At 71.9% G+C, this 57671-nt stretch carries 47 protein-coding genes and 2 pseudogenes (2 of these 49 only partly in view); 24 read left to right on the top strand and 25 right to left on the bottom strand.

What is annotated here, in order from left to right; translation table 11 throughout:
* The 7 genes from gyrA to dnaA form a co-directional block, all read right to left on the bottom strand.
* A protein-coding gene (gene gyrA / locus ACFV4P_RS19625) for a DNA gyrase subunit A (protein ID WP_380472722.1) crosses the window boundary here: on the bottom strand, positions 1 to 1088 show its start. 1513 nt of this gene lie to the left of the window's left edge; 1088 of the gene's 2601 nt are visible here — the first part of the coding sequence; it begins with the start codon at positions 1086 to 1088; its stop codon lies off the left edge, out of view.
* 37 nt (positions 1089 to 1125) lie between these two features.
* A complete protein-coding gene (gene gyrB, locus ACFV4P_RS19630) occupies positions 1126 to 3117 on the bottom strand; it encodes a DNA topoisomerase (ATP-hydrolyzing) subunit B (protein ID WP_380472724.1) in 1992 nt (663 codons plus the stop codon).
* Positions 3118 to 3388: 271 nt separating this feature from the next.
* The gene (locus ACFV4P_RS19635) at positions 3389 to 3901 is read right to left on the bottom strand and encodes a DUF721 domain-containing protein (RefSeq protein ID WP_043915363.1); all 513 of its coding nucleotides are present in this window, start codon (positions 3899 to 3901) and stop codon (positions 3389 to 3391) included.
* 67 nt (positions 3902 to 3968) lie between these two features.
* On the bottom strand, positions 3969 to 5105 hold the full coding sequence (recF, locus tag ACFV4P_RS19640) for a DNA replication/repair protein RecF (RefSeq protein ID WP_380472727.1): 1137 nt from the start codon (positions 5103 to 5105) through the stop codon (positions 3969 to 3971).
* A gap of 36 nt (positions 5106 to 5141) precedes the next feature.
* Complete coding sequence (gnd, locus tag ACFV4P_RS19645) at positions 5142 to 6017, bottom strand: phosphogluconate dehydrogenase (NAD(+)-dependent, decarboxylating) (RefSeq protein ID WP_380472730.1); 876 nt, start codon at positions 6015 to 6017, stop codon at positions 5142 to 5144.
* A gap of 147 nt (positions 6018 to 6164) precedes the next feature.
* Entirely contained in the window at positions 6165 to 7295 is a 1131-nt protein-coding gene (gene dnaN / locus ACFV4P_RS19650; protein ID WP_380472732.1) for a DNA polymerase III subunit beta, read from the bottom strand.
* Between the two features lie 1043 nt (positions 7296 to 8338).
* On the bottom strand, positions 8339 to 10213 hold the full coding sequence (dnaA, locus tag ACFV4P_RS19655) for a chromosomal replication initiator protein DnaA (RefSeq protein ID WP_380472735.1): 1875 nt from the start codon (positions 10211 to 10213) through the stop codon (positions 8339 to 8341).
* A gap of 427 nt (positions 10214 to 10640) precedes the next feature.
* Between dnaA and rpmH the strand changes: the two genes are divergently transcribed.
* The 9 genes from rpmH to ACFV4P_RS19700 all read left to right on the top strand — a co-directional run bounded on the left by rpmH (position 10641) and on the right by ACFV4P_RS19700 (position 17189).
* On the top strand, positions 10641 to 10778 hold the full coding sequence (gene rpmH / locus ACFV4P_RS19660) for a 50S ribosomal protein L34 (protein ID WP_073807100.1): 138 nt from the start codon (positions 10641 to 10643) through the stop codon (positions 10776 to 10778).
* A 19-nt stretch (positions 10779 to 10797) separates the two neighbouring features.
* Positions 10798 to 11226 (top strand): ribonuclease P protein component, encoded by a 429-nt coding sequence (gene rnpA, locus ACFV4P_RS19665; protein WP_380472738.1) that lies wholly within the window; start codon positions 10798 to 10800, stop codon positions 11224 to 11226.
* Positions 11223 to 11537, top strand: coding sequence for a membrane protein insertion efficiency factor YidD (gene yidD, locus ACFV4P_RS19670; RefSeq protein ID WP_073807103.1), 315 nt, complete (start codon positions 11223 to 11225; stop codon positions 11535 to 11537). The genes rnpA and yidD overlap by 4 nt, the downstream gene beginning before the upstream one ends.
* 3 nt (positions 11538 to 11540) lie before the next feature.
* Positions 11541 to 12683, top strand: a complete 1143-nt coding sequence (gene yidC, locus ACFV4P_RS19675) for a membrane protein insertase YidC (RefSeq protein WP_380472742.1) — start codon at positions 11541 to 11543, stop codon at positions 12681 to 12683.
* Positions 12684 to 12742: 59 nt separating this feature from the next.
* Positions 12743 to 13264, top strand: coding sequence for a R3H domain-containing nucleic acid-binding protein (locus ACFV4P_RS19680; protein WP_073807106.1), 522 nt, complete (start codon positions 12743 to 12745; stop codon positions 13262 to 13264).
* Positions 13265 to 13403: 139 nt separating this feature from the next.
* Positions 13404 to 14183 carry a 16S rRNA (guanine(527)-N(7))-methyltransferase RsmG gene (gene rsmG, locus ACFV4P_RS19685; RefSeq protein WP_073807107.1) on the top strand — a complete coding sequence of 260 codons (780 nt, stop codon included), beginning with the start codon at positions 13404 to 13406 and terminating at the stop codon, positions 14181 to 14183.
* 256 nt (positions 14184 to 14439) lie between these two features.
* Positions 14440 to 15402 carry a ParA family protein gene (locus tag ACFV4P_RS19690; RefSeq protein WP_380473170.1) on the top strand — a complete coding sequence of 321 codons (963 nt, stop codon included), beginning with the start codon at positions 14440 to 14442 and terminating at the stop codon, positions 15400 to 15402.
* A complete protein-coding gene (locus ACFV4P_RS19695; RefSeq protein WP_380472745.1) occupies positions 15399 to 16451 on the top strand; it encodes a ParB/RepB/Spo0J family partition protein in 1053 nt (350 codons plus the stop codon). Before ACFV4P_RS19690 ends, ACFV4P_RS19695 begins: the two co-directional genes overlap by 4 nt.
* A gap of 120 nt (positions 16452 to 16571) precedes the next feature.
* On the top strand, positions 16572 to 17189 hold the full coding sequence (locus tag ACFV4P_RS19700; RefSeq protein WP_380472748.1) for a GNAT family N-acetyltransferase: 618 nt from the start codon (positions 16572 to 16574) through the stop codon (positions 17187 to 17189).
* A gap of 229 nt (positions 17190 to 17418) precedes the next feature.
* Here ACFV4P_RS19700 and trxA read toward each other — a convergent pair whose 3' ends face one another.
* The 7 genes from trxA to ACFV4P_RS19735 all read right to left on the bottom strand — a co-directional run bounded on the left by trxA (position 17419) and on the right by ACFV4P_RS19735 (position 27912).
* Positions 17419 to 17745 (bottom strand): thioredoxin, encoded by a 327-nt coding sequence (trxA, locus tag ACFV4P_RS19705; RefSeq protein WP_033254162.1) that lies wholly within the window; start codon positions 17743 to 17745, stop codon positions 17419 to 17421.
* Between the two features lie 118 nt (positions 17746 to 17863).
* Entirely contained in the window at positions 17864 to 18832 is a 969-nt protein-coding gene (gene trxB, locus ACFV4P_RS19710; protein ID WP_073807113.1) for a thioredoxin-disulfide reductase, read from the bottom strand.
* 152 nt (positions 18833 to 18984) lie between these two features.
* Positions 18985 to 19857 carry an anti-sigma factor family protein gene (locus ACFV4P_RS19715; RefSeq protein WP_380472752.1) on the bottom strand — a complete coding sequence of 291 codons (873 nt, stop codon included), beginning with the start codon at positions 19855 to 19857 and terminating at the stop codon, positions 18985 to 18987.
* On the bottom strand, positions 19854 to 20591 hold the full coding sequence (gene sigM / locus ACFV4P_RS19720) for an RNA polymerase sigma factor SigM (RefSeq protein WP_380472754.1): 738 nt from the start codon (positions 20589 to 20591) through the stop codon (positions 19854 to 19856). Before sigM ends, ACFV4P_RS19715 begins: the two co-directional genes overlap by 4 nt.
* Before the next feature lie 116 nt (positions 20592 to 20707).
* The gene (locus ACFV4P_RS19725; RefSeq protein WP_380472757.1) at positions 20708 to 22690 is read right to left on the bottom strand and encodes a serine/threonine protein kinase; all 1983 of its coding nucleotides are present in this window, start codon (positions 22688 to 22690) and stop codon (positions 20708 to 20710) included.
* A gap of 290 nt (positions 22691 to 22980) precedes the next feature.
* On the bottom strand, positions 22981 to 25389 hold the full coding sequence (murJ, locus tag ACFV4P_RS19730; RefSeq protein WP_380472760.1) for a murein biosynthesis integral membrane protein MurJ: 2409 nt from the start codon (positions 25387 to 25389) through the stop codon (positions 22981 to 22983).
* A 48-nt stretch (positions 25390 to 25437) separates the two neighbouring features.
* On the bottom strand, positions 25438 to 27912 hold the full coding sequence (locus ACFV4P_RS19735) for a DUF6049 family protein (protein ID WP_380472763.1): 2475 nt from the start codon (positions 27910 to 27912) through the stop codon (positions 25438 to 25440).
* Between the two features lie 265 nt (positions 27913 to 28177).
* On the opposite strand from ACFV4P_RS19735, the gene ACFV4P_RS19740 reads away from it, so the two are divergent.
* Positions 28178 to 29614: a CCA tRNA nucleotidyltransferase gene (locus tag ACFV4P_RS19740; protein WP_380473172.1), complete on the top strand. Its 1437-nt coding sequence runs from the start codon at positions 28178 to 28180 to the stop codon at positions 29612 to 29614.
* 7 nt (positions 29615 to 29621) lie between these two features.
* Here the strand turns inward: ACFV4P_RS19740 and ACFV4P_RS19745 are convergent, their stop codons facing one another.
* Positions 29622 to 30329, bottom strand: coding sequence for a hypothetical protein (locus ACFV4P_RS19745; RefSeq protein ID WP_380472765.1), 708 nt, complete (start codon positions 30327 to 30329; stop codon positions 29622 to 29624).
* A gap of 66 nt (positions 30330 to 30395) precedes the next feature.
* Positions 30396 to 31688, bottom strand: a complete 1293-nt coding sequence (locus ACFV4P_RS19750; protein WP_380472768.1) for an MFS transporter — start codon at positions 31686 to 31688, stop codon at positions 30396 to 30398.
* Positions 31689 to 31851: 163 nt separating this feature from the next.
* Here ACFV4P_RS19750 and ACFV4P_RS19755 point away from each other — a divergent pair, with 163 nt between their 5' ends.
* Positions 31852 to 33669, top strand: coding sequence for a peptidoglycan-binding protein (locus ACFV4P_RS19755; protein ID WP_380472770.1), 1818 nt, complete (start codon positions 31852 to 31854; stop codon positions 33667 to 33669).
* Between the two features lie 98 nt (positions 33670 to 33767).
* Here ACFV4P_RS19755 and ACFV4P_RS19760 read toward each other — a convergent pair whose 3' ends face one another.
* A complete protein-coding gene (locus ACFV4P_RS19760; protein WP_380472773.1) occupies positions 33768 to 34850 on the bottom strand; it encodes an inositol-3-phosphate synthase in 1083 nt (360 codons plus the stop codon).
* A 148-nt stretch (positions 34851 to 34998) separates the two neighbouring features.
* Entirely contained in the window at positions 34999 to 35661 is a 663-nt protein-coding gene (locus ACFV4P_RS19765) for a PadR family transcriptional regulator (RefSeq protein ID WP_380472775.1), read from the bottom strand.
* 536 nt (positions 35662 to 36197) lie between these two features.
* Between ACFV4P_RS19765 and ACFV4P_RS19770 the strand changes: the two genes are divergently transcribed.
* On the top strand, positions 36198 to 38585 hold the full coding sequence (locus tag ACFV4P_RS19770) for a transglycosylase domain-containing protein (protein ID WP_380472778.1): 2388 nt from the start codon (positions 36198 to 36200) through the stop codon (positions 38583 to 38585).
* A 98-nt stretch (positions 38586 to 38683) separates the two neighbouring features.
* The gene (locus ACFV4P_RS19775) at positions 38684 to 40240 is read left to right on the top strand and encodes a glycosyltransferase family 87 protein (RefSeq protein WP_380472781.1); all 1557 of its coding nucleotides are present in this window, start codon (positions 38684 to 38686) and stop codon (positions 40238 to 40240) included.
* A gap of 64 nt (positions 40241 to 40304) precedes the next feature.
* Here ACFV4P_RS19775 and ACFV4P_RS19780 read toward each other — a convergent pair whose 3' ends face one another.
* From ACFV4P_RS19780 to ACFV4P_RS19790, 3 genes are all read right to left on the bottom strand, one after another.
* The gene (locus tag ACFV4P_RS19780) at positions 40305 to 41336 is read right to left on the bottom strand and encodes an alanine racemase (RefSeq protein ID WP_380472783.1); all 1032 of its coding nucleotides are present in this window, start codon (positions 41334 to 41336) and stop codon (positions 40305 to 40307) included.
* Between the two features lie 31 nt (positions 41337 to 41367).
* Complete coding sequence (locus tag ACFV4P_RS19785; protein WP_073807130.1) at positions 41368 to 42486, bottom strand: peptidoglycan bridge formation glycyltransferase FemA/FemB family protein; 1119 nt, start codon at positions 42484 to 42486, stop codon at positions 41368 to 41370.
* Positions 42487 to 42677: 191 nt separating this feature from the next.
* Entirely contained in the window at positions 42678 to 42983 is a 306-nt protein-coding gene (locus tag ACFV4P_RS19790; RefSeq protein WP_380472785.1) for a hypothetical protein, read from the bottom strand.
* Between the two features lie 233 nt (positions 42984 to 43216).
* On the opposite strand from ACFV4P_RS19790, the gene rpsF reads away from it, so the two are divergent.
* The 4 genes from rpsF (at position 43217) to rplI (ending at position 44974) form a co-directional block, all read left to right on the top strand.
* Positions 43217 to 43507 (top strand): 30S ribosomal protein S6, encoded by a 291-nt coding sequence (gene rpsF / locus ACFV4P_RS19795; RefSeq protein ID WP_035864400.1) that lies wholly within the window; start codon positions 43217 to 43219, stop codon positions 43505 to 43507.
* A gap of 101 nt (positions 43508 to 43608) precedes the next feature.
* Positions 43609 to 44205 carry a single-stranded DNA-binding protein gene (locus tag ACFV4P_RS19800; RefSeq protein ID WP_380472788.1) on the top strand — a complete coding sequence of 199 codons (597 nt, stop codon included), beginning with the start codon at positions 43609 to 43611 and terminating at the stop codon, positions 44203 to 44205.
* A gap of 68 nt (positions 44206 to 44273) precedes the next feature.
* Positions 44274 to 44510, top strand: a complete 237-nt coding sequence (rpsR, locus tag ACFV4P_RS19805; RefSeq protein ID WP_030457605.1) for a 30S ribosomal protein S18 — start codon at positions 44274 to 44276, stop codon at positions 44508 to 44510.
* Positions 44511 to 44527: 17 nt separating this feature from the next.
* Complete coding sequence (rplI, locus tag ACFV4P_RS19810; protein WP_380472791.1) at positions 44528 to 44974, top strand: 50S ribosomal protein L9; 447 nt, start codon at positions 44528 to 44530, stop codon at positions 44972 to 44974.
* A gap of 268 nt (positions 44975 to 45242) precedes the next feature.
* Here rplI and ACFV4P_RS19815 read toward each other — a convergent pair whose 3' ends face one another.
* Positions 45243 to 46589 (bottom strand): MATE family efflux transporter, encoded by a 1347-nt coding sequence (locus tag ACFV4P_RS19815; protein WP_380472794.1) that lies wholly within the window; start codon positions 46587 to 46589, stop codon positions 45243 to 45245.
* A 544-nt stretch (positions 46590 to 47133) separates the two neighbouring features.
* On the opposite strand from ACFV4P_RS19815, the gene dnaB reads away from it, so the two are divergent.
* Positions 47134 to 48651, top strand: coding sequence for a replicative DNA helicase (gene dnaB, locus ACFV4P_RS19820; protein ID WP_380473174.1), 1518 nt, complete (start codon positions 47134 to 47136; stop codon positions 48649 to 48651).
* A 22-nt stretch (positions 48652 to 48673) separates the two neighbouring features.
* Here the strand turns inward: dnaB and ACFV4P_RS19825 are convergent, their stop codons facing one another.
* The gene (locus ACFV4P_RS19825) at positions 48674 to 49885 is read right to left on the bottom strand and encodes a GNAT family N-acetyltransferase (protein WP_380472796.1); all 1212 of its coding nucleotides are present in this window, start codon (positions 49883 to 49885) and stop codon (positions 48674 to 48676) included.
* Positions 49886 to 49984: 99 nt separating this feature from the next.
* On the opposite strand from ACFV4P_RS19825, the gene ACFV4P_RS19830 reads away from it, so the two are divergent.
* Positions 49985 to 50545: an HD domain-containing protein gene (locus ACFV4P_RS19830; RefSeq protein ID WP_380472799.1), complete on the top strand. Its 561-nt coding sequence runs from the start codon at positions 49985 to 49987 to the stop codon at positions 50543 to 50545.
* A gap of 32 nt (positions 50546 to 50577) precedes the next feature.
* Here the strand turns inward: ACFV4P_RS19830 and manA are convergent, their stop codons facing one another.
* Positions 50578 to 51771, bottom strand: coding sequence for a mannose-6-phosphate isomerase, class I (manA, locus tag ACFV4P_RS19835; protein WP_380472802.1), 1194 nt, complete (start codon positions 51769 to 51771; stop codon positions 50578 to 50580).
* A gap of 212 nt (positions 51772 to 51983) precedes the next feature.
* Between manA and ACFV4P_RS19840 the strand changes: the two genes are divergently transcribed.
* From ACFV4P_RS19840 to ACFV4P_RS19855, 4 genes and pseudogenes are all read left to right on the top strand, one after another.
* Entirely contained in the window at positions 51984 to 52949 is a 966-nt protein-coding gene (locus ACFV4P_RS19840; protein ID WP_380472805.1) for an MBL fold metallo-hydrolase, read from the top strand.
* A 10-nt stretch (positions 52950 to 52959) separates the two neighbouring features.
* Positions 52960 to 53517: pseudogene (locus ACFV4P_RS19845) on the top strand (molybdenum cofactor guanylyltransferase); the annotation flags it as partial.
* 299 nt (positions 53518 to 53816) lie between these two features.
* Positions 53817 to 54053, top strand: a pseudogene (locus ACFV4P_RS19850) (DUF6457 domain-containing protein); the annotation flags it as partial.
* Between the two features lie 44 nt (positions 54054 to 54097).
* Positions 54098 to 55294, top strand: coding sequence for a molybdopterin molybdotransferase MoeA (locus tag ACFV4P_RS19855; protein WP_380473176.1), 1197 nt, complete (start codon positions 54098 to 54100; stop codon positions 55292 to 55294).
* Positions 55295 to 55654: 360 nt separating this feature from the next.
* Here the strand turns inward: ACFV4P_RS19855 and ACFV4P_RS19860 are convergent, their stop codons facing one another.
* The gene (locus ACFV4P_RS19860) at positions 55655 to 56761 is read right to left on the bottom strand and encodes a potassium channel family protein (RefSeq protein WP_380472807.1); all 1107 of its coding nucleotides are present in this window, start codon (positions 56759 to 56761) and stop codon (positions 55655 to 55657) included.
* A gap of 151 nt (positions 56762 to 56912) precedes the next feature.
* Between ACFV4P_RS19860 and ACFV4P_RS19865 the strand changes: the two genes are divergently transcribed.
* On the top strand, positions 56913 to 57671 hold the 5' portion of the coding sequence (locus ACFV4P_RS19865; RefSeq protein ID WP_380472809.1) for an NAD(P)H-quinone oxidoreductase. Its footprint extends 210 nt past the window's final position; the window shows 759 of its 969 coding nt (coding positions 1-759); it begins with the start codon at positions 56913 to 56915; the stop codon falls past the right edge of the window.

Raw genomic sequence — 57671 nt, forward strand, 5'->3', positions numbered from 1 at the left:
GGCACGCCGTCGACCAGGGCCAGCATGTTGGCGCCGAAGTTGGTCTGCAGGTCGGTGTGCTTGTACAGGTTGTTGAGCACGACCTTGGCGACCGCGTCGCGCTTGAGCACGATGACCAGGCGCTGGCCGGTGCGCGAGGAGGACTCGTCGCGGACGTCGGCGATGCCGGCGATCCGGCCGTCCTTGACCAGGTCGGCGATCTTCAGGGCGAGGTTGTCCGGGTTGACCTGGTAGGGCAGCTCGGTGATGACCAGGCACTGGCGGCCCTGGATCTCCTCGACCTCGACCACAGCGCGCATGGTGATCGAGCCGCGGCCGGTGCGGTAGGCGTCCTCGATGCCGCGGCGGCCGACGATCAGCGCGCCAGTCGGGAAGTCGGGGGCCTTGATCCGCTCGATCAGGGCTTCCAGCAGCTCCTCGTTGGAGGCCTCGGGGTGCTCCAGCGCCCAGAGCGCGCCGGAGGCGACCTCGCGCAGGTTGTGCGGCGGGATGTTGGTGGCCATGCCGACCGCGATGCCGGTGGCGCCGTTGATCAGCAGGTTGGGGATGCGCGCGGGCAGGACGGTGGGTTCCTGCTGGCGGCCGTCGTAGTTGGCGGCGAAGTCGACGGTGTCCTCGTCGATGTCGCGCATCATCTCCATGGCGAGCGGCATCATCTTGCACTCGGTGTAGCGCATCGCCGCGGCCGGGTCGTTGCCCGGGGAGCCGAAGTTGCCGTTGCCGTCGACCAGCGGCATCCGCATCGACCAGGTCTGGGCGAGGCGGACCAGGGTGTCGTAGATCGAGGTGTCGCCGTGCGGGTGGTAGTTACCCATCACGTCGCCGACCACGCGGGCGCACTTGTAGTAGCCCTTCTCGGGCCGGTAGCCGCCGTCGTACATCGCGTAGAGCACGCGTCGGTGCACCGGCTTGAGGCCGTCGCGGACCTCGGGCAGGGCGCGCGACACGATGACGCTCATCGCGTAGTCGAGGTAGGAGCGCTGCATCTCGGTCTCGAGCTCGATGAGCTCGACCCGGTTGCCGCTCTGGGTGGGGGTGGTGCTGTCCTCGGGCTGCTCGCCGCCGTCCGGACGGTTGTCGTCGACCACTGGTGGTCAGTTTCCTTTCAACGATCCTTGGCGGACGTCAGACGTCCAGGAAGCGGACGTCCTTCGCGTTGCGCTGGATGAAGGAGCGGCGGGCTTCGACGTCCTCGCCCATCAGCACGGAGAACAGGTCGTCGGCACGGGCGGCGTCCTCCAGGGTGACCTGGAGCAGCAGGCGGTGCGCGGCGTCCATGGTGGTGACGCGGAGTTCCTCGGCGTTCATCTCGCCGAGGCCCTTGAAGCGCTGGATGGCGTCGTCCTTGGGGAGTCGGCGGCCGGCCTCGACGCCGGCCGCGATCAGCGCGTCGCGCTCGCGGTCGGAGTAGGCGTACTCGAACTCGTCCCGGCCCCACTTGATCTTGTACAGCGGGGGCATCGCCAGGTAGACGTACCCGGCCTCGACCAGCGGGCGCATGAAGCGGAACAGCAGGGTCAGCAGCAGGGTGCGGATGTGCTGTCCGTCGACGTCGGCGTCGGCCATCAGCACGATCTTGTGATAGCGGAGCTTCTCGGCGTCGTAGTCCTCCTGGATGCCGCAGCCGAAGGCCGAGATCAGCGCCTGGACCTCGGTGTTCTGCAGCACCTTGTCGATCCGGGCCTTCTCGACGTTCAGGATCTTGCCGCGGATCGGGAGGATGGCCTGGGTGCGCGGGTCGCGGCCCTGCTTGGCGGAGCCGCCGGCGGAGTCACCCTCGACGATGAAGATCTCGCACTCGGCCGGGTCCTTGGACTGGCAGTCCGAGAGCTTGCCGGGCAGCGAGGCGGACTCCAGCAGGCCCTTGCGGCGGGTCAGGTCGCGGGCCTTGCGGGCGGCGACCCGGGCGCTGGCGGCCTGGATGGACTTGCGGACGATGTCCGCGGCCTCGTTGGGGTTGCGGTCCAGCCAGTCGGCCAGGTGCTCGTTGACCACCTTCTGCACGAAGGTCTTGGCCTCGGTGTTGCCGAGCTTGTCCTTGGTCTGGCCCTCGAACTGCGGCTCGCCGAGCTTGACCGAGATGATCGCGGTCAGGCCCTCGCGGATGTCCTCGCCGGAGAGGTTGTCGTCCTTTTCGCGGAGCAGCTTCTTGTCGCGCGCGTACCGGTTCATCAGACCGGTCAGCGCGGCCCGGAAGCCCTCCTCGTGGGTGCCGCCGCCGTGGGTGTGGATGGTGTTCGCGAACGAGTACACGCCCTCGGTGTAGGACGAGTTCCACTGCATCGCGATCTCGGCGGAGATCCGCCGGTCCTTGTCCTCCGCCTCGAAGTCGATCACCGAGGGGTGGATCACCTCGCCCTTGCGGGAGTTGAGGTGGGCGACGAAGTCGGCGATGCCGCCGTCGTACCTGTACGTGACGGAGAGCGGCTTGCCCTCCTCGTCGGCGTGCTCGGCGCGCTCGTCGGTCAGCGAGATGGTCAGGCCCTTGTTGAGGAAGGCCATCTCCTGGAAGCGCCGGGAGAGCGTCTCGAACGAGTAGACGGTGGTCTCGAAGATCTCCGGGTCGGCCCAGAAGGTGACGGTGGTGCCGGTCTCCTCGGTGGCCTCGTGCTTGGCCAGCGGGGCGGTCGGGGCGCCGGCCTTGTACTCCTGCGTCCAGCGGGCGCCGTCGGTGAGGATGTCCACCGCGAGGCGGTTGGAGAGCGCGTTCACCACGGAGATGCCGACGCCGTGCAGACCGCCGGAGACCGCGTAGCCGCCGCCGCCGAACTTGCCGCCCGCGTGCAGGACGGTCAGCACGACCTCGACGGCCGGCCTGTCCTGGCCGGGCATGATGCCGACCGGGATGCCTCGGCCGTTGTCCACCACCCGCACGCCGCCGTCGGCCAGGATCGTCACGTCGATGGTGTCGGCGTGGCCGGCCAGCGCCTCGTCGACCGAGTTGTCGACGATCTCGTAGACCAGGTGGTGCAGGCCGCGCTCGCCGGTCGAGCCGATGTACATGCCGGGGCGCTTGCGGACGGCGTCGAGTCCCTCCAGCACCTGGATCGCGCTGGCGTCGTACGCCTTGTTGTCGGACGGGTCTGGGGTCTGGCTGGGGTTGCCGGAATCGGCCACGAAGCGCCCTCTCTGGCACAGCGGGGCCGCGCCCCTTCCCGCTTCCCGGGCAGGTGTGCGACCACGGCGTTTCGACTCTGTTGCTCTACGCAACGGTGTTTGCGGTTCAGTCTACCGGTACGAGCGACAGAGAGGGGCGTTTGGCAGCCCCTGAGGGCAGATGTGCCGCCCTGAATCCCCTCGGGACGAGTCCCGATACTTGGCAGGGGGGCTCAGAGCGCCTGGACGGGCCGTCAGCGATTCCGGAGGGCCCCGGTCCGCTCCACCGGGCTCAGCCCCAGGTGTCCCCGGGTCCCTTGCTGCCGGGCGCCCGCAACCGCCCGTAACCGCGCACCGGGGCGTCCGGGCCCAGCACCTTGATCACGCGGACCGTGCCGTGCCCCAGCTCGTGATTCAGTCGGGCCACCAACTGGCGCGCCAGCAGCCGGAGTTGAGTGGCCCACGCGGTGGAGTCGCACTGCACGGTGAGCACCGCCTCGGCTTCCGCGTACGACTTGGGTTCACAGTGCGCAGCGATGTCCGGCCCGACGATCTGCGACCAGCGGCCCATCACACCGCCCACCGCGGCCGGGGCCTCCCAGCCGCGTTCGGTGATCAGCCGGTTCAGTGCGGCGCCCAGCGGCACCGGGTCGCGGCCGTCCGCGCGGGCCCCGCTGCGCAGGCCGGTGCGCTTGGCCTCCCGGCGCTCGCGCACCTGCTCTCCGCGCTGGCGGGCCTGCTCCTTGGCGGCGCGCAGCGCCACCCGGGCCAGGTCCACACCCGAAAGCTCCGAGCCCTCCGACATCACGCTCCATCCCCAGGCTGTGGACAACCGACTCGACGAGCGGTCCAGGGTACGGGCTCGGCGGGGTTCACGGCGTGAGCCGGGCCACGGCGCCGTCGGAGACCGCGTAGCGCGCGCCGGTGAGGGCCTTCGGGACGTCCTCGGCGACCGCGGCCGTGACCAGGACCTGTTCGCCGCCGGCCACCAGCTCGGCCAGCCGGTCCCGGCGGCGGGCGTCCAGTTCGGCGAAGACGTCGTCCAGGATCAGCACCGGTTCGCCGCCCTCGGAACGCAGCAGTTCGTAGGAGGCGAGGCGCAGGGCCAGCGCGTACGACCAGGACTCGCCGTGGCTGGCGTAGCCCTTGGCGGGCAGCGGGCCGAGTCGCAGCAGCAGTTCGTCGCGGTGCGGGCCGACCAGGGTCAGGCCGCGCGCGACCTCCTGCGGCCGGGCCGCCTGCAAGGCGTCCAGCAGCTGGTGCTCGGCCTGTTCGCGGCTGCTCGGCAGCTCGCCCTCGAAGGAGTGGCGGTACTCCAGCACGGTCTCCCCGGCATCGGGGGCGAGCTGGCGGTAGGCCTCGGCGACCAGCGGCTGGAGGGCGGCCACCAGCTGGATCCGGAAGGCGGTCAGCTCGGCGCCAGTGCGGGCCAGGTGGCCGTCCCAGACCTCCAGGGTGGCCAGGTCGGCGGCCTTGCCGCCGCCGTGCCGCCGGGCCGTCGCGGCGGTCTTCAGCAGGGCGTTGCGCTGCTTCAGCACCCGCTCGTAGTCGGAGCGGACCCCGGCCAGCCGGGGCGCGCGGGCGGTCAGCAGCTCGTCCAGGAAGCGTCGGCGCTCGCCCGGGTCGCCCTTGACGAGCGTGAGGTCCTCGGGGGCGAACAGCACGGTGCGCAGCACGCCCAGCACGTCGCGCGGGCGGACGTTGTCGGAGCGGTTCAGCCGGGCCCGGTTGGCCTTGCCGGGGGTGATCTCCAGCTCCACCAGGGTGGTCCGGCCGCCCTGGCCGACCACACTGGCCCGGACCACCGCACGTTCGGCGCCCAGGCGCACCAGCGGGGCGTCGGTGGCGACCCGGTGGCTGCCCAGCGTGGCGAGGTAGCCGATCGCCTCGACCAGGTTGGTCTTGCCCTGCCCGTTGGGCCCCACGAACGCGGTGACGCCCGGGTCGAGCGGAACCTCGACCCGGGCGTAGGAACGGAAGTCGGCGAGCGACAGGTGCGCGACGTGCATGACGGTGGACTGCGCTCGCCTTCTGGCCGTGGGTACTTACTTGGACTCGACCGCGTGGCCGCCGAACTGGTTGCGCAGCGCGGCGATCATCTTCATCTGCGGCGAGTCCTCCTGGCGGGAGGCGAAGCGGGCGAACAGCGAGGCGGTGATGGCGGGCAGCGGCACCGCGTGGTCGATCGCGGCCTCGACCGTCCAGCGGCCCTCGCCGGAGTCGGCGGCCCAGCCCTTGAGCCTGGCCAGGTGCTCGTCGTCGTCCAGCGCCCGGACCGCCAGGTCGAGCAGCCAGGAACGGATGACGGTGCCCTCCTGCCAGCTGCGGAAGACCTCGCGCACGTCGGTGACCTCGGGGGCCGCCTCCAGCAGCTCCCAGCCCTCGGCGAAGGCCTGCATCATCGCGTACTCGATGCCGTTGTGGACCATCTTCGCGAAGTGGCCGGCACCGACCTTGCCGGCGTGCACCGAGCCGAACTCGCCCTCGGGCTTGAGCGCGTCGAAGATCGGCTGGACCTTCGCGACGTGCGCGGCGTCGCCGCCGTACATCAGCGCGTAGCCGTTCTCCAGGCCCCAGACGCCACCGGAGACGCCGCAGTCGACGAAGCCGATGCCCTTGGCGGCCAGCAGCTCGGCGTGCTGGATGTCGTCGGTCCAGCGCGAGTTGCCGCCGTCCACCACCACGTCGCCGGGGGAGAGCAGCTCGGCCAGGTGCTCGACGGTCTCCTGGGTGGGGCCGCCGGCCGGGACCATCACCCACACCACGCGGGGGCCCTCGAGCTTGGCGATCAGCTGCTCCACGCTGTCGACGTCGGCGAGGTCGGGGTTGCGGTCGTAGCCGATGACGGTGTGGCCGGCGCGGCGGATGCGCTCGCGCATGTTGCCGCCCATCTTGCCGAGACCGATGAGGCCGAGCTCCATGACAAGTCCTTCACTGTGGTGTCGTGCCTGACGGCGGCGCCGTTGCCGCGCTCTTCCCCGAGCCTACGCCGACGATCAGGCCGCTCCGGGCAGCCACAGGGGCGCGGAGGCCGGTGCCTCTCGCGCCCCTGTGGAGGTGACTTCGGGTCAGCCGGACAGCCGGACCGGCATGATCAGGTACTGGTAGGCCTCGTCCGGCTCCGCGTCGACCGCGGCCTTGCCGGTGAGCAGGGCCGGCTTGGTCGGGGTGGTGAAGCTCAGCTGCGCGTACGCGGCGTCGATCGCCTTGAGCCCCTCCTCCAGGTAGCCGGGGTTGAACGCGATCGAGATGTCGTCGCCCTCGAGGTCCGCGTCGACCCGCTCGGAGGCCTGGGCGTCGTCGCCCGAGCCGGCCTCCAGGGTGAGCACGCCCTGCTCGAAGTTCAGCCGGACCGGGGTGTTGCGCTCGGCCACCAGCGAGACGCGCTTGAGCGCCTCCAGGAACGGCTGGGTCTGCACCGCGGCAACCGCCGAGAACTCGGTCGGGAAGATCGACCGGAACTTCGGGAACTCGCCCTCCAGCAGGCGGGTGGTGGTCCGCCGGCCGGCGCCCTCGAAGCCGATCAGGCCCTCGCCGGCACCGCCGGTGGACAGCGCGATCGACACGTGGTCGCCGCTGCCCAGGGACTTGGCGATGTCCTGCAGGGTCTTGGCCGGGACGAGCGCGACGGCGTTGATGTCGTCCTGCTCGGGCTTCCACAGCAGCTCGCGGACGGCGAACCGGTACCGGTCGGTGGCGGCCAGGGTGATCCCGCTGCCGTTGATCTCGACCCGGACGCCGGTCAGCACCGGCAGGGTGTCGTCGCGGCCGGCGGCGACCGCGGCCTGGCTGACCGCCGAGGCGAACACGTCGCCCGGGACGGTGCCGGTGGCGGTCGGCATCTGCGGCAGCGACGGGTACTCGTCGACCGGCAGGGTCGGCAGGGTGAACCGCGAGCTGCCGCAGACCACGCTGACCCGCATGCCGTCGGTGGAGATCTCCACCGGGCGGTTCGGCAGGTTGCGCGAGATGTCGTTGAGCAGGCGGCCGGAGACCAGGACGGTGCCGGCCTCCTCGACGTCCGCCTCCAGCTCGACCCGGGCCGACACCTCGTAGTCGAACCCGGAGAGCGCCAGCGTGCCTTCCTGTGCCGTCAGCAGCAGGCCGGCCAGCACCGGCACCGGCGGCCGCGCGGGGAGGCTGCGGGCGGCCCAGGCCACCGCCTCCGCGAGGACATCACGCTCCACCCGGAACTTCACCGGTAACCGCCTCCTGGCTGCTGTCGCCGCGCCGTCGGCTCGTACGTCCGACCGGCGCTGTTGATCGTCTTCCGGCTCCCCGCCGACCGGATTCGCTCCGCTCGGCTTCCAGGTGCCGAAGGACAGTCTGACGTACTCGGCCGACAGTCGGGGCAGATGGGCGGAAGCAGGCCGAACAGATGTCGGGGCCCGGTTGTCCACAGATTCGGGCCACCCCCACTGTTGATCAAGTCACCTGGTCTCTATGTGTAGCAGTAGTAGTAGGGCCTGTGGATACCGTGGATAACCCCGTTTCCGCAGGTCAGAGCCGGTTTTTTGTCCACAGTGACTGTGGACGGCCGCTGTGGACAAGCAGGGCCCGCTGTGGACAGCGGAGCGTAATCCACAGGGCACCCTCGGTATCCACAGGTTGTCCCCAGGTTCATCCACAGAAATCGTCCGGGTTATCCACGGGCGTCGATCAACCTCACGTGACGCCTTTCACACCCAGGCCTGACAAGGGAGTTGATGTTGTCGAACTGTGGACGCCGTTGTGGAAAACCTGGGGACAACTGCCCGCGTCCTGTGGACGAGCTGTGGACAGCTCTGAGGCCATCCTGACGGCTGCTCAGTTCTCCACAGGCTGTGGATAACTGTTGTGCACAAGTCCACAGGGGTCTGACCTGCGCCGAAGAGCGTAGCTGCGATCCCCTTGTGGAGGAACCTCGGGATAACTTTCGGCCGGTGGAGCCTGTGGACGGGGAAAATCACCCGTTCCTGTGGACAACTCCAGTACGCACCCGAACGGTTCGAATTGCTGAGCACATGTTCGGGCGGGCGGCGGATCGGCCGCCCCGGCCGTTCGGACGATTCCTGCCCCGCCGACGGTCCTTCCACACACCCGCCGGCCGCCCGGATTCCTCGGACGGGCTCCGCGAAGCCCGCGGCGAAGCTCCTGGCGGGTCCTGGGCAGCCTTGGGCAGGCCTTGGGCGGGCACGCCGGAGGGGAGCCCGGCCTGCTCGGCCGGACTCCCCTCCTCGATGCGTCAACTGCCGTTCGGCGGCTAGCTCTTGATGCGGTTGGTGAGCTCGGTGACCTGGTTGTAGATGGACCGCCGCTCGGCCATCAGCGAGCGGATCTTCCGGTCCGCGTGCATCACCGTGGTGTGGTCCCGGCCGCCGAACTGCGCACCGATCTTCGGCAGCGACAGGTCGGTCAGCTCCCGGCACAGGTACATCGCGATCTGACGGGCCGTCACCAGGACCCGGCTGCGCGAGGATCCGCAGAGGTCCTCCACGCCCAGGCCGAAGTAGGCGGCCGTCTGCTGCATGATCACCTGCGCGGTGATCTCCGGCCCGGCGTCCTCGTCCCCGCCCGGGATCAGGTCCTTCAGGACGACCGCGGCCAGCTCCAGGTCGACCGGCGCCCGGTTCAGGTTGGCGAACGCGGTGACCCGGATCAGCGCGCCCTCCAACTCCCGGATGTTGCGAGTGATTCGGGACGCGATGAACTCCAACACGTCGGCGGGAGCGTTGAGTTGCTCCTGGATCGCCTTCTTGCGCAGGATCGCGATCCGGGTCTCCAGCTCCGGCGGGGTGACGTCGGTGATCAGGCCCCACTCGAACCGGTTGCGCAGCCGGTCCTCCAGCGTGATCAGCTGCTTGGGCGGCCGGTCCGAGGAGAGCACGATCTGCTTGTTGGCGTTGTGCAGGGTGTTGAAGGTGTGGAAGAACTCCTCCTGCGTCGACTCCTTGCTGGCCAGGAACTGGATGTCGTCGACCAGCAGGATGTCGATGTCCCGGTAGCGCTTGCGGAACGCGTCCGCCTTGCCGTCCCGGATCGAGTTGATGAACTCGTTGGTGAATTCCTCCGAACTCACGTACCGCACCCGGGTGCCCGGGAACAGGCTGCGCGAGTAGTGCCCGATGGCGTGCAGCAGGTGGGTCTTGCCGAGGCCGGACTCGCCGTAGATGAACAGCGGGTTGTACGCCTTGGCCGGGGCCTCGGCGACGGCCACCGCCGCGGCGTGCGCGAAGCGGTTGCTGGCGCCGATCACGAAGGTGTCGAACAGGTACTTGGGGTTCAGCCGGGCGTTCGGCTCGTCCTTGCGCGAGCCGCCGGCCGGGGGAGCGCCGGGCGGGGCGGGGACGCCGGGGGCGGGTCGCCGCTCGGGCGGGGCCGGTCGGTCGGTCGGTCGGTGGGCGCCCCGCCGGGAGCCGCCGTGCCGTGGCCGGTCCTCGTCCGGGGAGCCCAGCGCGCCGCCGAACAGGTCGCCCTGGGCGGAGTCCGGGCCCGGACGGCTGGTCCGCCGCGGGGCCGGCTCCGGACGGCGCTCGGGCGCCTGGGGCTCCCAGCTGCCGCCGTTCGCGTCCGGCTGCTCCCGGTACGGGTCCTGCGGCACCGAGCCGTAGGGCTCGGCCGGCGGGTAGCCCGACTGGTACGCGGGGCGCTGGTAGTCGTCGACGGGACGGCCCGGCCAGGCACCCGGCTGCGGCTGGTGGGCGGGGCCGGACTGGTAGCCCTGCTGCTCGGCGGGGTAGCCCTGATCAGCGGGGTAGCCCTGTTCGGACGGGTAGCCCTGTTCGGACGGGTAACCCTGCTCACCCCGCGGGTGCGGCCACTGCTCGGCGCCACCGGCTTCCGGCTCGGGCTCCGGCTCGGCGGGCGGGGCGGCGTTGGCGTCCACCATCACGGCGATCCGCACCTGGCGGCCGAACTCCTGCGAGATGGCCTCGGTCAGCTGCGGCAGCAGCCGGCCCTCCAGCACGTGCTTGGCGAACTCGTTGGGCGCCGCGAGCAGGGCCGTGTCGTGCATCATCCACATCGGCTGGGTGCGGCGGATCCACTGCTTGTCCTTCTCCACGACATCGCTGTCGCTGACCAGTCGCTCGACGACCCTCGACCACATCAGGACGAGATCGCTGTTGACATCAGCCACTGGTACACGCTTTCTCGTTCCCCGAGCAGGGGCAGTCAGTCAAGGGCGGGAGAGGTTGGGGCGCTGCGGCACGGAGGCGGCCGCCGGCACAGAACAAAAGAGACAAGTCCTGCAACGGTAGTCAGCGCGCAGAGCTGATTCAAGTCGTTGTCCACAGGCTGTGGGCAACGGGCCGACATCCACCGGGTTTGACCCTCGGACCCGATGCCACGTACCGTAACCAGGTCGAGTTGTCGATGGCCGCTGCCGCATGTCCGCGGGTCCGCCCGCTTCCATGACGCGCGCAGCACGGGCGCCGTGGTGGTCCCGGTCCAGCAGATCTGGGTCCCGGGACGGGATTTCCCAAGTGCAAGGGGAGATCGCGCGGACGCACGGTGACGGCCAAGCGACCCCCCGTCATCCTACGATTCACCCCAGGAGCCCCCGAGTGAGCAAGCGCACCTTCCAGCCGAACAACCGTCGTCGCGCCAAGACCCACGGCTTCCGGCTGCGCATGCGTACCCGTGCCGGTCGCGCCATCCTGGCGACGCGCCGCGCCAAGGGCCGCAGCGCCCTGTCCGCCTGATCCGCGAAAAGGGTCTGCAGTGCTGCCCACCGAGAATCGGCTGCGGCGGCGCCAGGACTTCGCGACCGCGGTGAAACGCGGTCGCCGCGCCGGTCGGCCCCTTCTGGTGGTCCACCTCCACAGAGAGACTGGATCCGACGAGGGCGCCGACCGGAACAGCGACTCCCGCCCGCACGTCGCCGAGGGGCTTCCTTCGGCGCGTGCGGGTTTCGTCGTGAGCAAGGCCGTGGGGCCTGCTGTGGTGCGCAACGTGGTGAAGCGTCGGCTGCGCCACCTGGTCCACGAGCGCCTGTCCCGGTTGCCCGCAGGTAGCCTGATAGTGGTACGGGCGCTGCCTGCTGCGGCGACGGCCTCGTACGCAGAACTCGGACACGACCTGGACGCGGCGTTGCGTCGCCTGCTCAGGTCGGAACCGGCCGGCAGTGCCCCGACGGGAACAGGGCGATGAAGTACCTGCTGATGGGCCTGATCAGGCTCTACCAGTGGACGATCAGTCCGCTGCTCGGCCCGGTGTGCCGTTACTACCCCTCGTGCTCCCGCTACGGGTACGAGGCGGTGCGCGTCCATGGGGCGATCAAGGGAGGCGGGCTGACCGTCTGGCGCATCCTGCGCTGCAATCCCTGGTCTCCCGGTGGGGTCGACCATGTTCCTCCGCGAAAGCACCCGGTGTGGCATCGCCGGCTGCGCAATCTGCTGAGCCCCACGAGCGGGACCGCCGAGCCGGAGCCGGTGGCGAAGCCCGACGTCCAAGGAGTCTGACCGGTGACCTTCGGTTTTCTGAGTCCCCTCTACTACGCGGTGTCCTGGATCATCGTCCAGTTCCACTCGCTGTTCAGCCACGTCTTCGATCCTGACGGAGGCTGGGCCTGGGGCCTGTCCATCGTGATGATGGTGGTCGTCATCCGGATCTGCCTGATCCCGCTCTTCGTGAAGCAGATCAAGGCGACCCGGGCCATGCAGGCGATCCAGCCGAAGATGAAGGCCATCCAGGAGCGCTACAAGAACGACAAGCAGCGCCAGTCCGAAGAGATGATGAAGCTGTACAAGGACGCGGGTACCAACCCGTTCTCCTCGTGCCTTCCGATCATCGTTCAGGCGCCGTTCTTCACCGCTCTCTACGGTGTGCTGGCCTCGGTCGCCAACGACAAGCCGATCGGCGTCATCGACCAGAGCCTGCTGGAGAGCGCCAAGCAGGCGCACATCCTGGGCGCCCCGCTGTCGGCGAAGTTCGTCGGCGCGGACAGCCTGCAGGTGCAGATCGTCGTCGCGGTCATGATCGTGCTGATGTCGCTGTCGCAGTTCATCACGCAGCGCCAGCTGATGACCAAGAACGTGGACCTCACGGTCAAGACGCCGTTCATGCAGCAGCAGAAGATGATGATGTACGTCTTCCCCATCATCTTCGCGGGCATGGGCATCAACTTCCCGGTCGGTGTGCTGGTCTACTGGCTCACCACCAACGTCTGGTCGATGGGCCAGCAGCTGATCGTCATCCGCAACAACCCGACGCCCGGCAGCCAGGCCTGGAACGAGCGTCAGGCGCGGCTGAAGAAGCAGGGCCGGATCAACCCGGACGGCTCGATCAAGAAGGTCGGCGTGCTGGCCTCGCTGACCGGCTCCAAGAACAGCGCGGAGGCCGAGGCCAAGGCGGTGGCCGAGGAGAGCGTGCAGGTGCGCCGGCAGCAGCCGCGCAAGCAGAGCAAGGCCCAGCGGCAGGCCACGGCGGCGCACCAGGCGCACGGCGCGGACGAGTCGGGCCCGGCGGACGAGGCGGACGCCGAACCGGCCGAGGCCGGGAAGTCCGATGCGAAGCCGGACGGGGCGAAGCCGGCGGACCGACAGGGCCAGGGCCAGCGCCAGCAGCCGCGGCGCGGCGGCCAGGGCCAGCGGCCGAAGAAGAAGTAGTCCCGACCCCTCGTTCTCGGCCCCCGATCCGAGGGCCCCATTTCTGAAGGAGTCCACCTGTGACGGATGGCACCACTTCCGCCGTCGACACCGCGCCGGCCGGTGAGAGCGCCCTTGCGCGTCTGGAGCGCGAGGGTGACATCGCCGCCGACTACCTGGAGGGTCTGCTGGACATCGCGGACCTGGACGGCGACATCGACATGGATGTCGAGGGGGACCGGGCACTGGTCTCCATCGTCGGCGAGGGCGACGACCGGACGCTGCAGCGGCTGGTGGGCCAGGACGGCGAGGTGCTGGAGGCGCTCCAGGAGCTGACCCGGCTGGCCGTGCACCGGGAGACCGGTGAGCGCAGCCGACTGATGCTGGACGTCGCGGGCTTCCGGGCCCGCAAGCGGGCCGAGCTCGCGGAGCTGGGCGCCGAGGCGTCCGAGCGGGTCAGGAGCACCGGCGAGCAGGTCAAGCTGCGGCCGATGACCCCGTTCGAGCGCAAGGTGGTGCACGACGCGGTGGCCGCCGCGGGTCTCCGCAGCGAGTCGGAGGGCGAGGAGCCCCAGCGCTGTGTGGTCGTACTGCCGGCCTGATGCCGGTGGTGCCGTCGGAACGGCGTCCGACCCCGCCCGCCTCTCGCGGGCGGGGTCGTTGCCTTTGCGGTGGACTGATGTTTCACGTGGAACAGTGTGGGACGGGTGGGTGGATTCGACGGTGAGCGGAGAGGCAGAGATGGACAGGGACGGCACGGTGCCCGAGGCGCCGCTGGAGGGGCCGGCCGAAGCCCCGGAGGCGGCGGGACGGGTCTTCGGTGATCGGCTGCCGCAGGCCGTGCGCTACACCGAACTGCTGGCGACCGCCGGAGTGCAGCGCGGACTGATCGGTCCGCGTGAGGTGCCCCGGCTGTGGGACCGGCACGTGCTCAACTGCGCGGTGCTGGCCGAGCTGCTGCCCGCCGGGGTCTCGCTGTGCGACGTCGGCTCCGGTGCCGGTCTGCCCGGCATCCCGGTGGCGCTGGCCCGGCCGGACGTCTCGGTGACGCTGCTGGAGCCGCTGCTGCGGCGCACCACCTTCCTGGAGGAGGTGGTCCGCGAGCTCGGTCTGGACAACGTCACCGTGCTGCGCGGCCGGGCCGAGGAGACGGTCGGGAAGCTGGCCGTGGACGTGGTGACCGCCCGCGCGGTGGCGCCGCTGGACCGGCTGGCCGGCTGGGGCATGCCGCTGCTGCGGCCCTACGGCCAGATGCTGGCGCTGAAGGGCGACACCGCGGAGCAGGAGCTGACCGACTCGCGGGCGGCGCTGACCCGGCTGGGCGCGGTGAAGTGGTCGGTGATCGGCGTCGGTGAGGGCGTGCTGGAGACCCAGACCCGGGTGGTCCGGGTGGAGGCCGGCGAGAGCCCGGGCGGCGTCAGGGCGGCGACCCGGCGGGCCAAGGCGGCCCGGGCCGGTCGCGGCGGCAAGGGCGCCGAGGGCGGGGGCCGTCGTGGTGGTGGCGGCCGCGGGCGGCGCTGAGTTCTGAGGATGTGTCGGCGGGGCGGGTGGCGATCGGGTCACCCGCCCCGTTCGCTTGTCGGCGCCCCGGAGTGTCGGCCCGGTGGACCCGGACATTCCGGGCATCGTGTTTCACGTGAAACGTCGCTTCCTGTTGACCGGCGTCCTTGATCAGGAGCTGCAGCGGACCCGTGAACGGGACCGGGCAGTGACTGTCGCGGCTCCGGTTTCACGTGAAACACTGACCCCCATGCAGGAGTCGGAGATCGTCGATCAGGTGGATGAAACCCCCGTCGCACGTGCCGCGCACGCCACCGTCCCGGTCACCGGGTACGCCGGGGAGGGGCTTCCCCGACCCGCCGTCACCCGGGTCATGGTGGTGGCCAATCAGAAGGGCGGGGTGGGCAAGACCACCACCACCGTCAACCTGGCCGCTTCGCTCGCCATGCACGGCCTGCGGGTGCTGGTCATCGACCTCGACCCGCAGGGCAACGCCTCGACCGCCCTGGGCATCGACCACCACGCCGAGGTGCCGTCGATCTACGACGTGCTGGTGGAGGGCAAGCCGCTGGCCGACGTGGTGCAGCCGGTGGTGGACGTCGAGGGGCTGTTCTGCTGCCCGGCGACCATCGACCTGGCCGGCGCGGAGATCGAACTGGTCTCGCTGGTGGCCCGGGAGAGCCGACTGCAGCGGGCCATCGCCGCCTACGAGCAGCCGCTCGACTACGTGCTGATCGACTGTCCGCCCTCGCTCGGGCTGCTGACCGTCAACGCCATGGTGGCCGGTCAGGAGGTGCTGATCCCGATCCAGTGCGAGTACTACGCGCTGGAGGGCCTGGGCCAGCTGCTGAAGAACGTGGAGCTGGTGCGGGCGCACCTGAACCCGGCGCTGCACGTGTCGACCATCCTGCTGACCATGTACGACGCCCGGACCAGGCTGGCCGCGCAGGTCGCCGAGGAGGTGCGGACGCATTTCGCGCACGAGGTGCTGCCCACCGCCATCCCGCGATCGGTGCGCATCTCCGAGGCCCCGAGCTACGGGCAGACCGTGCTCACCTACGACCCCGGTTCCAGCGGCGCGCTCTCCTACCTGGAGGCCGGCCGCGAGCTGGCGCTGCGGGCGGTCGTCAAGGCCGAGGGCGGTCGTCACCGGGCAGGCGCGGCGGTCGTTCCGCCGCGCAGCGGCGCGGAGCCGTCCGCGCCGACGGCACAGCACAGTTCGATGGAGGGCAATCGGTGAGTGGTACGCGCAGGGGGCTGGGCAGGGGTCTGGGGGCGCTGATCCCGGCGGCCCAGCCGGCGGCCGGGGGAACGGCCGCACCGGCGGACCCGCCGGCCCCGGTGGTTCCCACCGATCGCGGCACGGTGGCCGCCAAGGCCGCCGCGGAGAGTCTGCGGGAGCTGGCCGGCGACAAGCGCCGCAGCGTGCTGGAGGCGGCGCTGTCCCCGGTGGAGGGTGCCCGGTTCGCCGAGCTGCCGCTGGACTCGATCAGCCCCAACCCGCGCCAGCCGCGCGAGGTGTTCGACGAGACCAAGCTCGCCGAACTGGTCAGCTCCATCAAGGAAGTCGGCCTGCTGCAGCCCGTGGTGGTCCGTCAGACCGGGCCGGAGCGCTACGAGCTGATCATGGGTGAGCGCCGCTGGCGGGCCTCCCGGGAGGCCGGTCTCGACGTGATCCCGGCGATCGTCCGGGCCACCGAGGACGACAAGCTGCTGCTGGACGCGCTGCTGGAGAACCTGCACCGGGCCGAGCTGAACGCGCTGGAGGAGGGCGCCGCGTACGACCAGCTGCTGCGCGACTTCGCCTGCACGCACGACCAGTTGGCCGCCCGGGTCGGCAAGTCCCGTTCGCACGTGTCCAACACGCTGCGGCTGATGAAGCTGCCGGTCTCGGTGCAGCTGAAGGTCGCGGCCGGGACGGTCAGCGCCGGCTGTGCGAAGGCGATCCTGATGGTGCCGGACGCGGCGGGTCAGGAGCTGCTGGCCGAGCGGGTGGTGGCCGAGCTACTGACGGTGCGGGCCACCGAGGAGATCGCCGGGCTGATGGCCGGTGGCACGCCGAAGCCGAAGAAGGCCGCCCCGCGGGCGGGCCGGATGGACTCGCCGGCCTTCACCGAGCTCTCGGACCGGCTCTCGGACCGCTTCGAGACCCGGGTCAAGGTCGAGGCCGCGCAGCGCGACGGGCGGATCGGCAAGGGCAAGGTGGTGCTGGAGTTCGCCTCGGCCGAGGACCTGAACCGGATCCTGGACAGCCTCGCGCCGGGCGAGCAGGGGCTGCGGCTGTCCTGACGTCGGCGACCCCGAACGGCGAACAACGGGTGCATGTTTCACGTGAAACGTGCACCCGTTTCGTTGGGCGGCGCAGACTGGACTCCTGGGCCGTTTCCGCGTGGAGGAGGAGGTACGGGCGTGGGGCGAAGGGTCGTTCCGCTGACGCTGGACAACCTCTCCGATCTGCCGAACACCTGCCGTTCCTGCGTGTTCTGGGAGCTCGACCCGGTCAGTGGGCGGGCCGCGCAGGACGCCGGCAAGGGCGAGTTGGAGAAGGAGGGCTGGATCTCCGCGGTGCTGCTGGACTGGGGGTCCTGCGGCAGAGTCGTCTACGTGGACGGCCGTCCGGCCGGTTTCGTGCTCTACGCTCCGCCCGCGTACGTGCCGCGCGGCCAGTCGTTCCCGACCAGCCCGATCTCCCCGGACGCGGTGCAGCTGATGGTCTCCCGGCTGCTGCCGGAGTTTCAGGGGCAGGGCCTGGGCCGGGTGTTGGTGCAGACGGTGGCCAAGGACCTGATCCGGCGCGGCTTCCGTGCGATCGAGGCGTTCGGTGCGCAGGGCAGCGAGGTCCCCAGCTGTATGCTGCCCGCCGACCATCTGCTGGCGGTCGGCTTCAAGACCGTCCGGCCGCACCACCGGTACCCGCGGCTGCGGTTGGAGGCGCGTTCCACGCTGTCCTGGCGGGGCGACATGGAGGGTGCGTTGGAGCGGCTGCTCGGCGGGCGGCGCAAGGAACCGGTGCTGCGGCCGTTCTGAGGGAGGCGTTCTCCGCTCCGGGCCCTTCGGTGCGGAGCGGGCCGCCGGGCTCCCGGGGCGTCCTGACGAAGAATCAGGAGGCTGTGGAGACGGGGCTGTGGAGACGGGGCTGTGGAGACGGGGCTGTGGAGACGGGGCTGTGGAGACGGGGCTGCGGAAACACCGAGGCGGCCCGTCGGGGGAGGGGACTCCCCGGGCGGGCCGCCTCGGTGACGGCGTCCGGAACGGACTACAGGTACTCGGCCAGCTCGCGGAGCAGCGCGGCCTTCGGGCGGGCGCCGGTGATGGTCTTCACCAGCTCACCGCCCTTGTAGACGTTCAGGGTCGGGATGGAGATCACGTTGTACGCCGCGGCGGTCTCCTGGTTGGCGTCCACGTCGAGCTTGACGACGGAGAGCTTGTCGCCGTGCTCGGCCGCGATGTCCTCCAGGACCGGGGCGACCTGGCGGCACGGGCCGCACCAGGTGGCCCAGAAGTCGACCAGGACGGGCTTGTCGCTCTTGAGAACCTCGGCGTCGAACGTCGCGTCGGTTACTTCCTTGGTGGCGCCGGCCACGGGAACTCCTTGGGGTCGGAGGTGAGGTGCGAGAGGTGTAACAACGGCGGGGGCGGTTCTGTTTCGGTGCCGGAACGGTGGCCGCCCCCGGCCGGAGGGCTGCTCGGCCCCCGGCAGGTCAGACCGCGACGGCGGCGGTCTCGGCCTCGGCGTCGGTCAGCGCGGCGAGGTAGCGCTCGGCGTCCAGCGCGGCGGAGCAGCCGGTGCCGGCGGCGGTGATCGCCTGGCGGTAGGTGTGGTCGACCACGTCGCCCGCGGCGAAGACGCCGGGGACGTTGGTGCGGGTGGAGGGGGCGTCGACCTTGAGGTAGCCCTCGGCGTCCAGGTCGAGCTGGCCCTTGAAGAGGTCGGTGCGCGGGTCGTGGCCGATGGCGATGAACAGGCCGGTGACCGGGAGCTCGCGCAGGTCGCCGGTGTTGGTGTCGCGCAGGGTGACGCCGCTGAGCTTCGGGTCGCCGTGGATCTCCTCGACGGCGCTGTCCCACTCGAAGCGGATCTTCGGGTCGGCGAAGGCGCGCTCCTGCATGGCCTTGGAGGCGCGCAGGGTGTTGCGGCGGTGGACGATCGTGACGCTGCGGGCGAAGCGGGAGAGGAAGGTGGCCTCCTCCAGCGCGGTGTCGCCGCCGCCGACGACCGCGATGTCCTGGTCGCGGAAGAAGAAGCCGTCGCAGGTCGCGCACCAGGAGACGCCGCGGCCGGAGAGCTTGTCCTCGTTCGGCAGGCCGAGCTTGCGGTGCTGGGAGCCGGTGGTGACGATCACGGCGCGGGCGCGGTGCACGGTGCCCTCGGAGTCGGTGACGGTCTTGATGTCGCCCGTGAGGTCGACGGAGACGATGTCGTCCGGGACCAGCTCGGCGCCGAAGCGCTCGGCCTGGGCGCGCATGTTGTCCATCAGCTCCGGGCCCATGATGCCGTCGCGGAAGCCGGGGAAGTTCTCCACCTCGGTGGTGTTCATCAGCGCGCCACCGGCGGTGACCGCGCCCTCGAAGACCAGCGGCTTCAGGGAGGCGCGCGCGGTGTACAGCGCAGCGGTGTACCCGGACGGGCCGGAACCGATGATGATCACGTTACGGACGTCGTCGCTCACTGCATCTCCTGGTTGGCATGGCGTCCCGCTTGCGCGGAGGAGGGCGGATGTTCCACCGCCCCGGACAACGGCTTACCAGTCTCCCGCATTCCCAGGCCCGACCGCACCAGCCACCCGCGGTCCGGGCGTGGGTGGCTGGGAACGGTGAGGAATCAGGGGGCCGGGACGGTGCTGTGCAGCAGGATCGTCGATCCGGGGCAGTCCGGGGTGGCGAGGTAGACGTCGAGCGGTCCGCTGCCGCCCGGGGGGCGGAACACCAGGGCCAGCACCGGGCGGCCCCGGTAGGTCCCCTGCCCGGTGGTCAGCGGTGGGTCGGCCGGGTGTCCGGCGGCGGCCAGCACGCAGGCCGGGGTGTCGCTGCCCGGGTCGGCGGGGGAGAGTCCGGCGGCGGGCTTGGCGGCCAGTAGTTCGCGGATCTGGGCCGGGAGTCGGTCGGCGGTGAACTCCGGCAGCTGCCCGCCGGCGGCGTTCGGGTGGGGGTGCGAGCTGCCGCCGGCGGCCGCGTCGACGGGGCCGTTGCCGGTGGCAGTCGTGGAGACGCCGGTGGGCTGGTTCCGGGCGATCAGCAGCCCGCCCAGGGTGGCGGCGAGGGCCACGGCGGCGGTGCCGAGCAGCAGGCCCGCGGTGCGGCGGCGACGGCGGGGGCGGGCGGGGCGTCCCGGGCCGGTGGCGGCGCGCGGGGCGCCGGCCGGAGCGTCGGTGCGCGGCGGGGCGGTCGGGCCGGACGGGCGGGACGGGGCCGCGGCGGGCTTCGGCGGGTCCTCGGCGCGGGTCTGGGCGCGGGCGGCGGATTCGGCGGCCAGTGCGGCGGTCAGCCGGTCGGCGACCTCCTGCGGCATCGGCGGGGCGGGGACGTCCGCCAGCAGCTCCGGGAGGCCGCACAGCGCGGCGTAGTCCTCGGCGCAGGACGGGCAGGCGGCCAGGTGGCGGTGGAGCGGCTCGGCCTGCTCGGACGGCAGCAGGTCCTCGGCGAGATCGGCCAGGGCGTCCAGCTCGGGGTGCTCGGAAGGCGGGTGCGGCGTCATCGCGGGGTCGCATCTCCTTCCAGCGCGGTGGCGGGATCCGTGGGTGGGACGGGGGAGGGCCGGTGCGGGTTCCCGGACCGGGGCGCGGGCGGTGTTCCACGTGGAACACCGGTGGCGGAATCCGGTGAGCCGGCCTCCCGCGGGCCGGATGTTCCACGTGGAACATCGCCCGGGCCGAGGTGGCGCAGCAGTGGCAGCAGGCGGGCCCGGCCGCGGGCGCAGCGGCTCTTCACGGTGCCGACCGGGACGCCGAGCACCTCGGCGGCCTCGGCGACCGGGTAGCCCTGCATGTCGACCAGCACCAGGGCGGCCCGCTGGTCGGCGGGCAGCGCGGCCAGGGCGTCGGCCACCTCGCGGCGGGTCTCGGCGCGCACCGCGTGGCTCTCCGCGCCCTCGCTGGTGCCGAGCGCGGTGTCGGCCGGGCCGCCGGGGTGCTGGTCGAGCGAGTCGGCCCGGCGGACGGCGCCGCGGCGGGCGCGGTCCAGGCAGGCGTTGACCACGATCCGGTGCAGCCAGGTGGTGACCGCCGAGCGGCCCTGGAAGCCGGCCGCGGCGCGGAACGCGGAGACCAGGGCGTCCTGGAGCGCGTCGGCGGCCTCCTCGCGGTCGCCGAGGGTGCGCACCGCGACCGCCCAGAGGCGGTCGCGGTGGCGGTGCACCAGCAGCCCGAAGGCGTCCGGGTCGCCCGCCGTGTGCCGGGCGAGCAGTTCGGCGTCGGTGGGCTCCTCGGCCATCCGCCCCCTCCTTGCGGTCCGGCCGTCGCTCCGGCGGCCGTGGGTCACCATCGTTGGGGATCCGCCGGGGCGGATCAAGAGTCGGGGCGGATCAAGAGGCGCGGCCTCTCCGTGGTTCAGCCGTTGACCTGGATCTCGGCGATCTTGCCGCGGTAGCCCTCGTCGGTGCTGGGCACGGCGGTGAGCCAGACCAGCAGGTACCGGGTGTTGACCGGTGCGGTGGGCTTCAGGGTGACCTTGCTGCCGGAGCCGGTGGCGATCGTGGTGAGGGTCCGGTAGCCGCTCTCGTCGGTGGTGGGCGCGGTGGTGGCGCCGGCCGGGGCGGCCTTCAGCTCGACCTTGGTGTCGCCGATGAACTGGACGTCCACCGAGCTGACGGGGCGGGCCGAGCCGAGGTCGATCAGCAGGCCGGTGCCGGGCCGGTAGGTGCCGAACTGGTCGTTGTAGCGCTGGGTGGTCCAGGCGGTCGTCGGGTTGCCGTCGGTGGCGTAGGGGATCTCGCCGGGGTGCTCGTCCTTGGTCTCGCCGAACGCGTTGAACGGGGAGATCGAGGTGATGGCGAGCTTCTCGCCGGTGGTGACGGGGGCCTTGCCGGTCGGGTCGGGGGCGGGCGCGCTGTGGTTGGAGGGTGTCCCGCCCTGCTTGTTGTAGTGATCCACCGCTTGCCAGGAGCCGACGGTGACGGCGGACAGCGCCACCAGCGAGGCGGTCCACTTGAGCGCCCGGCGCAGGCCGCGGCGGCGTCGGCGCGGGGCGGGCCGGGGGGCGGCCGGGGCGGGCGCGGGCTCGGCGACGGGGATCGTCTGGGTGGGCGCGGCGGCGGAGTAGCGCGGCGGCCGGGAGGTGGGCAGGGCGCGCAGCGCGGGCGGGGCGGGCTGCTCCGGCGGGCGGATCTTCGGCAGTTCGGCGATCGCCGCGGCCAGTTCGGCGGGGGTGGTGATCGGTTCCTTGTGCTCGCACAGGATCCGGGCCGCGAGCTCCGCCAGGCCCTTGTGGACGCCGGCCCGGACCTGGTCCGGCGGGACGCAGCCGAGGTCCTTGGGGAGCCCCTGGAGGTCGTAGCGGTCCTCCGGGTACGGCCAGCGGTGGGTGAGCGAGGCGTACAGCAGAGCGCCGATCGCACGGACGTCGGTCAGTTCGGCGTCCTCGGTCGGCAGGCCGCGCAGGGCGGCGTCCACCGCGATGCCGTTGATCCGGTACTGGCCGCCGTCGGTGCGCAGCACGCACTTGGGGGTGAGCCGCAGGTGGGCCTGGCCGCGCTGGTGGGCGGCGGCGATGGCGTCGGTGACCTGGCGGACCATCTGGTAGGCGTCGTACGGCTCCAGCGGGCCGTCGGCCAGCAGTTCGGCGAGGTCGCGGGCGCCGGGCAGCCATTCGCGGACCACGTAGACCAGTTCGCCCTCCTGCACCGCGTCCAGCACCTGGACGAAGCGGGGGTCGCCGAGCAGGGCGGCGCTGCGGGAGGCGGTGAGCACCGACTTGGCGCGGCGGTGGCCGGCCGAGAGCAGGTGGACGCCGACGGCGCGGCGGAGCTTCTCGTCGACGGCGCGCCAGCTGGTGAAGGTGTCCGACTCGGAGATGCACTCCTCCAGCCGGTAGCGGGCGCCGATCTTGTCGCCGCTGTGCCGCTGCGGGGCGGGCAGCACGGCGGGCAGTGTGGCGGTGTCGGCGTCCAGGGTCTCGGTGCTGGTGGCCGGGGCGGGCTCGGAGGGTTCGACCGGGGGCAGCGGGCGGCGCACGCCGCGACTGCGGGAGGGGCGTTCGGGGCGGTTGCCCTGGGCGGACAGTTCGGCGTCGATCTCCTGTGCGGAGAGCGGGGCGGTGGCGTCGGCGGGCGGTCGCGGTTCCTCGCTCGCGGGCGTGGCGGCGGAGGGCCGCGGCGGGGTGGCCGGGGTGTCCTTCGTCCCGGTCTTCGAGGCGCCCTTGGGCGCGCTCTTCGGGGAGCCGTTCGCGGTGCTCTTCACCGCGCCGTCGGCGGCGCCCTTCGCGGCGGGGCCGCGGTCGGGTCCGGTGTCGCGCTGCGAGGTTCCGGGCGCGGCCTCGGTCGCCGCCCCGTCCGTCTCGGACGTGTCGACGATCGCCTTGGTGCCGTCAGCCACCGTGGTCCTGCCTCCCCTTGTGTCGTCCCGGTACGGGCCGGGACGGTCGACGAGCCGCTGCCGGAGTGGTCGGCCGTGCTGCAAGGTCAATTGTGCCCACTCCCGGCACCCTGGTACGACCGCTGAGAGTGCCGAGGGGTTGCCCCCTTACCCACTTCCGGGCGAACGGCAGACGAATGGGCCGGATTCGGGGGTTCGCCCCGACTCCGGCCCACCGTAGGGGGACTGAGTCACCGACGGATCGTCGGCACTCCGGTTGACGTGTCGTCAACCCGTGACCGGCGCTCCGGTCAGCGGCCGAGCCGCCGTCGGACCATTCCGGTGAGCGCGTTGAGTTCTTCTATGCGCATCCGGCGGGCCAGCAGCAGGAACACCGCGAGCTGGACGACGGCCGCCGCCGCCAGCGTCAGGACGTTGCCGAGCCAGCCCCAGCCGTCCAGCGCCTGCAGCGCGAACACCTCGATCACCAGGCCGACCACGGCGGCCGGCAGCGAGGCGATCGCCAGCCGGACGTAGGTCTTGGTGATCCGGGCGGTGTCCAGGCCGCCGATCCGCGCCTTCAGCTTCGGCAGTGCGACGGCCACGCCCACCGCGTAGGACAGGCCGTAGCCCAGCGCCATGCCGGTCACCGCCCACTGCGCGGGCAGCACCAGCCAGCACAGCACCGCGGCGCCGGCCTGGGTGAGGGCCACCCAGACGGTGTTGGAGAACGGCGTGCGGGTGTCCTCGTACGCGTAGAAGCCGCGCAGCAGCACGTACTGCACCGAGTACGGGATCAGGCCGAGGGCGAAGGCGGAGAGCATGAAGCCGACCGCGGTGGTGCCGTGCGCGGCCGCGCCGCCGTTGCCCAGGCCGTAGATCGAGGAGCCGATCACCGGGCCCAGCGACAGGAACAGGAACGCCGCCGGAACGATCGCCACCGCCGAGGTGCGCAGGCCGTAGGAGAGGTCGTCGCGGACCGCCCCGGCGTCCTGGTCGGCGGCCGCCCGGGACAGCCGGGGGAGTACCGCGCTCATCACCGAGACGGTGATGACGGCCATCGGCAGCTGCCAGATCAGCAGGGCGTTGGAGTACGCGGCCAGGCCGACGCCGAGGTGGCCGTCGTGTTCGGCGGCCTTGCCGGAGGCGGTGGCCAGCTGGGTCACGACCAGGAAGCCCGCCTGGTTGGCCAGCACGAACAGGAAGGTCCACTTGGCGAGCCGGGCGGCCTTGCCCAGTCCGTGGCCGCGCCAGTCGAAGCGCGGCCGGAACGAGAAGCCCGCCGACCGCAGGTACGGGATCATCGACAGCGCCTGCACCGCCAGGCCCAGCATGGTGCCGATGCCGAGCAGCCGGACGCCCTCGGGGGAGATGCCCTGCGGGGTGACCCCGGTGTGCTGGAAGGTGCCGTACACGCCGATGTACATCGCGAAGGTGAAGATCACCACGAGGTTGTTCAGGACCGGCGTCCACATCATCGCGCCGAACCGGCCGCGGGCGTTGAGGATCTGGCCCATCACCACGTGCACGCCCATGAAGAAGATGGTCGGCAGGCAGTACCGGGCCAGGGCGACGGTGGTCTCGGCGCTCTGCTGGTCGCGCATCAGCGCGTGCGAGATCAGCTGCACCAGCACCGGCGCGGCCAGCACCGCGACGAACACCACGCCAGCCAGGCCGGTCACCACCAGGGTGAGCAGCCGGTTCGCGTAGGCGGTGCCGCCGTCCTCGTCGTTCTTCATGCTGCGGACCAGCTGCGGGACGAACACCGCGTTCAGCGCGCCGCCGCCGATCAGGATGTACAGCAGGGTGGGCAGCGTGTTGGCGGCGTTGTACGAGTCGCCCATCGAGGCCACGCCGATCGCGGCGGCGATCACCATGGTGCGCAGGAAGCCGGTGCCGCGGGAGACCAGGGTGCCGGCCGCCATGATGGCGCTGGAGTTGAGCAGTCCGGTGACCCGGCCGGCGCCGCCACCGCCGGTCGGCCCCTCCGGGGACGGGGCCGAGGCCGGGGCCGGGGCCGGGGCCTGGGCGGGTTCGGCGGTCGGGGCGGCCGGGGTGATCGGTGCGGCGGCGGCGTTGGCCTCCAGTACGGCCGCGTCGGCCCGCATCACCGCCTCCTCCTCGGACAGCGGCGGGTCGAACTCGATCGGCGGCACGTACGGGTGGCGTTCGCCCGCGGCGGGGGCCGGCTCGGGGCCGGGGGCCTCGGCGGGCCCGGCGTCCTCCCCGGCGTCCTCCGGAGCGGCCTGTGGAGCCTCCGGGGCGGGTGTGGCGGCCGGCGCGGGGGGCACCGGCGGCGCGGCCGGCGGGGCCTGCTCCGGGGCCGCCAGCAGGGTCTCCACGCCGACGTACTCGGCGGCCTCGGCGTCCCGGCGCGACCCGGCCGGTTCGGCGGCCTCCGCGGCCACCTCGGCGGCGATCGACGCCCAGCGCGGGGCCGGCGCGGTCAGCTGCAGGGTGTCCTCGGCGTCGCGGCTGGACTGGCCGGGCACCGCCGCCGTGCCGTCCGGGGCGTCCTGGGCGCCCGCGGCGTCCGGGACGGCGCCCGGCAGGTCGACCTCGCCGTACGGGTCCGTGCCCCCGTACGCCTCGGCGGCGTACGGGTCACGGGCGTAGGTGTCGGCGACGTACCAGTCGGCGGCGGGGCCTGCGGCGGCGGCGCGGTCCTGGGGCCTACCTCCGCCCTGGTCCTGTGTTGCTCGCTCGCTCCGCTCGTTCATGCCACCAATCCACGTCAGAGGGGGGACGTGCGCCCGGGGGGTGAGGCGCTAGTGATCCACCTTCTCATCACCGGCGACCCGATCGCTGACATCGCGGTCGGACGGGGGGTCCGCGTCGGCCGGCTTCCCGTCGTCGCCGCCCTTGCCGTTGTCCTTGCCGTTGTCCTTGCCGCCGTCCTCGCCGCCGTTCCGGTCGTCGCCGTCCGGGCCGTCGCCGTCGCTGTCGTCGCTGCCGTCGGTGCCGCCGTCGCCGTCCGACAGCGGACGGTCCGGGTCCTCGTCGATCTCGCCGGCCGCGCGGCGCTTCTTGCGCTGCAGGTAGAACCGGATGCCGGCGAGGATCATCAGCGCGGTGCCGCCGGCGATCACGTACGTCACGCCGCTGGCCACCGAGGTGACGTCGACGGTGAACTCCACCGGTTCGCCGTAGCGCTGCGGGTTCGGGCCGGTGGTCCACAGCTCCGCGGTCACCTGGACCTGGCCGTTGACCTGCGCCTCGGCGGGGAAGCGGAAGGTGCGGGCGGTGGTGGCGTCCAGCACCACGGGCTGGTTCTCGCCGACGTTGAGGCGGTTCGGCTGGATCGAGGTGACCCGCAGTTCCAGGTTGCCGACGGCCTGGGTGAGGTCGTTCTTCACGCTGATCAGCAGCGTCGCGTTGTCGCCGGGCAGCGTCACGGTGCTCTTCTTCGGCACCCGGACGGCCGACTTCAGGTTGTCCAGGTAGTGCTGCACCCCGGCCCGGTAGGCGACGCCGGCCTTCTGCTGGTCGCGCCAGCTGGTGGACATCGAGCGCACCATGGCCGCGCTGAACGGCCCGCGCACCCGCTCCGGCTGGGTGAGGATCATCATCAGCTGGTCCACGCCGTCCTGGAGGCCCATGGTGGCGCTGATCTCCGCGGCGGACAGCTCGGCGCCGGTGGCGTCGCCCGGGTAGTCGTTCGGGACGTTGGTGTTGGCGTTCGGGTCGGCGGGCAGGTCGGCGACCTTCTGCAGCGAGACCGGGGCGACCGGGCCGCCGTTGCCGGTGGCCGCCTGCATCGAGTCGTGCAGCGCCTGCGCGGTGCCGACGGTCAGCGACCGGGACGGCAGCACCAGCACGCCGCGCGGGTGCTCCGGCTCCTGGTGGGCGATCGCCAGGGTCTCGGCCAGGAACCGCTGCTGGGCCATGGTGCGGTCGTGCGGGCTGCTCAGGTCGCCCTGGAACAGCGAGGCGAGCACGGCGTCGGAGACCACCGCGGTCTGCCCGTTGCCGATCGGACGGGCCGCGTTCGGCGTGTACGTCAGCTTGTCGGACTCCGGCATCGACGCGCCGTTGACCAGCACCAGCCGGCCGCCCGCCGCGCCGGCCACCGAGGCGGTCCGCTGGTCCAGCAGACCGCGGTACGGCCAGGCGACGTCCGAGCGGGCGTCCACCGGCAGGCGGGCCTCGGTGGTGACCTGCCCGGCCGTCATCGCCTTGCGCAGCGCGGCGTCCATGCCGTTCAGGTGGGCGCCGTTGTGCGCGATCGAGGCGAGGTCCGGGTCGGCGTACGGCAGTGACACCACCTCGGAGTCCGGCTGCGCCGCGACCGCCTTCCGCAGGTTCGTCAGCCAGGCGGTCGCCGCGTCGCGGCCGGTGCCGGGCACGGTGTTGTCCTCGCGTGCGGACTCGCCGGAGGTGCCGGGCTTCTGCACCCGGTACGGCTTGGTCATCGCGAGCACGGTGTCCAGCAGGTCCGGGTCGATCGCCCAGGTCAGGCCCGGCATGGTGGCGCCGAGCTCGACCAGCTTGTTCAGCCGGCCGTCACCGGTCAGCTCGCCGACCAGGCTGTCGTCGCGCAGCACCGGCGTCTGGTCCTGGTCCGGCATGGTCTGCGCGACCAGCACCGGCGCGTGGGTCAGTGGCCAGACCACCGAGACCTTGGAGGGCTGGGCGTTGGTGCGGCCCTGGAACGGCAGGTAGGTGCGGGCGATGCCCAGCGGGTGCGCCGCCTCGTTGGCGGTGCTGCCCCAGAGGTCCACCGCGAGCTCGTAGCTGCCGGTCTCCTTGGCGCCCAGTGCGGACACCGGCACCGGCAGGGTGAAGTCCTTGCTCTGCCCCGGGTCGAGGTCGCCGACCTCCTGGGTGGGGCTCTCCAGCGCGGTGCCGTCCTTGGTGCTCGGCGTGTTCCAGGAGCCCATCAGGTCGATGTCGCTGCGGGTGGCCAGCATCGGCTTGCCCGCGGACGGCACCCGCACCATGACCTTCGGCGACTTCAGCTTCTCCGAACCGGAGTTGGTGACCTTGCCGGTGATCGTCACGGTGTCGTTCTCGTGCGCGATTCTCGGCGCGCCGGTGCCGACCTGCACCGTGTCGATCTGCACCGCCGCCGGGTACTCGCCCGCCGCAGTCACCAGAGTGCCCGGCCCGGCCGCCGCAGGGGCGGCCGCGAAGGCCCCGACCAGCCCACCTGCCAGCAGGGCGGCGGTGCTCCTGGCCAGCAGGCCCGTCCACCGTCCGCGGCGCCCGGCCCCTGCCGCGCCCCGCCCGGTCCGCTCGTCCACGCGCGTCCTCGCCGTTCCTGATCGTCTCGATCGCCCCACGCACCGACGCGGCCCCGCCCGACCCCGGCGGCCTCCGACACGGAGCGTTCACCCGGCATGGTAACGACGCTGTGCGGCCCGCAGTGTTGCGGGCCGGAAGCTGAGGAGCGGTGGGGCGAACGGAAACGGGAAAGCGGCGGGGCAGGGCGGGCACGTACCCTTGTGAGCCGTGTCCACTGCCAATGCGTCCAGCACCAATCATTCCAGCTCCGCCGACCGGGTCGCCCTGCCCGGACTGACCGAGGCGCAGACCCTCGGCCTGCAGGAGCTGCTGCGGGTCTCCCCGGTCGCCGACGAGATCGCCGGCCGCTTCCAGGACGCCGGCCACCGGCTCTCGCTGGTCGGCGGCTCGGTCCGGGACGCCCTGCTCGGCAGGCTCGGCAACGACCTCGACTTCACCACCGACGCCCGCCCGCAGCAGATCCTCAAGCTGGTCAAGGGCTGGGCCGACGCGGTCTGGGACGTCGGCATCGCCTTCGGCACCGTCGGCGCGCGCAAGGACACTCCCGAGGGCTCGTTCCTCATCGAGATCACCACCTACCGCAGCGAGGCCTACGACCGCAGCTCCCGCAAGCCCGAGGTCAGCTACGGCGACTCGATCGAGCAGGACCTCGTACGGCGCGACTTCACCGTCAACGCGATGGCCGTCGACCTGCCCGGCCGCGGCTTCGTCGACCCGCACCGCGGCCTGGACGACCTGGAGGCCCAGGTGCTGCGCACCCCCGCCACCCCCGAGGAGTCCTTCTCCGACGACCCGCTGCGGATGATGCGGGCCGCCCGCTTCGCCGCCCAGCTCGACTTCGAGCCGGCGCCCGAGGTGGTCGCCGCGATGACCGCGATGGCCGAGCGGATCACCATCGTCTCCGCCGAACGCGTCCAGGCCGAGCTCAACAAGCTGCTGCTCGCCGAGCACCCGGTCAAGGGCCTGCGGCTGCTGGTCGAGACCGGCCTCGCCGACCACGTGCTGCCCGAACTCCCGGCGCTGCGCCTGGAGAGCGACGAGCACCACCGCCACAAGGACGTCTACGAGCACTCGCTGACCGTCCTGGAGCAGGCCATCGCGCTGGAGACCGAGGGCCCCGACCTGGTGCTGCGGCTCGCCGCGCTGCTGCACGACATCGGCAAGCCGCGCACCCGCCGCTTCGAGTCCGACGGCCGGGTCTCCTTCCACCACCACGAGATGGTGGGCGCCAAGATGACCCGCAAGCGGATGCGCGAGCTCAAGTACTCGAACGAGCTGGTCGCCGAGGTGTCCAAGCTGGTCGAGCTGCACCTGCGCTTCCACGGCTACGGCGGCGGCGAGTGGACCGACTCCGCGGTGCGCCGCTACGTCACCGACGCCGGACCGCTGCTGACCCGCCTGCACAAGCTGACCCGCTCCGACTGCACCACCCGCAACAAGCGCAAGGCCGCCGCGCTGGCCCGCACCTACGACTCGCTGGAGGAGCGGATCGCCGTCCTCCAGACGCAGGAGGAACTGGACGCGATCCGGCCCGCGCTGGACGGCAACGAGATCATGCAGCTGCTGGGCCTGCGCCCCGGCCCGGCGGTCGGCCGGGCCTACAAGCACATGCTCGAACTGCGCCTGGAGCACGGCCCGATGGAGCACGAGGCGGCCGTCGCCGCGCTGCGCGAGTGGTGGGCGGCGCAGCCGCAGGACTGACGTCCGCTCAGTGCTTCGTGGGCGCGGGCGCGGGGACGCCGTTCAGCGGGCCGATGCACAGCCGGTACTTGACCGTCTTCTTCTTGGACCGGTACTGGCTGTCGTAGGCCGTCGTCCCCGGGTGCTCATTGGCACAGTTGTACGTGCTGATGAGGCCGGTGTGACGCCCCACGACCTTCCAGTGGGCGTCCGCCGCGCTGCAGGTCACCGTCTTGTGGTCGGCGGTCAGGCATTCGCCGACGTTCGCGCCCTTGTCGCTCCCGCCGGTCAGCGCGCGGAAGCCCAGCAGGGCGCCGATGCCGACGGCGATCAGCCCCAGGCCGACGGTCACGCTGCGGATCTTGGAGCGCCGGCTGAGCGGCTTGGGGGGCGGCGGCTGCTGCCCCCAGGCGGGCAACTGGCCGTCCCCCGAAGGCGGTTGGCCGTACGCGGGCTGCTGGCCGTACGGGGTCTCCTGCCCGGGGGCGGGAGGCTGGCCGTACGCGGGCGGCTGCTCGCCGTAGGCCGGGGGCTGGCCGTATGCCGGGGCGGGCTGGGCGTAGCCGGAGGGCTGGCCGTACGCCGGGGCGGGTTGGCCGTAGCCGGAGGGCTGGCCGTACGGCGGGGGAGGCTGCTGGCCGTACGGCGGGGGAGGCTGCTGGCCGTACGGCGGGGGAGGCTGCTGGCCGTACGGGCCGGGCTGGCCGTAGGGGCCGGGCGGTGGCGGCGTGCTCATTGTGTTCCCCCCAATGGCGACGAAGACGGTGCCGTGCGCCCACGTACCCTAGCGGCCATTGCCCCGTCAGGTACGGCGTGCCGCGCGGAAGTACAGCAGCGCGCCGAGCGCGTACAGCGCCGACAGGGCCAGCACGACCGGCGCCGAACGGCCGTTCAGGGGCAGGACCAGCGCCGCTGCTCCGGCGGCACCGACGAAGGCGACGTTCACCAGGACGTCGTAGATCGCGAACACCCGGCCGCGGAACTCGTCCTCGACCGACTCCTGCACCAGCGTGTCGGCGCAGATCTTGGTGCCCTGGGTGACCACGCCCAGCAGCAGCGCGGCGATCATCGCGGGCCCTTCCCGGAACGGCAGTCCGAGCGCCGGGACGAACACCGCCGCGCCCGCCAGACACACCGTCATCCACCCGGCCAGGCCGAGCCGGCGGGTGCACCACGGGCTGATCACCGCGGCCAGCCCGAAGCCCGCCGCGGACATCGCGACCGCCAGGCCCAGGGTGGCCAGGCCGCCCGCGGTGTCCTCGGCGCTGTTGAAGGTGTAGCGGGAGAGCATCAGCACCATGACGGTCAACATGCCGTAGCAGAACCGCGCCAGGGTGACGGCGGCCAGCGCGTGGGCGGCCGGACGGCAGTCCCGCACCAGGTGCCGCAGGCCGGCCCGCAGGTCGTGCCAGGCGGTGGCCAACGCCTCGCGCAGCGAGGGGAGTGCGGCCCGGTGCGCGGGGCCCAGTTCGTCCGGCCCGATCCACTGCGCGGCCAGCGCCGCGGACAGGTACAGCAGCGCGGAGAGCAGGACCGTCACGGCCTCCGCGCCCGAGCCGGACGGCACCGCCATGCCCACCAGGAAGCCGAGACCGGCGCCGCCGGCCGCCGCGACCGTGCCCAGCGTCGGCGAGACGGCGTTGGCCGTGACCAGGTCGGCCGGGGCCACCACCCGGGGCAGCGACGCGGACAGCCCCGACAGGATGAACCGGTTGAGCGCCATCATCAGCAGCGCAGCCGTGTAGAACGACCAGCGCGGCGCCCCGCCCAGGATCAGGGTCACTGCGGCCAGGCAGAGCCCGAACCGGGCCAGATTGCCCATCAGCAGCACCTGCCGGCGCCGCCAGCGGTCCAGCAGCACTCCGGAGAACGGGCCGACCACCGAGAACGGCAGGGTCACCACCGCCAGCGCCACCGCGATGTCCGCGGGGGAGGACTGGTGCTCCGGGGAGAAGATCGCGTAGCTGGCCAGCGAGGCCTGGAACACCCCGTCCGACAGCTGCGAGAGCAGGCGCACCGTCAGCAGGCGGCGGAAACCGGCGCCGTGCAGCAGACCGCGCAGGGTGGCCTCTCGCGGGGGCCGTTCGGTGATCACCCGCCAAGGGTGCCACGAGGCCGACGGCGTTTCACGTGAAACATTCGCCAACTTCGTGCGGCGCGCGCCCCCTGCGCACCCCCGCACTACCGGTGACCTCACCGAATCGATGTCGTTGGGCACTTGAGGGGGAAGAACCATCTCGGAACGACGGGAGGCTCCCATGCGAGACGAGTTCACTGCCCTGTTGCTCGGTCAAACCGGCTACCACGAGGGTCGGGACGGCGACGGCACCTGGAACAACCGCCAGCGTTACAGCGAGGAAACCCCCGGCCTCGAATGGTCCGACGGCCAACCCTGGTGCGCCACCTTCGAGGCCTGGGGCGCACACCGCACCGGCATGGACGGCATCTGGCCGATGACGGCGTCCTGCCTCGACGCCGTCGCCTGGTGGCGTGGCCGCAACCGCTGGACGCCGTACCCCGTCCTCGGCGGTCCCTTCTACCTCGGCCCCGGCGGCGGCGATCACACCGGCGTCGTCTACGCCTACGACGCCGACACCATCTACACGGTGGAGGGAAACGCCCTTCCGCTGCACGCCGGAGTCCTGACTCCCACCGGCTACCGCAGGATGGGCGAGCTCAGGATCGGAGATCCGGTCATCGACCCGCAGGGCCGGCCTTCGCGCATCACCGGCGTCTACCCCAAGGGCGTCCGGCCGGTCCACCGGATCACGCTCCAGGACGGCTCCAGCGCCGAGGCCTGCAACGAGCACCTCTGGCAGGTCGAGATCGACGGCCGGACCAAGTCGCGGGTGGTCACCACCCTGGAACTCGCCGAGCTGGTCTCCCGCCCCGATCGGCGGGTCCGCGTCCCGCTCCTCGAACCGGTCGAGTACCAGCAGGTCGCCGAGCCTCTGCCGATCGACCCCTATCTGCTGGGGCTGCTGATCGGCGACGGCGGGATGAGCAACAGCGGCCTGACGTTCACCAACGTCGAACCCGAAATCCTTGCCGCCGTGCAGGACGCGTTGCCCGCCGACCACCGCTTGGTGGCGCACATCGCGAAGGACCATGCCGTTCCCGGCTGCTGGCGCATCGTCGGAAGCGGGGCGCGTGGCGGCAACCGGCTGATCCAGGACCTCCGCGCGCTCGGCCTCTGGGGATCCACGGCCGAACGGAAGTTCCTGCCCGCCGGCTACCTGATGGCGGGCGTCAAGGATCGGCTGGCCCTCCTGCAAGGCCTGATGGACGCCGACGGTCACGTCGACGCGGACGGGCGGATCGAGTTCAGCTCGGTCTCCGAACAGCTTGCCCGCGGCGTGCAGGAACTCGTCCGCTCGCTCGGCGGCCGGGCGGCGGTGAACCTGAAGACGGGCGTCCACTGCACGGCTCCGCAGCAGCCGAACCGGACGCCTGCGAGGGACGCCCACCGGGTCCAGAACATCAACATGCCGCACTTCAACCCGTTCCGGCTGAGCCGCAAGGCCGAGCGGTACGTCCCTCGGAACGCGGCCTGGGCCCGCAAGGTGGTCGCGGTCGAGTACGTGCGCGACGAAGAAGTGCAGTGCATCGCGGTCTCCGCGCCCTCGCGGCTGTTCGTCACCAACGACTTCATCCCGACCCACAACACCAACGACTCCGGTTCCACCGAGGGCGACGGCGTCTACCGCAAGTCCCGGGCCCGGCGCGGACCCGGCTCCCCGTACGGCTACGGCGTGCCCGCCTACCCGGAGGGCACGGTCTCGGCGGACCCGGCGCTCGGGGGGATCCCGGCGGCGCGGACGTCCGGGCAGTCGACCACCCCCGCGCCCGGAACGCCCACCTGGCCGGGCCGCTACCTGCGGGTGCAGTCGCCGATGCTGCACGGCGACGACGTCCTGATGTGGCAGCGGCGGCTGGCCTGGCGCGGCTGGGCGATCACCGCCGACGGCTGGTACGGCCCCGCCTCGGCACAGATCTGCCGGGCCTTCCAGCAGCGCCACGGCCTGTCGGTGGACGGCGTGGTCGGGCCGGTCACCTGGAACGAGGCCTGGAACTGAGAGACGCCGCGAACGCCTGAGGGCCGCCCCGCGTGTGCGGGACGGCCCTCGGGTCGAGACCGACGAACGTCAGAGCTCAGAGCTCAAAAGCTCAGCGCTCAGCGCTCGACCTCGCCGCGGATGAACTTCTCGACGTTCTCCTTGGCCTCGTCGTCGAAGTACTGAACCGGCGGGGACTTCATGAAGTACGAGGACGCGGAGAGGATCGGGCCGCCGATGCCGCGGTCCTTGGCGATCTTCGCGGCGCGCACGGCGTCGATGATGACACCGGCCGAGTTCGGGGAGTCCCAGACCTCGAGCTTGTACTCCAGGTTCAGCGGAACGTCGCCGAACGCACGGCCCTCAAGGCGGACGTACGCCCACTTGCGGTCGTCGAGCCACGCGACGTAGTCGGACGGGCCGATGTGGACGTTCTTGGCGCCCAGCTCACGGTCGCGGATCTGCGAGGTGACGGCCTGGGTCTTGGAGATCTTCTTGGACTCCAGGCGCTCGCGCTCGAGCATGTTCTTGAAGTCCATGTTGCCGCCGACGTTCAGCTGCATGGTGCGCTCGAGGATGACACCGCGGTCCTCGAACAGCTTGGCCATCACGCGGTGCGTGATGGTCGCGCCGACCTGGGACTTGATGTCGTCGCCGACGATCGGGACACCGGCCTCGGTGAACTTGTCGGCCCACTCCTTGGTGCCGGCGATGAACACCGGGAGGGCGTTCACGAAGGCGACCTTGGCGTCGATGGCGCACTGGGCGTAGAACTTGGCAGCGTGCTCGGAGCCCACCGGCAGGTAGCAGACGAGGACGTCGACCTGGCGGTCCTTGAGGATCTGGACGACGTCGACCGGGGTCTCGTCGGACTCCTCGATGGTCTCCCGGTAGTACTTACCCAGGCCGTCGAGGGTGTGGCCACGCTGGACGGTGACGCCGGTCGGCGGCACGTCGCAGATCTTGATGGTGTTGTTCTCGCTGTTGCCGATGGCGTCGGCCAGGTCGAAGCCGACCTTCTTGGCGTCCACGTCGAAGGCGGCGACGAACTCGACGTCCTTCACGTGGTACTCGCCGAACTGGACGTGCATCAGGCCGGGGACCTTACCGGCCGGGTCGGCGTCCTTGTAGTACTCGACACCCTGCACCAGCGAGGCGGCGCAGTTGCCCACGCCGACGATGGCTACGCGAACCGAACCCATTCCGGTTGCTCCCTGAATCTCATGAGGGTCGCCGTGGTGTGGCGGCACTCGTTCCACATCTGTTCTGACTGTCTGACGGGCGCGCGGGGCGCCCACGCCTCGCCGCGAGCGGCGGCAAGGCCGGCGCGGTGCTGCTACAGCGCTCCGGTCAGGAGCGCCCCGGGCGGTCGTACGGTGGCCCGGGCGGGTCCGAGGACCCGGCGGCCGGACCACGGCCGTCCGAAGTTGGGGGGGACGCGGGGCCGCGTCCGTTTCTGGTGGCCCGCTCGGTCTCGATCAGCTCGTTGAGCCATCGGACCTCGCGTTCCACGGATTCCAGGCCGTGGCGCTGGAGTTCGAGGGTGTAGTCGTCGAACCGCTCGCGGGTGCGGGCGATGGAGCTGCGCATCCGCTCCAGCCGCTCCTCCAGCCGGCTGCGGCGGCCTTCCAGCACGCGCATCCGGACGGCCCGGTCGGTCTGGCCGAAGAAGGCGAAGCGCACACCGAAGTGCTCGTCCTCCCAGGCGTCCGGACCGGACTCGGCGAGCAGCTCCTCGAAGCGCTGCTTCCCCTCCGGGGAGAGCCGGTAGACGATCTTCGACCGCTTGCCGTTGAGCGCGGTGGCCGGGACGTACTCGACGTCCGGGTTGTCCTCGACCAGGAAGCCCTGGGCGACCAGGCTCTTCAGGCACGGGTACAGCGTTCCGTAGGAGAAGGCCCGGAACGAGCCCAGCAGGACGTTGAGCCGCTTGCGCAGTTCGTACCCGTGCATGGGCGCGTCGTGGAGCAGGCCGAGGACGGCGAATTCGAGGACGCCGGAGCGTCGGCTCATGCCGCCTTCCTCCTTCCGTAGCGGGGTCCTGCTCTTCGGATGCGGGCCCGGCCCGCAGGGTATGCCGAGCCGATGTGTCGCGCCGATGTATCGGCTCGATATATCGGCAACAGTAACCCTGGGTCACGGAAGGAGCAAGAGGGGCACGCGTAACCGCGATCACAAGGCCTTTGGGCAACGGGCGTGTAATGAATCCCGGTCGGTTCGTCCGGGTTGGCGTCCGATGCCCGATTGGAGACCTTTCTGGGGGCCGTACTCTGTCGCCTGTGCACCCTGAGCGAGGAGCTTGCTGAGAGATGAGCGAACACCGGCGTAGGTCGGCCAACCCCGGGGGCGAAGAGCAGCCCCCCAGGCGGGCATCCGCCGGGCGCCCGTATGCCTACGGCAGCCCCGTCGAGGGTGCACCCGACTACGCGCGCGACCAGTTGGCCGGCCCCGGTGGTCCCGGCCGCCCCGGTCCGGGAGGGCCCGGCCCCGCCGGTGGCCGCCGTGCGCCGCGGGAGACGGCCCAGCAGCCCAGGTTGACCCGGGCGGAGATGCGCAAGCAGTCCCGCAAGGGCGGCGGGGGCGGCGGTTCCGACGGTCCGCCGAACGGTCGGAACGCCGGCCGCAACGGCAAGCCGGGCAAGAAGCGGCTGATCGACTACCCGCGCTTCGGCAAGTCCGGCTTCAAGCGGTGGATGCCGTCCTGGAAGCAGGTGCTGAGCCTGTTCCTGATCTTCTTCGGCGGCAGCGTGGCAGCCATAGGCGCGGCGTTCGCCTTCATTCCAGTGCCGAACGCCAAGGACTCCATCAAGCTCCAGAACAACATCTACTACTGGGCCGACGGCAGCGAGATGGCCCGCAAGGGCGACACCAACAAGCAGTGGGTGGAGCTCTCGGAGATCAGCCGCCCGGCCCAGGACGCGGCGATCGCGGCCGAGAACGAGACGTTCCGCACCGACAGCGGCATCGACCCCAAGGGCATCGCCCGCGCCGTCTACAAGATGGCGAGCGGCGGCGAGACCCAGGGCGGCTCGACCATCACCCAGCAGTACGTGAAGAACGTCTACCTGTCGCAGGAGCAGACGCTCAGCCGCAAGGCGAAGGAATTCATCATCGCGCTGAAGATCGCGGATGATAAGGACGGAATCCTCACCGGGTACCTCAACACCAGCTGGTACGGCCGCGGCGCCACCGGCATCCAGGCCGCCGCGCAGGCGTACTACGGGGTGGACGCCAACAAGGTGGACGTCTGTCAGGGCGCCATGCTGGCAGGCCTGTTGAAGGGCGCGGCGCTGTACGACCCGACCCTGAACCAGGGCAACCGCGACCGGATGCAGGAGCGCTGGGAGTACGTCCTCAACCGGATGGAGGCCACCAAGGCGATCACGTCCGAGGAGCGTGCCAAGTGCGGGCAGAAGTTCCCCGAGCCGATCGCGGTGAAGGCCCCGGCCAGCATGCAGGGCGAGGTCTACTACCTGGTCGAGGCCGCCAACCAGTTCGTGATGGCCAATGACAAGACCATCGATGAGGCCCAGCTGAACCGCGGCGGCTTCCAGATCCACACCACCTTCGAGAAGGACAAGGTGGATGCCCTGAAGACGGCCGTGGACCAGGTCAAGTCGGAGTCGCTGGACACCAACAAGCGCGAGGCGGACAAGTTCGTCCAGGTCGGCGCTGCCTCGGTGAACCCCAGCAACGGTGCGATCGTGGCGATGTACGGCGGCGACGGCATCGAGAACGGCCACTACAGCAACAACGCGGACTCCAAGGTCCCGGTCGGCTCGACCTTCAAGCCGTTCGTGCTGGCGGCCGCGATGCAGTACGGCGTGCAGACCAAGAGCGGTGCGAACGGCCAGCCGACCCAGATCAACCCGGACTCGCTGTACCTCGCGGACAACATGTCGCCGATCTACTCCAAGGACGGCAAGCCGCTGACGGGCGACGACGGCAAGCCCTACAAGCAGCGCAACGACGGCCCGGGGAAGCCCGGTTACGTGTCGCTGAAGCGGGCCATGCAGAACTCGTACAACGTCCCGTTCGTGCAGCTCGGCCAGGACGTGGGCGGCAAGACCGTGGAGAAGATGGTCACCGAGCTGGGAATCCTGCCCGGCAGCCTGGAGCCGTCCTCGACCATCACCTTCCCGCTGGGCACCTCGCACCCGAGCTCGATCCGGATGGCCTCGGCCTACTCGGTGTTCGCGGCCCGCGGGCAGCAGATCGACCCGTACTCGGTGTCGAAGGTGGAGCGCGACGGCAAGGAGATGCCGAACCTCACCAGGAACCCGCAGCCGAAGAAGGTGTTGGAGCAGGCGGTCGCCGACAACATCACCGACGTGCTGGAGAACGTGGCGAAGAACGGCACCGGCACCAAGACCAACGCGCTCGGACGGCCGGTGGCCGGCAAGACCGGTACCACCGACGCCGGCACCTCGGCCTGGTGGGTGGGCTACACCCCGGAGCTGTCCACCGCGGTCGGCATGTGGCGCGAGGAGCCCGGCAACCCCAAGTTGCTGTCGCTGAACGGCACCGCGGGCCACGAGTCCGTGCACGGTGGTGACTTCCCGACCGACATCTTCACCCGGTACATGAAGATCGTCATGAAGGACAAGCCGATCAAGGACTTCCCGAACCCCGCGCCGTGGGGCACTCAGGTCGACTCCTCGGGCGCCCCGATCAGCCCGTCGGCGCCCGCCTCGGCCTCGTCCTCGGCGTCCGCGGAGTCGAGCGCGTCGACCGAGCCGTCCGGCTCCAAGTCGCCGGACGCCGGCGAGTCGCCGTCGCCGAGCGGCAGCTCGACCTGCCAGGGCAACGGCAACGGCAACTGCGGTCCTTCCCGGTCGCCGAAGCCGAGCAAGAGCCCGAGCGAGAGCGCCAGCGGCAGCCCGAGCGCGCCGCCGGGCGGCGGGCCGGGCGGCCTGGTCGGACTCATGGGCCACTAGCGCACCAGCAGAATCCCGGCGCAACCGCCACAGAGGGGCACCGGATCGCGGACCGCGATCCTGTGCCCCTCTTCGGTTGCGGGCGAGGGTGCGGCAGTATGTGCGCCATGACGTCCAGCCTGCGTGACGAGACCTCAGCGCCCGGACCGGCTCCGGCCGCGGGGCCGCTGCCGAACACCGTGGTGGTGCCTGCGGACGAGGACCCGGTGGCGGAGGCCGGCAGCGAGCTGCTGGGCGGGCCGCCCGGGCGTCGGGCGCTGCTCGGGGTGTCCTGGTGGACGCCCGCGAAGTTCCTGGCGGTGGCGGTGATCGTCGTCTACGTGCTGGGGCTGTTCCAGAAGGCCTCGTGCTTCCACGAGGGCTGGTTCTTCGGCGCCACCAGCCAGTACACGCACGCCTGTTACAGCGACATCCCGCACCTGTTCTCGGCGCGCGGCTTCGCGGACGGCAGCCGGCCGTACCTCGACCCGATCCCGCAGGGTTCGCCGGACATGCAGTACCTGGAGTACCCGGTGCTGACCGGTCTGTTCATCCAGATCGCGGCCTGGCTGACCACCCACAGCGGCGACATGATGAGCCGCGAGCAGTGGTTCTGGCTGGTCAACGCCGGCATGCTGCTGATCTGCGCGGTGATCGCGGTGGTCGCGATCTCCCGCACCAACCGCCGCCGCCCGTGGGACGCGCTGCTGTTCGCCCTGGCCCCGTGCCTGGCGCTGGACTCCACCATCAACTGGGACCTGCTGGCGGTGGCGCTGGCCGCCGTGGCGATGGCGTACTGGTCGGGCTCCAGGCCGGTTCTGGCGGGTGTGTTCATCGGTCTGGCGACCGCCGCGAAGCTCTATCCGCTGCTGCTGCTCGGACCCCTGCTGGTGCTCTGTCTGCGGACCGGCAAGTGGAGGGATTTCGGCCTGGTCTTCGGCGGTACGGCCGGTGCCTGGCTGATCGTCAACGTGCCGATCATGCTGGCGAATTGGAAGGGCTGGCTGACCTTCTACAGCTTCAGCCAGGTCCGCACCGAGGACTACGGCTCGTTCTGGCTGATCCTGATGCAGGCGGTGCGCAACGGCCAGCACCTGGAGAGCCTGAACACCTGGATCGCGATCCTGCTGGTGGTCAGCTGCCTGGCGATCGGCTGGCTGGCGATCAGCGCCCCGCGCCGCCCGCGCTTCGCGCAGCTGGCCTTCCTGGTGGTCGCCGCGTTCGTGCTGACCAACAAGGTGTACTCGCCGCAGTACGTGCTCTGGCTGATCCCGCTGGCGGTGCTGGCCCGGCCGCGCTGGCGGGACATCCTGATCTGGCAGGCCTGCGAGGTGCTGTACTTCCTCGGCATCTGGTCGTACCTGGCCTACAACGGCGACACCAAGCACCACGGCATCGACCTGCAGTGGTACCACTTCTCGATCGCGCTGCACCTGGTCGGCACCCTGTACATCTGCTACCTGGTGGTCCGCGACATCCTCTACCCGGACCGCGACCCGGTGCGCTGGGACGGCAGCGACGACCCGTCGGGCGGTGTGCTGGACGGCGCCCCGGATCGGTTCGTGCTCGGCTCGGCGCGCGGTCTGCGCGAGGAGGAGAGCTACGCCGACTTCGCCCCGCAGGGCGAGGCCGACTGGCTGGTCAGGATCGAACCCGAGCAGCAGCAGCCCAAGTAGGCCGGAAGCAACCGAGCCCGCCTCCCCGGAAGGGAGGCGGGCTCGGCCCGTTGAGCGGCCGGTCTCAGCCTTCGACCACCCGGTCGAAGTGTGTGGTGGTGTGGCGGATCGTCAGCGACAGTTCGTCGCCGACGGCGGGCGCCTTCAGCTCGCCGGGCAGGAACAGGATCGACACCTGCATGTGCGGCGGCTCGGCGAACCACAGCTGCTTGCCCTGCCAGGTGTACGGGGAGAGCGTCCGGTTCATGGTGGCCAGGCCGGCCCGGGCCAGGCCCTTGGCGCGGGGCAGTATCCCGTTGACGTACTTGGGGGCCTCCAGGCCGACGCCGTGCGCGGTGCCGCCGGCCACCACCAGCAGGTGGCCGTCGGACGGGGCCTTGTGCTGCCGGTAGCCGTAGCGCTCGCCGCGCCCGATCGGGGTGACGTCCAGGACGGTGGCCCGGGAGGACAGCGCGCCCACGTCGCCGAGCCACAGCCGGGTGCCGATCCGGGAGCGGAACTCGGTGTCGGGGTGGCGTTCGGCCAGCCGCTGGACGTCCTTGGCGGCCAGGTGGCTGAGGTAGACGGTGCCGGTGGGGAGCCCGGCGGCTTCGAGTGCCCGGACCCAGCCGGTCACTTCGTCCACCGGGTCCGAGCCGTCCGGCCGGTCCAGCGGAAGGTGCAGCGCGAAGCCTTCCACCTCCAGGTGGCCGACCGGCAGTTCGGCGAGGTCGCCGATCCGGACGCCGTGCCGGCGCATGCTGGTCATGCACTCCACCACCACGCGGGCGCCGGCGGGCAGCGCGGCCAGCGCCTCCGGGTGGGCGACCGTCCGCACCACCCGGTCGGCGGGCAGTTCCACCTCGGGCTCGCCGGCCCGGTAGGGGGTGAGCACCAGCAGGTCGCCGGGGAAGGCGTCGGCCATCGCCGCCGCCTCGTCCGCGGTGCCGACGGCCAGCAGCGGGCTGCCCAGCCGGGCCGCCTCCTCGGCGAGCCGCCGGTTCCCGAAGCCGTAGCCGTTGCCCTTGGCGACCGGGACGAGACCGGGGAACTCGGCCAGCAGCCCGCGCTGGTGCGCGCGCCAGCGGTCGCCGTCCACGTACATCGTCAAGGTCATCGCGTTCTCCCCGTGAAAGTTCTGGCGTGAGCTAGCGGCGCGACATGTAGAGGTCGAGCGCCTTGTGCAGCAGCTTGTTGAGCGGGTAGTCCCACTCGCCGAGGTACTCCGCGGCCTGGCCGCCGGTGCCGACCTTGAACTGGATGAGGCCGAACAGGTGGTCGTTCTCGTCCAGGGTGTCGCTGATGCCGCGCAGGTCGTAGACGCTTGCGCCGAGCGCGTACGAGTCGCGGATCATCCGCCACTGGATGGCGTTGGACGGCTTGACCTCGCGCTTGTGGTTGGCGGAGGCGCCGTAGGAGTACCAGACGTGCTCGCCGACGGTGAGCATGGTGGTCGCGGCCAGCGCCTCGCCGTCGTGGTAGGCGAGGTAGAGCCGCATCCGGTTCGGGTCCTCGGCGGTGAGCGCCTTCCACATCCGCTGGAAGTAGGACAGCGGGCGCGGGGTGAAGTGGTCGCGTTCGGCGGTGACCACGTACAGCTGGTGGAAGACCGCGAGGTCCTCGTAACTGCCCTGGACCACCTCGACGCCGCTCTTCTCGGCCTTCTTGATGTTGCGCCGCCACAGCTGGTTGAAGCCGCGCTGGACGTCGTCCAGCGAGCGGTTGGCGAGCGGCACCTGGAAGACGTAGCGGGGCTGGACGTCGCCGAAGCCGGCGCCGCCGTCCTCGCCCTGCAGCCAGCCGGAGCGGCGCAGGCGCTCGGCGGCCTCCAGGGCGCGCGGCTCGGACCAGTCCGGTTCGACGTCGCGCAGCCGCTTGGCCTCCTTGCCCGCGATCGCCTCCTTGATGGTGGAGGCCTCCCAGCGGCGGACCACCACCGGCGGGCCCATCTTCACCGTGAACGCGCCCTGCGCCTTCAGGTGCGCCAGCATCGGCTTCAGCCAGCGGTCGAGGTCCGGGTCGAACCAGTCGATGACCGGGCCCTCGGGCAGGTACGCCAGGTACCGCTTCACCTTGGGCAGCTGGCGGTAGAGCACCAGCCCGGCGCCGACCAGCTCGCCGGCCGCGTCGAACCAACCGAGGCTCTCGGCGCGCCACTCCGCCTTGACGTCCGCCCAGGAGGGCACCTGCATGTGGCTCGCCGAAGGCCGGCTCTGCACAAAAGCCAGGTGTTCCTCACGCGTGATCGTCCGCAGACGCAGGCTCATGCTCGGTGCTCCTCCTCGTCGGGCTTGTCCAAGGTGACCCTATCGCCCGAATGGTCCGATTCGGGTGGGAAGCGGTCCGGCATGGCTGTGCCCTCCCGCTCGCACCTGTGCTGGCACAGGTACTACGCCGGGAGGGCACAGGAGGTTGCGCGCTCTTCACCGGGTTCACCCGGCTCCGCCGCGCGCGAAGGTCACCACACGCCCCCGAACAGTCCTCCGTGCGCCACGCCGAGGAACAGTCCGAATGCGGCGGCGCCCGTTCCGATCACCACCAGGAAGCGCTCGGCGGTGGTGACCGACACGAAGAGGCCGATCATTCCGGTGATGATCCCGGCCAGTCCGGTCCACGAACTGAGCAGGTGCAGGTGGTAGAAGAACGAGGTGACGAAGGCGACCGCGCCGAGGAGCAGTGTCACCCCGACGAGGGTGTTCTCCCGCGGGTGCGGATTGCCGTCGGTGTTGAGGGTGAACTGCGGCCGGTGGACGTTCTGCGCCATAGGACCCACCTCCCGTGGTGGAGGGAACGTTCGCTCTGTCCAGACTGCGACCGATATGCCCGGAATGACAACCTCGGGATCCCGCGTTTTGTCCGTCGGTCGGCTCACCCGGTAGGCTGGCCCCTCTGCACTGGTGTAGGAGCGTGCCCGCACGCCCCGATCCGGTGTTGACGCGCACAACCCTCCTGCCACGGAGAGACCGTGGCCGCTGAGTCCAAAGGAGGTGGGTTCACATGCGTCACTACGAGCTGATGGTCATCCTCGACCCGTCGGTCGAGGAGCGCGCTGTCGCCCCCCTGATCGAAGGCTTCCTCAACGTCGTCCGCACCGGCGGCGGCAAGGTTGAGAAGATCGACACCTGGGGCCGTCGTCGCCTGGCGTACGAGATCAACAAGCAGTCCGAGGGCATCTACTCGGTCATCGACCTCAAGGCCACGCCCGAGGTCGTCAAGGAGCTCGACCGCCAGCTCAGCCTGAGCGAGTCGGTTCTGCGGACCAAGGTCCTGCGCCCGGACACCCACTGAGCCCACTTCCGGCACTGATGCCGGAGGGCTCGCGTCCGGTGTTCCACGTGGAACACCGCTGACGAGCACCGCAGAACTTCTTTCCGAGAGGTCATCACCACATGGCAGGCGAGACCGTCATCACCCTCGTCGGCAATCTCGTCGACGACCCCGAGCTGCGTTTCACTCCGTCGGGCGCCGCGGTGGCCAAGTTCCGCATCGCGTCGACCCCGCGCACCTTCGACCGTCAGACCAACGAGTGGAAGGACGGCGAAAGCCTCTTCCTCACGTGCAACGTCTGGCGTCAGCCGGCGGAGAACGTGGCCGAGTCGCTGCAGCGCGGCATGCGCGTCATCGTGCAGGGCCGACTGCGCCAGCGGTCTTACGAGACCAAGGAAGGCGAGAAGCGGACGGTCTTCGAGGTCGAGGTCGATGAGGTCGGCCCGAGCCTGCGCTCGGCGACCGCCAAGGTCACCCGCGCCAACCGCTCCGGCGGTCCCGGCGGCGGTGGCGGTGGCGGCTTCGGCGGCCAGCAGGGCGGCGGCGGTTACGGCGGCGGCCAGCAGGGCGGCGGCAACTGGGGTGGAAACTCCGGTGGCGGTCAGTCCGGCCCGTCCGACGACCCGTGGGCGTCCAGCGCCCCGTCCGGTGGCAACCAGGGCGGCAGCTGGGGCGGCGCCCCGTCCGGTGGCGGCTACTCGGAAGAGCCCCCGTTCTAAAGCGGTGCATGTCGGTCCTCCCGTGGGACCGGCAACGCTGACAGATCTCGTACTCAACGGAGCACACAATGGCGAAGCCGCCTGCTCGCAAGCCGAAGAAGAAGGTTTGCGTCTTCTGCAAGGACAAGGCCACTTACGTGGACTACAAGGACACGAACCTGCTGCGGAAGTTCATTTCCGACCGCGGCAAGATCCGTGCCCGCCGGGTCACCGGCAACTGCACCCAGCACCAGCGTGACGTCGCCACGGCCGTGAAGAACAGCCGTGAGATGGCCCTGCTGCCCTACACCTCCACCACGCGCTAAGAGAGGGTGACCGAACAATGAAGATCATCCTCACTCACGAGGTCCCCGGCCTCGGCAGCGCCGGCGAGGTCGTCGAGGTCAAGGACGGCTACGCCCGTAACTTCCTGGTCCCGCGTGGCTTCGCCATCCGCTGGACCAAGGGCGGTCAGAAGGACGTCGACGCCATCCGTCGCGCCCGGAAGATCCACGCCATCCAGACCCTTGAGGCCGCCAACGAGGTCAAGGCGACCCTTGAGGGCCTGCAGGTCAAGCTGGCCGTTCGCTCCGGCGACGCCGGCCGCCTGTTCGGCTCGGTGACCCAGGCCGACGTCGTGGAGGCCATCAAGGCCGCCAACGGCCCGGCCGTGGACAAGCGCGCCGTCGCGATCGCCTCGCCGATCAAGACCGTGGGCACCCACAAGGTCTCGGTCAAGCTGCACTCGGACGTTCAGGCCAACCTCGACGTCGCCGTCGTCGCTGCCTGATCTCTGCCGCAGAGCTGACGAAGGGGCCGGACTCCACTCGGAGTCCGGCCCCTTCGCCGTGCGGTGGCGGGCTGCTGTGACAGGCCTGCTCGGCCTGCCGGGCCTAGGGCCTGTCCGGCCGATCTTGCCGGGCGCGCGACGCCGGATCATCCCGCCTGGAAGCACCGGCAAACCATCCAAGTACACCCAGTACGAGGACGGTTCGCCGGCACTCCCAGCCGGGCGCCCGACGCCGCGCGCTGATCCGACAAGATCGACCGGACAGGCCTTAGGCCCGGACTGCTCCGGTGACCATCCACCGGCCGGTGCGTATCCGGCCGGACAGGACTGCGGCCCGGGCCAGCATGAACAGGTTCATCGCCCACCACAGCCCGACCAGGCCCAGGCCCAGGGCGGGCACCGCGAGCGCGGCCGGCACGAACAGCAGCAGGGCGGCGAGCATCCCCCAGGCGAGGAAGCCGCCGTCGCCGGCGCCCATCAGCACGCCGTCCAGCACGAACACCAGGCCGCCGAGCGGCTGGGTCAGCGCGGCCAGCAGCAGCACGGTGGACAGTTGGGCCCGTACCGACGGGTCGTCGGTGAACAGCGGGACGTACAGCGGCCGGGCCAGCACCATCAGCAGGCCCAGCAGCACGCCCGCGCCGACGCCCCACTCGATCATCCGCCGGGTCGCCGCCCGGGTGCCCGGCAGGTCTCCGGCGCCCAGGTAGCGGCCGATGATGGCCTGCCCGGCGATCGCCACGGCGTCCAGCGCGAAGGCCATGAACGACCAGATGGTCATGGTGATCTGGTGGGCGGCGATCTCGGTGTCGCCCAGGCGCGCGGCCACCGCGGTGGCGAGCAGCAGGGCGGCGCGCAGGCTCAGGGTGCGCACCATCAGCGGGCCGCCGGCCCGGGCGGAGGCCTTGATCCCGGCGAGGTCGGGCCGCAGGCCGGCGCCCTCCCGGCGGGCGCCGCGGACCACCACGGCCACGTACACCGCGGCCATCGCGTTCTGCGCGATCACGGTGCCCCAGGCGGAGCCGGCCACGCCGAGGCCGGCGCCGTAGACCAGACCGAGGTTGAGCAGCAGGTTGGCGGTGAACCCGCCGATCGCGACCAGCAGCGGGGTGCGGGTGTCCTGGAACCCGCGCAGCACGCCGGTGGCGGCCAGCACCAGCAGCATCGCGGGCACGCCGAGGGCGCTGATCCGCAGGTAGGTGACGGCGTACGGGGCGGCGGTGGGGGAGGCCCCGAGCAGGTGGGCGGCCTGCGGGGCGAGGGCCAGCGTGAGCACGACCATGCCGGCGGAGAGGAGCAGGGCCAGCCAGATGCCGTCGATGCCCTGTTGGACGGCGGCCCGGCGGTCCCCGGCGCCGAGCCGGCGGGCGACCGCGCCGGTGGTGGCGTAGGCGAGGAAGACGAAGATCCCGGCGGCGGTGGTGAGGGCGGCGGAGGCGATCCCGAGGCCGGCCAGTTGGGCGGTGCCGAGGTGGCCGACGATCGCGGAGTCGGCCATCAGGAAGAGCGGTTCGGCGACCAGCGCGCCGAAGGCCGGGACCGCCAGGGCGAGGATCTCGCGGTCGTGGCGGCGGCGTTCGGGGGCGGGGGTGGGACGGACGGGCGTCGCGGGCATGGGGTTCACCCTACTCATCCACAGGTAATGATCGCTAGTGGCTTATGACTATTACCTTTCCTGTGGACGGACGGTGGATCGAACGGCCGATCGAACAGCTGGGCGGCTTCGCTCCCCGCTGTGTGAAGAATTTCTCATGCACAGGCCGTGGATGAGGTCCTCGCAGGTCAGCGAGTTGACACCAGGGCGATCGTGTGGTTATCCACAGCGGTGTCCACAGGGTTGTGCACAGCTTTCCGGGGGTTCTCCACAGCCTGCGGACAGTTGTCCACATGCCCTGTGGATAACCGTCTTGGAGGAACCGCCCGGCCACCCGTACCGTGGCTCAGGACCAGACCCCCGGTACCGCGCGACACCGCCCCGCACACGGCCGGAACTGTCGGCTCGGTGGCGTATGAAGGACAGAGCGCCGCACCGGACAGGCCCGCACCAACTCGCACCAACCGCTGATCGGGGAACACGCGTGACCGGCCCCCAGTACGACGACCACGACGCCCCTCCGCCCCCGGAGGACGACTGGCAGCCGTCCGACGACGCCTTCCCGCTGGACGCCTTCCCCGACGTGCCCGGCGACCGCCTTCCCGTCACCCGCCGCTCGAACAACGCCGTCAACGGCTCCGGCGCGCAGGGCGGCGGCAAGGGCGAGCGCTTCGGCAAGGGCGACCGGTTCCCCGGCAAGGGCGAGCGGCGCGACCGGGACGGCGAGCGCGAGGGCGGCTTCGGCGGCGAGGGCTTCGAGCGCGTCCCCCCGCAGGACCTGGCGGCCGAGCAGTCGGTGCTGGGCGGCATGCTGCTCTCCAAGGACGCCATCGCCGACGTCGTCGAGGTGCTCAAGCCCGCCGACTACTACCGGCCCGCGCACGAGCTGATCCACGGCGCGATCCTCGACCTGTACGCCCGCGGCGAGCCCGCCGACCCGATCACCGTGGCCGGCGAGCTCACCAAGCGCGGCGAGCTGGTCCGCGTCGGCGGCGCCTCCTACCTGCACACGCTGGTCAACTCGGTGCCCACCGCGGCCAACGCCGAGTACTACGCCGAGATCGTCCACGAGCGCGCCGTGCTGCGTCGCCTGGTCGAGGCCGGCACCCGGATCGCCGGCATGGGCTACGCCGCCGAGGGCGACGTCGACGACATCGTCAACGCCGCGCAGGCCGAGATCTACGCCGTCACCGAGCAGCGCACCAACGAGGACTACGCCCCGCTCGCGGACATCATGGAGGGCGCCCTCGACGAGATCGAGGCGATCGGCTCCCGCTCCGGCCAGATGTCCGGCGTGCCCACCGGCTTCGCCGACTTCGACCAGCTCACCAACGGCCTGCACCCCGGCCAGATGATCGTCATCGCGGCCCGTCCCGCCATGGGCAAGTCCACGCTGGCGCTGGACTTCGCGCGGGCCTGCTCGATCCACAACAACCTGCCGAGCGTGATCTTCTCGCTCGAAATGGGCCGCAACGAGATCGCCATGCGTCTGCTCTCGGCGGAGGCGCGGGTGGCGCTGCACCACATGCGCTCCGGCAACATGACGGACGACGACTGGACGCGGGTGGCCCGGCGGATGCCCGAGGTGAGCGCCGCGCCGCTGTACATCGACGACTCGCCGAACCTGTCGATGATGGAGATCCGCGCCAAGTGCCGCCGGCTGAAGCAGCGCAACGACCTGCGCCTGGTGGTCATCGACTACCTGCAGCTGATGCAGTCCGGCGGTTCGCGGCGGGCCGAGAGCCGCCAGCAGGAGGTCTCGGACATGTCCCGAAACCTGAAGCTGCTGGCGAAGGAGCTGGAGCTCCCGGTGATCGCGCTCTCCCAGCTGAACCGTGGTCCCGAGCAGCGCACCGACAAGAAGCCGATGGTCTCCGACCTGCGTGAGTCCGGCTCGATCGAGCAGGACGCCGACATGGTCATCCTGCTGCACCGCGAGGACGCCTACGAGAAGGAGTCCCCGCGGGCCGGCGAGGCGGACCTGATCGTGGCCAAGCACCGTAACGGCCCGACCGCCACCATCACCGTCGCGTTCCAGGGCCACTACTCGCGCTTCGTGGACATGACCCGCGACGTGACCTGACGGCCGGGCCGCCGGCGGGCCGTCAGAACCAGTGCAGGCAGTGCGGTTCGCGGTCGGCGCGGAACATGGCGTCGGCGCGGGCGGCCGCGTCCGGGTGGTGGGCGCGGATGTGGCCGGCCCGTACCAGCGTGCCGGGGGTGGTGCCGCCGAGGTAGATCGAGCCGAGGTCGCTGACGTCCATCGACAGGTCGGGCTCGCGGTCGGTGGGGGTGCACTCGGCGCGGCCGTCGGTGACGGTCAGCAGGTGGCGGGTGTGCTCGCCGAGGAACGGGTCGTCGACGTCGAGGACGAGCTCGCCGTCCGCGGACCAGCTGCGGGCGGTGAGGGCGCGCGGGATGTCGAGCAGCCGGACCCAGAGCCAGTCGGTGTCGTCGGTGACCGCGCCGGCGTTGAAGTCGGTCAGCTGCCAGCGCAGCGGGTTGCCGGGCGGGAAGTGCCGGAAGGCGACCTCGGTGACCAGGTCGTGGCCGAGCAGGCAGCGGGCCAGCGCGGTGTACGCGGCGTCGTCGAGGGTGATGATCTCGTCGACCAGCATGGCGAGCGAGTCGTCGAGGGAGTAGGCGGCATACCCGTTCGGGGTGCCGTCGGCGTCCCGGTGGAGGGCGATGTACCGCTGGGTGGGCGCGGTCGGCGGGTGGCCGGCCCGGCGGGACCACCACCGGGGCGGGCGGGAGATCGCGCCGGGCTGGGTGCGGCGGTAGCGGTCGTAGATCTGCTCCACCAGGTCGCGGCAGTCGCCGAGCCGGAGCAGCTCGACCGTGCCGGCGGGCTCCTGGCCGGCCCGCGGCGGGGTGAGCGCGGCCCGGTGCCGGGGGACGGTCAGCTTCCGGGTGTAGGTGGCCGGCCCGTAGCCGAACCGTCGGTAGATCACCGCCTCGGAGGCCAGCAGCACCGCCATCAGCTCCCCGCGTTCGCGCAGGTCGGCGAGTTGACGGCGCTTCATCGCGGTGAGCACGCCCTGCCGCCGGTGGGTGGGCAGCACGCCGACGCAGGAGATCCCGGGCACCGGGACGGTCGCCCCGCCGGGCAGCGTCAGCTCGAAGGAGTACGCGCACGTGGTGCCGATCGGCCGCCCCTCGTCGGTGACGGCGAGCAGCCCGCGGTCGAGTTCGAGCGCGGACCACCAGACGCCGGTGCCGTCCTCGTTCGGCGGCGCCGGGTACTTCCCGAACGCCGCGAACACGGTGTCGACGAAGACGTCGTGGTCCTTCTCGGTGGTGGAACGGATCTCCATGGCTGTGCTGTCTCCCTGCAGTCGCCGTTTCGAGGCCTCAGTGCATGCGGCCTGCGCGCCCCGGGTCAAGCGAATTTGCGACTGATAGCCTCGCCCGTCGTGAGGGACCGGAACGATCTGCGGCTGCGCCCGCTGCCCGACGAAGTGACGCTGCTGCTGGCCGAGTTGGCGGCGCCGCCGCGCCTGGTGGCGCACCTGCGGCTGGTGCACGACGTGGCGGTGCGGCTGGCGGACGGGGTGGCGGCGTACTGCCCGGGCCTGGCGTTCGACCGGGCGGCGGTGCTGTTCGGCGCGGCCACCCACGACATCGGGAAGACCGTGCACCGTGCGGAGCTGTCCGCCCCCGGGTCGGCGCACGAGCCGGCCGGCCGGGAACTGCTGCTGGCGGCGGGCGTCCCCCCGCAGCTGGCCCGCTTCGCGGCCGGCCACGCGCAGTGGGGTCCGGACTCCGCCGTGGAGGACCTGCTGGTGTCGCTGGCCGACAAGGCCTGGAAGAACAGGCGCGTCCCGGACCTGGAGGACCTGCTGGTCACCGCGCTGGCCCGGGCCGGCGGCGGCGAGCGGTGGGAGGTGTTCCTCGCGCTGGACGAACTGCTCACCGCGATCGGCGACGGCGCGGAGGAGCGCCTGGCGTACCAGGCGCTCTTCGCGACCGCTTAGGGCCTGTCCGGCCGATCTCGCCGGACAGGCCGCTAGGCCAGCGTGACGGTGCTGCGGAAGACGGCCGCGCCCGGGCCGGTCAGCGTGGTCGCGGCGCCGTTCGCCGGGAGGAACGCCGACTCGCCCTGGCGGAGCGTCAACGCCTGCGCGCCGGAGGCGAGTTCGACGGTTCCGCCGGTGCAGAGCAGGATCTGCGGGGCGTCGCCGGGCAGTACGACGGGCTGCTCGGCGAGGTCGTAGCGGGAGAGCCGGAACTCGTCGATCGGCACCGGGTACAGCCGCTCGCCGTCCGCGCCGGGCTCGGGGCGCATGATCTCGGGGCTGCCACCGTGGAAGCCCACCACCTTGAGCAGCTCGGGGACGTCCACGTGCTTCGGGGTGAACCCGCAGCGCAGCACGTTGTCGGAGTTGGCCATGATCTCCACGCCGGTGCCGCGCAGGTACGCGTGCGGCAGGCCGGCGCCGAGGTACAGCGCCTCGCCGGGCTGCAGGCGCACGTAGTTCAGCAGCAGGGCGGCGACCAGGCCGGCGTCGCCGGGGTACTCGGCGGCGGCGAAGGCGTAGCCGGCCAGCGCGCCGCTCGGGTCGGACGGGGCGGCGGCGGTGACGGCGCGGGCCACCGCGTCCACGGTGGCGCGGCCCTGCTCGTCGGTCAGCGCGAGCGCCTCGGCGAGCGCGCCGGACAGCGCCTCGGACTCCGGCTTGTTGCGCAGCAGATCGATCAGCGGGTCGAGGCCGGGCACGTCGAGGGAGGCCATCAGGTCGGCCGCGTCGGCGGGCGTCCGGAAACCGCACAGGCCCTCGAACTCGCTGAGCGCGCAGATCAGTTCGGGCTTGTGGTTGTCGTCGCGGTAGTTGCGGTGCGGGGCGTCGACCGGGATGCCTCGGCGCTCCTCGTCGGCGTGGCCGGCCCGGGCCTCGGCGCGGGTGGGGTGGGCCTGGATGGACAGCGGGACGGCGGCGGCCAGCACCTTCACCAGGAACGGCAGGGTCGGCCCGAACTGCTCGACGGCGGCGGCGCCGAGCTCGGCGGCCGGGTCGGCGGCGATCACCCGGTCGAGCGGCACCGGGCCGTCGCCGCGGTCGATCACCGAGGGCGCGCCGGGGTGGGCGCCCATCCACAGTTCGGCCTGCGGCTCCCCGGTGGCGGCCCGTCCGAGCAGCGCGGGGATGGCGGTGGCCGACCCCCAGGCGTAGTCGCGGACGGTGTTGTCGAGCCGGTCCATCAAGTACTCCAAGATGCGTGCGGACGTGCGTGCGCTGGGGTGGCCGGTGCGCGAGGACCACCGACAATAGCTGACGTATCCGGCGGTCCGATGGTGCCCGGTGATCACTCTCCTGGGCGCGCCGACCCGGCATCGGAGGGGTGTTCCGGAGAGGGTGGACGGTAACCGGGCCCGATCGGGCCCGCCACCGAACACCGACCAGGGGAGCAGCCGTGACCGCGTCGTCGCCCGACGAGAGCGCCGAGGGCCGTGGGGCGGGTGCCGTGCCGCCGTTCCGCCCGCTGGAGGTCGAGGTCTTCACCGGCCCGGAGAGCGCGTTCTTCGCCACGTCGAGTCTGATCATGGGCGAGCGCACGGCGATCCTGGTGGACGCCCAGCTGACCCGCAGCGCGGGCCGGGAGCTCGCCGAGTGGATCGCGGGCAAGAACCGGCAGCTGCTGGCGATCGTCATCACCCACCAGCACCCCGACCACTACTTCGGCGCGGAGGAGGTGCTGCGGCTGTTCCCGGCCGCGCCGCTGCTCGCCGCGCCTTCGGTGGTGGACGGCATCCGGCAGACCGCGGCGGCGAAGGTCGCGCAGTGGAAGCCGGTGTACGGCGACGACATCCCCGACCGGCCGCTGCTGCCCGCCCCGCTGCTGCCGCAGCCGCTGATGATCGACGGCCAGCTGATCCGGGTGCTGCCGCTCGGCCAGGCCGACAGCGCGGGCTCCACGGCGGTGTACCTGCCGAGCGTCCGCACCGTGGTGGCGGGCGACTTCGTCTACAACGGCACCCACGTGTGGACGGCCGACACCGACCCGGCGGCCCGCGGCCGGTGGTCGCACAACCTGAGCCGGATCGCGGACCTGGGCGTCGACCGGGTGATCGCCGGCCACCGAGCCCCCGGCATGGACGACGCGGCGCACCGGGTGCTGGGCTTCACCGCCGAGTACCTGCGCGACTTCGACGAGGCGCTGGCCGACCACCCGCAGGACGCGGAGGCGCTGGCCACGGCGGTGAACGAGCGCTACGGCGGCCTGACCCTGCCGGCCATCCTGGAACTCGGCGCGGCGGCGAACGTCGCCCGGGCGACCGTGCCGCAGGAGGACAACGGGATCGTGGACGCGGAGATCGTCGAGGAGCCGGACGAGGACCGCGACGACTCGGCCGGGGGCGGGGCCGACGACGACCGGTGATACTGCCCGGATGACGCAGTACGACGCGGTGGTCGTGGCCGGTGGGGCGGGGCGACGGCTCGGTGGCGCGGACAAGCCGGCCCTGACGGTCGGCGGCCGTCCGCTGCTGGACCGGGTGCTGGCGGCCTGTGCGGGGGCCCGGCGCATCCTGGTGGTCGGCCCCCGGCGGCCCACGGCGTGCGGTGGGGTGCACTGGTTGCGCGAGGACCCGCCGGGCGGCGGCCCGCTGGCGGCGGTGGCCGCCGCACTGCCGGAGGTGGCGGCGCCGCTGGTGCTGCTGCTGGCCGCCGACCTGCCGTTCCTGGACGCGGCGACGGTCTCCCGGCTGCTCGACGCGGTCGGCGACGCGGACGGGGCCCTGCTGGTGGACGCCGAGGGCCACGACCAGCTGCTGACGGGTGCGTACCGCACGGCCGTCCTGCGCGAGGCGCTCGCCGCGCAGGCCGACCCGACCGGCCGCCCGCTGCGCGCCCTCACCCGCGGTCTGACCCTGGCCCGGGTGCCCGACGAGGCGGGGGCGTCCTTCGACTGCGACACCCCGGAGGAACTGGCGGCGGCCCGCCGCCGGGCAGCGGGAGAACGCTGAGCGGACCTCCGGTTGTGGGCTGCGCTGCGGTGGACGGGTGGGCAGACGGAGGCGAACCGGGGGCTTGGGCGGCGAACGAGCGCCGGGGCGGTTGGCGGCGTTGCAGGCCAATGGCGCCCGTGCGTTCGTGGCTTCGCCCGGCGGGCGCGGGCCTGCCGGCTCGGCGTCGTGGCCGGTGCGGGGGAGCGCCGGAGCTGGTGGGTACTCGTGAATGGGCGCGTGGCGCTGGTGGTGGAGGGGGCCCGCGGCAGGCGCGATCGGGCAGCATGGGCGTCATGGAGCGCACATTGGACGAGTGGATGGCCGCGGCCGCCGCCGAATTGGGGCTGGACCTGGCGGTGGACGTCCGGGGGCTGTTGGACATGACGCGGGCGGTGGCGCACGGGGTGGAGCGTCCGGCGGCGCCGCTGACGGCGTTCCTGGTGGGGTACGCGGCGGCGCTGAACGGCGGTGGGCCGGCTGCCGTGGCCGAGGCGTCCGCGAAGGCGGCGGCGCTGGCGGAGCGGTGGGCCGCCGAGGCGGACGGCCCGGCGGAGCGGTGAGCGGCGGGGCGGTCGGCAAGGTGCGGACGTCCGCGGGCCCGGAGACGTTGCGCGGCTGCCCGTGGCCGCTGGCCCGGCGTGCCGCCGCGCTGGCGGTGGCGGGTCCGCTGCCGGTGGAGCGGGTGCCGTCGGCGGACGCGATCGGCCGGACGCTCGCCGAGCCGTTGGCCGCGCTCACTGATCTGCCCGCCTTCGACACCTCGGCGATGGACGGCTGGGCGGTGGCGGGTCCGGGTCCGTGGCGGCTGTCGGGGCGGCTGCTGGCGGGCCAGGACTGTACCCCGCTGGCGGACGGTGCGGCGGTGGAGATCGCCACCGGCGCCCAGCTGCCGCCGGGGGCCACCGGGGTGCTCCGCCGTGAGCACGGCCGGCTGGTCGAACTCCCGGACGGCACCGCACAGTTGTGCGGTGAGGTCGGTCCGGGCCAGGACGTCAGGCCGCGCGGCCAGGAGTGCCGTCGGGGCGAGGAGTTGCTGCCCGCCGGGCTGCCGGTGACCCCGGCGGTGCTCGGGCTGGCGGCTGCCGCCGGGCACGACCGGCTGGCCGTTCGGCGCCGTCCGACCGTCGAACTGCTGCTGCTGGGCGACGAGTTGCTGACCTCGGGGCTGCCCGCGCCGGGCCGGGTGCGGGACGCGCTGGGACCGTTGCTGCCACCGTGGCTGGCCGCGGCCGGGGCGGACCTGCTCGGCAGCCGCTACGTCCGGGACGACTTCGGGCTGCTGCGGGACGCGATCCGGCACTCGCCCGCCGATCTGGTGCTGACCACCGGCGGTACCGCCGCCGGGCCGGTGGACTTCCTGCACGCCGCGCTGGAAGCGACCGGCGGTCACCTGCTGGTGGACGGGGTCGCGGTGCGGCCCGGGCACCCGATGCTGCTGGCGGCGCTGCCGGGCGGCCGGTACCTGGTGGGGCTGCCGGGCAATCCGCTGGCGGCCGTCGCGGGCACCGTCACGCTCGCGCTGCCGCTGCTGGACGCCCTGTCCGGGCGCGGTACCGCCGTCGCGGCCGGGCCCACCGGGACGCTGGCCGCCGCACTGCCCGGCCACCCGGCGGACACCCGCCTGCACCCCGTCCGCCGCACCCCGGCCGGCCTGGTCCCGCTGCCGCACGACGGCCCGGCGATGCTCCGCGGCCTGGCCCGGGCGGAGGCGCTGGCCGTGGTACCGCCCGGCGGCCTGCCGGCGGGGGAGCCCGTCGAGGTCCTGCCCCTGCCCTGACCCGCCCGGACGCGATTCCGCCGTTGGGCCTTGCCCGGGCGCGCTCGTCCCGCTGGTGCACGGTGGTCCGGCGATGCTGCGGGGCGCTGTCGCTGCCGATGGGGGTGTTCCACGTGGAACCCGGCCCTGCTGCCATCGTCCGGGCGAGGCTCCGCCGTTGCGGTCGGGATCGGGGGCGCGCGGCCCGGGCGGCCAGCCGCGTACCGGGCCTCGGTGGCTGCTGCGCGGCCGGCGGCGTTGGCCGGGGTGGCGGCGCCGACGGTCCGGCGTGGGGTGTTCCACGTGGAACACCTGCCCGGTCCGGGCCGCGCATCCTCGCCGAATCAGGGCCGGGTGGGGTGTTTCACGTGGAACCGGGGGTCACTGGGGGACGGGTGCGCCGGGCTTGATGACGATCAGGCGGTCGGTGAGTTGGAGCACCGCCGCCTCCGGTTCGGTGTAGTTGAGCACGCGGCGGCCGCGGACCACGGCGACCACGAGGTCGGGCAGTTCGCGCGGGCTGCGGCCGGCTTCGGCCTTGGTGACGGGGCGTTCGGCGACGTCCAGGCCGTTGCCGTAGGTGAGCAGGTCCTCCATCACGGCGCCGGCGTTGGGGCTGAGCATCGACATGCCGAGCAGGCGGCCGGCCGAGCTGGAGGAGGTGACGACCACGTCGGCGCCGCTCTGTCGCAGCAGCGGGGCGTTCTCGTCCTCGCGGACGGCGGCGACCACGGTGGCGCCCCGGTTGAGCTGGCGGGCGGTCAGGGTGATCAGGGCGGCGGTGTCGTCGCGTTCGGGGGCGACCACCACCTGGGCGGCGCGGGGGAGCTCGGCACGCATCAGGGTGGCGGTGCGGGTGGCGTCGCCGAGGACGCCGACCAGGCCGTCGTGGGTGGCCTGGTCGATGGCGCGGGCCTGCGGGTCGACGACGACGATGGACTCCTTCGGGACGCCCTGTCCGAGCAGGGTGTCCACGGCGCTGCGGCCCTTGGTGCCGTAGCCGATGACGACGGTGTGGTCCCGCACGGCGTGCCTCCAGCGTTCGATCCGCCACTGCAGGCGGGTGCGTTCGGTGAGCACTTCGAGAGTCGTGCCGACCAGGATGATCAGGAAGACCACGCGCAGTGGCGTGATCACGAAGATGTTGACCAGGCGGGCGCTGTCGCTCACCGGAGTGATGTCGCCGTAGCCGGTGGTGGAGAGGGTGACGGTGGCGTAGTACGCCGAGTCGAGGAAGCTGACCGAGGTGTCCGCGTTGTCGTTGTAGCCGCCGCGGTCCAGGTACACGATCAGCGTGGTGGCGACCAGCACGCCCAGCGCGAGCAGCAGGCGGAAGGCGACCTGCCGCGTCGGTGGGCGGGTTCGGCGGGCGGGCAGCGCGATCCGGCGGGCGGGGTCGGTGTCTTCGGCGCCCTGGTCCCGGAAGCGACTGAGTGTCAGCCGGGACGGCCGGGCGCCCTGGTCGGCGGGCGGATTGGAGTTCGGCACAGGCACAAGGATGAGGGGTGGAGGCGTCACCGGCCGACCCCGGGGGCGGAGTGTCGCCACCCTGTTCGGTACCGGCGGCAGCCCTTGACGGACTGCCGGTTGACGGCGGGGGGAGGGGGTGTCCGGTGGGCGGGGGCGTAGCGTGGCGGCCATGCGAGCCATCACGATTCCCGAGCCCGGCGGCCCCGAGCGGCTGGTGTGGGCCGAGGTTCCCGATCCTGTTCCGGCGGCCGGCGAGGTGCTGGTCGAGGTCGTCGCGACCGCGGTCAACCGGGCCGATCTGCTGCAGCGTCAGGGCTTCTACGATCCGCCGCCGGGCAGTTCGCCCTATCCGGGCCTGGAGTGCGCGGGCCGGATCTCCGCGCTCGGCCCGGGCGTTGCGGGCTGGGCGGTCGGCGACGAGGTGTGTGCGCTGCTGGCGGGCGGCGGCTACGCCCAGCAGGTGGCGGTGCCGATCGGCCAACTGCTGCCGGTGCCGAAGGGGCTGACGCCGGCGCAGGCCGCCGCGCTGCCCGAGGTGGCGTGCACGGTGTGGTCGAACGTCTTCCAGGTTGCGCACCTGCGCCCCGGCGAGACGGTGCTGCTGCACGGTGGCGCCAGCGGCATCGGCACCATGGCGATCCAGTTGGCCAAGGCGGTCGGGGCGCGGGTCGCGGTCACCGCGGGCAGCCCGGAGAAGCTCGCCCGGTGCGCGGAACTCGGCGCGGACGTGCTGATCGACTACCGGCGGCAGGACTTCGTCGCCGAGCTTGCCGCGCTCGGCGGGGCCGACGTGATCCTCGACATCATGGGCGCCAAGTACCTGGAGCGGAACGTGGACGCCCTCGCCGTCAACGGCCGGCTGGTGGTGATCGGCATGCAGGGCGGCGTCAAGGCCGAGCTCAACCTGGCGACGCTGCTCCGCAAGCGG

The sequence above is a fragment of the Kitasatospora sp. NPDC059795 genome, assembly GCF_042732175.1.
Taxonomy (GTDB): Bacteria; Actinomycetota; Actinomycetes; order Streptomycetales; family Streptomycetaceae; genus Kitasatospora.

Coding starts and splice junctions, on each gene's coding strand:
- ACFV4P_RS19635 (WP_043915363.1), bottom strand. CDS start 3,901: ATGTCGGAGGGCTCGGAGCTTTCGGGTGTGGACCTGGCCCGGGTGGCG.
- recF (WP_380472727.1), bottom strand. CDS start 5,105: ATGCACGTCGCGCACCTGTCGCTCGCCGACTTCCGTTCCTACGCCCGG.
- gnd (WP_380472730.1), bottom strand. CDS start 6,017: ATGGAGCTCGGCCTCATCGGTCTCGGCAAGATGGGCGGCAACATGCGC.
- yidD (WP_073807103.1), top strand. CDS start 11,223: ATGAAGTACCTGCTGATGGGCCTGATCAGGCTCTACCAGTGGACGATC.
- rsmG (WP_073807107.1), top strand. CDS start 13,404: ATGGACAGGGACGGCACGGTGCCCGAGGCGCCGCTGGAGGGGCCGGCC.
- ACFV4P_RS19715 (WP_380472752.1), bottom strand. CDS start 19,857: ATGACGCCGCACCCGCCTTCCGAGCACCCCGAGCTGGACGCCCTGGCC.
- sigM (WP_380472754.1), bottom strand. CDS start 20,591: ATGGCCGAGGAGCCCACCGACGCCGAACTGCTCGCCCGGCACACGGCG.
- murJ (WP_380472760.1), bottom strand. CDS start 25,389: ATGAACGAGCGGAGCGAGCGAGCAACACAGGACCAGGGCGGAGGTAGG.
- ACFV4P_RS19745 (WP_380472765.1), bottom strand. CDS start 30,329: ATGAGCACGCCGCCACCGCCCGGCCCCTACGGCCAGCCCGGCCCGTAC.
- ACFV4P_RS19755 (WP_380472770.1), top strand. CDS start 31,852: ATGCGAGACGAGTTCACTGCCCTGTTGCTCGGTCAAACCGGCTACCAC.
- ACFV4P_RS19760 (WP_380472773.1), bottom strand. CDS start 34,850: ATGGGTTCGGTTCGCGTAGCCATCGTCGGCGTGGGCAACTGCGCCGCC.
- ACFV4P_RS19765 (WP_380472775.1), bottom strand. CDS start 35,661: ATGAGCCGACGCTCCGGCGTCCTCGAATTCGCCGTCCTCGGCCTGCTC.
- ACFV4P_RS19770 (WP_380472778.1), top strand. CDS start 36,198: ATGCGCAAGCAGTCCCGCAAGGGCGGCGGGGGCGGCGGTTCCGACGGT.
- ACFV4P_RS19775 (WP_380472781.1), top strand. CDS start 38,684: ATGTGCGCCATGACGTCCAGCCTGCGTGACGAGACCTCAGCGCCCGGA.
- ACFV4P_RS19780 (WP_380472783.1), bottom strand. CDS start 41,336: ATGACCTTGACGATGTACGTGGACGGCGACCGCTGGCGCGCGCACCAG.
- ACFV4P_RS19785 (WP_073807130.1), bottom strand. CDS start 42,486: ATGAGCCTGCGTCTGCGGACGATCACGCGTGAGGAACACCTGGCTTTT.
- ACFV4P_RS19790 (WP_380472785.1), bottom strand. CDS start 42,983: ATGGCGCAGAACGTCCACCGGCCGCAGTTCACCCTCAACACCGACGGC.
- rpsF (WP_035864400.1), top strand. CDS start 43,217: ATGCGTCACTACGAGCTGATGGTCATCCTCGACCCGTCGGTCGAGGAG.
- ACFV4P_RS19800 (WP_380472788.1), top strand. CDS start 43,609: ATGGCAGGCGAGACCGTCATCACCCTCGTCGGCAATCTCGTCGACGAC.
- rpsR (WP_030457605.1), top strand. CDS start 44,274: ATGGCGAAGCCGCCTGCTCGCAAGCCGAAGAAGAAGGTTTGCGTCTTC.
- rplI (WP_380472791.1), top strand. CDS start 44,528: ATGAAGATCATCCTCACTCACGAGGTCCCCGGCCTCGGCAGCGCCGGC.
- ACFV4P_RS19815 (WP_380472794.1), bottom strand. CDS start 46,589: ATGCCCGCGACGCCCGTCCGTCCCACCCCCGCCCCCGAACGCCGCCGC.
- ACFV4P_RS19825 (WP_380472796.1), bottom strand. CDS start 49,885: ATGGAGATCCGTTCCACCACCGAGAAGGACCACGACGTCTTCGTCGAC.
- manA (WP_380472802.1), bottom strand. CDS start 51,771: ATGGACCGGCTCGACAACACCGTCCGCGACTACGCCTGGGGGTCGGCC.